The organism is Variovorax sp. OK212, assembly GCF_900112425.1.
GTDB lineage: Bacteria > Pseudomonadota > Gammaproteobacteria > Burkholderiales > Burkholderiaceae_C > Variovorax.
The window spans coordinates 511,858-569,528 of record NZ_FOLP01000004.1 but is presented as its reverse complement, the minus strand read 5'-3'; the positions used below and the strand labels follow the sequence as shown (position 1 = coordinate 569,528).

37 protein-coding genes (1 of these 37 running past the window's edge) are annotated in these 57,671 nt (G+C 68.6%); 13 read left to right on the top strand and 24 right to left on the bottom strand.

Annotation, left to right across the window (positions count from 1 at the left end; genetic code table 11):
* Positions 1-552 precede the first annotated feature (552 nt).
* The 14 genes from tagF to phnD (BM004_RS16195) all read right to left on the bottom strand — a co-directional run bounded on the left by tagF (position 553) and on the right by phnD (BM004_RS16195) (position 20,944).
* The gene (tagF, locus tag BM004_RS16255; protein WP_371271206.1) at positions 553-1,197 is read right to left on the bottom strand and encodes a type VI secretion system-associated protein TagF; all 645 of its coding nucleotides are present in this window, start codon (positions 1,195-1,197) and stop codon (positions 553-555) included.
* 2 nt (positions 1,198-1,199) lie between these two features.
* Positions 1,200-4,802, bottom strand: coding sequence for a type VI secretion system membrane subunit TssM (gene tssM / locus BM004_RS16250; protein WP_093214848.1), 3,603 nt, complete (start codon positions 4,800-4,802; stop codon positions 1,200-1,202).
* Complete coding sequence (locus BM004_RS16245; RefSeq protein WP_093214847.1) at positions 4,799-6,184, bottom strand: DotU family type VI secretion system protein; 1,386 nt, start codon at positions 6,182-6,184, stop codon at positions 4,799-4,801. The genes tssM and BM004_RS16245 overlap by 4 nt, the downstream gene beginning before the upstream one ends.
* A 130-nt stretch (positions 6,185-6,314) precedes the next feature.
* On the bottom strand, positions 6,315-7,646 hold the full coding sequence (gene tssK / locus BM004_RS16240; RefSeq protein ID WP_093214844.1) for a type VI secretion system baseplate subunit TssK: 1,332 nt from the start codon (positions 7,644-7,646) through the stop codon (positions 6,315-6,317).
* 192 nt (positions 7,647-7,838) lie between these two features.
* The gene (locus BM004_RS16235; RefSeq protein ID WP_177206746.1) at positions 7,839-8,237 is read right to left on the bottom strand and encodes a DUF2628 domain-containing protein; all 399 of its coding nucleotides are present in this window, start codon (positions 8,235-8,237) and stop codon (positions 7,839-7,841) included.
* Between the two features lie 112 nt (positions 8,238-8,349).
* Complete coding sequence (locus tag BM004_RS40660; protein ID WP_143072629.1) at positions 8,350-9,390, bottom strand: DUF6708 domain-containing protein; 1,041 nt, start codon at positions 9,388-9,390, stop codon at positions 8,350-8,352.
* Between the two features lie 39 nt (positions 9,391-9,429).
* Positions 9,430-10,482, bottom strand: coding sequence for a DUF6708 domain-containing protein (locus tag BM004_RS16230; RefSeq protein ID WP_143072630.1), 1,053 nt, complete (start codon positions 10,480-10,482; stop codon positions 9,430-9,432).
* Between the two features lie 204 nt (positions 10,483-10,686).
* Positions 10,687-10,929, bottom strand: a complete 243-nt coding sequence (locus BM004_RS16225) for a hypothetical protein (RefSeq protein ID WP_143072631.1) — start codon at positions 10,927-10,929, stop codon at positions 10,687-10,689.
* Between the two features lie 240 nt (positions 10,930-11,169).
* Positions 11,170-12,174, bottom strand: coding sequence for a DUF6708 domain-containing protein (locus BM004_RS16220; protein ID WP_143072632.1), 1,005 nt, complete (start codon positions 12,172-12,174; stop codon positions 11,170-11,172).
* A complete protein-coding gene (locus BM004_RS16215) occupies positions 12,171-15,227 on the bottom strand; it encodes a T6SS effector BTH_I2691 family protein (RefSeq protein WP_093214832.1) in 3,057 nt (1,018 codons plus the stop codon). Before BM004_RS16215 ends, BM004_RS16220 begins: the two co-directional genes overlap by 4 nt.
* A 41-nt stretch (positions 15,228-15,268) precedes the next feature.
* Complete coding sequence (locus BM004_RS16210; protein ID WP_143072633.1) at positions 15,269-16,189, bottom strand: hypothetical protein; 921 nt, start codon at positions 16,187-16,189, stop codon at positions 15,269-15,271.
* 13 nt (positions 16,190-16,202) lie between these two features.
* A complete protein-coding gene (locus BM004_RS16205) occupies positions 16,203-18,701 on the bottom strand; it encodes a type VI secretion system Vgr family protein (RefSeq protein ID WP_093214827.1) in 2,499 nt (832 codons plus the stop codon).
* Positions 18,702-18,836: 135 nt separating this feature from the next.
* Positions 18,837-19,913, bottom strand: coding sequence for a phosphate/phosphite/phosphonate ABC transporter substrate-binding protein (gene phnD / locus BM004_RS16200; RefSeq protein WP_371269704.1), 1,077 nt, complete (start codon positions 19,911-19,913; stop codon positions 18,837-18,839).
* Complete coding sequence (gene phnD, locus BM004_RS16195; RefSeq protein WP_093127029.1) at positions 19,910-20,944, bottom strand: phosphate/phosphite/phosphonate ABC transporter substrate-binding protein; 1,035 nt, start codon at positions 20,942-20,944, stop codon at positions 19,910-19,912. Before phnD (BM004_RS16195) ends, phnD (BM004_RS16200) begins: the two co-directional genes overlap by 4 nt.
* Positions 20,945-21,117: 173 nt before the next feature.
* Here phnD (BM004_RS16195) and BM004_RS16190 point away from each other — a divergent pair, with 173 nt between their 5' ends.
* From BM004_RS16190 to BM004_RS16180, 3 genes are all read left to right on the top strand, one after another.
* Positions 21,118-23,016: an ATP-binding response regulator gene (locus BM004_RS16190; protein WP_093127031.1), complete on the top strand. Its 1,899-nt coding sequence runs from the start codon at positions 21,118-21,120 to the stop codon at positions 23,014-23,016.
* A gap of 220 nt (positions 23,017-23,236) precedes the next feature.
* Positions 23,237-24,247, top strand: coding sequence for an ABC transporter substrate binding protein (locus BM004_RS16185; RefSeq protein ID WP_256219917.1), 1,011 nt, complete (start codon positions 23,237-23,239; stop codon positions 24,245-24,247).
* A gap of 74 nt (positions 24,248-24,321) precedes the next feature.
* Positions 24,322-26,259, top strand: a complete 1,938-nt coding sequence (locus tag BM004_RS16180; protein WP_256219916.1) for a hybrid sensor histidine kinase/response regulator — start codon at positions 24,322-24,324, stop codon at positions 26,257-26,259.
* Between the two features lie 54 nt (positions 26,260-26,313).
* On the opposite strand, the gene BM004_RS16175 is transcribed toward BM004_RS16180, so the two are convergent.
* The gene (locus BM004_RS16175; RefSeq protein ID WP_093127039.1) at positions 26,314-27,291 is read right to left on the bottom strand and encodes a GlxA family transcriptional regulator; all 978 of its coding nucleotides are present in this window, start codon (positions 27,289-27,291) and stop codon (positions 26,314-26,316) included.
* 100 nt (positions 27,292-27,391) lie between these two features.
* Between BM004_RS16175 and BM004_RS16170 the strand changes: the two genes are divergently transcribed.
* The gene (locus BM004_RS16170) at positions 27,392-28,027 is read left to right on the top strand and encodes a cysteine hydrolase family protein (protein ID WP_093214819.1); all 636 of its coding nucleotides are present in this window, start codon (positions 27,392-27,394) and stop codon (positions 28,025-28,027) included.
* 17 nt (positions 28,028-28,044) lie between these two features.
* Here the strand turns inward: BM004_RS16170 and BM004_RS16165 are convergent, their stop codons facing one another.
* The 3 genes from BM004_RS16165 to BM004_RS16155 are packed head-to-tail and all read right to left on the bottom strand — an operon-like array spanning position 28,045 to position 37,452.
* A complete protein-coding gene (locus BM004_RS16165) occupies positions 28,045-33,495 on the bottom strand; it encodes a two-partner secretion domain-containing protein (protein ID WP_093214816.1) in 5,451 nt (1,816 codons plus the stop codon).
* A gap of 2 nt (positions 33,496-33,497) precedes the next feature.
* Positions 33,498-35,234: a ShlB/FhaC/HecB family hemolysin secretion/activation protein gene (locus BM004_RS16160; RefSeq protein ID WP_093214812.1), complete on the bottom strand. Its 1,737-nt coding sequence runs from the start codon at positions 35,232-35,234 to the stop codon at positions 33,498-33,500.
* Positions 35,235-35,268: 34 nt separating this feature from the next.
* Positions 35,269-37,452, bottom strand: a complete 2,184-nt coding sequence (locus BM004_RS16155) for a CHAT domain-containing protein (RefSeq protein WP_093214809.1) — start codon at positions 37,450-37,452, stop codon at positions 35,269-35,271.
* Between the two features lie 291 nt (positions 37,453-37,743).
* Between BM004_RS16155 and BM004_RS16150 the strand changes: the two genes are divergently transcribed.
* Entirely contained in the window at positions 37,744-41,607 is a 3,864-nt protein-coding gene (locus BM004_RS16150) for a type VI secretion system Vgr family protein (protein WP_093214807.1), read from the top strand.
* Positions 41,591-42,211, top strand: a complete 621-nt coding sequence (locus BM004_RS16145; RefSeq protein ID WP_143072438.1) for a hypothetical protein — start codon at positions 41,591-41,593, stop codon at positions 42,209-42,211. Before BM004_RS16150 ends, BM004_RS16145 begins: the two co-directional genes overlap by 17 nt.
* Before the next feature lie 83 nt (positions 42,212-42,294).
* Here the strand turns inward: BM004_RS16145 and katE are convergent, their stop codons facing one another.
* Positions 42,295-44,490: a catalase HPII gene (katE, locus tag BM004_RS16140; RefSeq protein WP_256219915.1), complete on the bottom strand. Its 2,196-nt coding sequence runs from the start codon at positions 44,488-44,490 to the stop codon at positions 42,295-42,297.
* A gap of 32 nt (positions 44,491-44,522) precedes the next feature.
* The gene (locus BM004_RS41430; protein WP_177206514.1) at positions 44,523-44,672 is read right to left on the bottom strand and encodes a hypothetical protein; all 150 of its coding nucleotides are present in this window, start codon (positions 44,670-44,672) and stop codon (positions 44,523-44,525) included.
* A 354-nt stretch (positions 44,673-45,026) separates the two neighbouring features.
* Here BM004_RS41430 and BM004_RS16135 point away from each other — a divergent pair, with 354 nt between their 5' ends.
* Positions 45,027-45,845, top strand: coding sequence for a transglutaminase-like domain-containing protein (locus BM004_RS16135; RefSeq protein ID WP_093127059.1), 819 nt, complete (start codon positions 45,027-45,029; stop codon positions 45,843-45,845).
* A gap of 142 nt (positions 45,846-45,987) precedes the next feature.
* On the opposite strand, the gene ligD is transcribed toward BM004_RS16135, so the two are convergent.
* The 3 genes from ligD to BM004_RS16120 form a co-directional block, all read right to left on the bottom strand.
* Positions 45,988-48,612 (bottom strand): DNA ligase D, encoded by a 2,625-nt coding sequence (gene ligD / locus BM004_RS16130; RefSeq protein WP_371269695.1) that lies wholly within the window; start codon positions 48,610-48,612, stop codon positions 45,988-45,990.
* A complete protein-coding gene (locus tag BM004_RS16125; protein ID WP_093214798.1) occupies positions 48,612-49,598 on the bottom strand; it encodes a non-homologous end joining protein Ku in 987 nt (328 codons plus the stop codon). The genes ligD and BM004_RS16125 overlap by 1 nt, the downstream gene beginning before the upstream one ends.
* A 96-nt stretch (positions 49,599-49,694) precedes the next feature.
* On the bottom strand, positions 49,695-50,693 hold the full coding sequence (locus BM004_RS16120) for a succinylglutamate desuccinylase/aspartoacylase family protein (RefSeq protein ID WP_093214794.1): 999 nt from the start codon (positions 50,691-50,693) through the stop codon (positions 49,695-49,697).
* Between the two features lie 173 nt (positions 50,694-50,866).
* Between BM004_RS16120 and BM004_RS16115 the strand changes: the two genes are divergently transcribed.
* Positions 50,867-51,163 carry a hypothetical protein gene (locus BM004_RS16115; protein ID WP_093214788.1) on the top strand — a complete coding sequence of 99 codons (297 nt, stop codon included), beginning with the start codon at positions 50,867-50,869 and terminating at the stop codon, positions 51,161-51,163.
* 13 nt (positions 51,164-51,176) lie between these two features.
* On the opposite strand, the gene rpe is transcribed toward BM004_RS16115, so the two are convergent.
* Positions 51,177-51,872 (bottom strand): ribulose-phosphate 3-epimerase, encoded by a 696-nt coding sequence (gene rpe / locus BM004_RS16110; RefSeq protein WP_093214784.1) that lies wholly within the window; start codon positions 51,870-51,872, stop codon positions 51,177-51,179.
* 131 nt (positions 51,873-52,003) lie between these two features.
* On the opposite strand from rpe, the gene BM004_RS16105 reads away from it, so the two are divergent.
* The 5 genes from BM004_RS16105 to BM004_RS16085 all read left to right on the top strand — a co-directional run.
* Complete coding sequence (locus tag BM004_RS16105) at positions 52,004-53,380, top strand: RDD family protein (protein WP_093214782.1); 1,377 nt, start codon at positions 52,004-52,006, stop codon at positions 53,378-53,380.
* A 95-nt stretch (positions 53,381-53,475) separates the two neighbouring features.
* A complete protein-coding gene (gene apaG / locus BM004_RS16100) occupies positions 53,476-53,871 on the top strand; it encodes a Co2+/Mg2+ efflux protein ApaG (protein ID WP_093127075.1) in 396 nt (131 codons plus the stop codon).
* Positions 53,872-54,022: 151 nt separating this feature from the next.
* Positions 54,023-56,008 carry a site-specific recombinase gene (locus tag BM004_RS16095; RefSeq protein WP_093214779.1) on the top strand — a complete coding sequence of 662 codons (1,986 nt, stop codon included), beginning with the start codon at positions 54,023-54,025 and terminating at the stop codon, positions 56,006-56,008.
* The gene (locus BM004_RS16090) at positions 56,005-57,276 is read left to right on the top strand and encodes a cation:proton antiporter (RefSeq protein ID WP_093127080.1); all 1,272 of its coding nucleotides are present in this window, start codon (positions 56,005-56,007) and stop codon (positions 57,274-57,276) included. The genes BM004_RS16095 and BM004_RS16090 overlap by 4 nt, the downstream gene beginning before the upstream one ends.
* Positions 57,273-57,671, top strand: the beginning of a protein-coding gene (locus tag BM004_RS16085) for a YbdK family carboxylate-amine ligase (RefSeq protein WP_093127082.1). It continues 810 nt past the right edge of the window; the window shows 399 of its 1,209 coding nt (coding positions 1-399); the start codon lies at positions 57,273-57,275; its stop codon lies off the right edge, out of view. The genes BM004_RS16090 and BM004_RS16085 overlap by 4 nt, the downstream gene beginning before the upstream one ends.

The following is a 57,671-nucleotide window of genomic DNA, read 5'->3' as shown; positions in this document are numbered from 1 at the left end:
CTACTTTTCTTTGCTTCGCCAAAGAAACGTAGGCAAAAGAAAGGCGACCCCACTGTCTGCGACCCCTGCGCTTCGCTACGGGGCAACCTGCGGTGCTCACGTTTCGCGGGGTCCCACCCAAACTCGCTTCGCTCAAACAAGGGTGGGCCCTGATCCGCGAAACGCTCCGCTCCTCGGCGCAGCCAGAGGGGAGGAGAAACCACACAGGCCATCGCTACGCTCGGCCCCCATGCGGCTGCAGGCGCTACGCGCCTGCAGCCGTTCGTGCCGAGCGAAGTGATGGCGTGTTCGGTTTCCGCTCCCCAAGCCCTTCTGGCTGTGCCGAGGAGCGGAGCGTTTCGCGGACAAGGGCTCGCAGCTGTTTGAGCGAAGCGAGTTCTGCGAGACCCCGCGAAACGTGAGCACCGCAGATTGCCCGTAGCGAAGCGAAGGGACGCAGACAGCAGGGTCGCCTTTTCTTTGCTTACTTTCTTTTGGCGAAGCAAAAGAAAGTGAGTCGCCTGCCGGGGCGAGACCCGGCCTCGGAAAGCAAGACAGGAGAAGAAGCTCATTTCACCCCTCCTCCGCAAAGCCAAGAAACAAGGCATCAAACTGCGCATCCACAGGCAACCCGACGCTCGGCATCCGAATCCCTTCAGCAACCGCAGGATCACCCAGCCAAAGAGAAGCCCCCGCCGCCGGCAAATCAAGCGACTCGACAACGCTCCCATCGCCCGCCGTACAGGCCACAAACAACCGCTGCAGCACCGCATCGAACCGCAGCGCATCCAGATCTCCCTCGAGCCCTTCAAGCGCAGCCTGAATCCCCCGAGCCCACCACTGCAGCGCCGCAACCAGCGCCTCCCCGCGAAGCTCGGTCCCGACGGACGAATCCAGCTCGACCGCCAGCGTGAACGGAAAGTACCGCCCCACCCCGTCGACAGAAGGCATCAACACCCCAATCCACGCACCGTCGCCCACCACACGGGCCCCGAGCGCAAAGCACCAGATCGGCGCTTCCAGATACCGCTCCGTCCAGTCCGCATGCAGGTCCCGCAGCCGCACCATCCCCCTCTGCAGCCACTGATCCCACACCGAGCGAAACCCCTCGGGCAGGCGCCGATGCGCAAAGTCCCCCATGCCGGGCAACTTGCCGAACCACCCCGGCAACGCCGCCGAAGCAAAGAGCGCTGAAGAAGAGGAAACAGAAGAAGCCACGCTCACAGCCCCTCCGGACAGGAAAACTCCCGCAGCTCGCGCAACCGGATCGGATGCTGCACGCTGTTCGTCGTCACCTCGAAGCGCGTCTTGCGCGCACCCACCTGGAAGGTGATGAAGAACTTCTCCGGCGCGTCGCCCGCCTCGAGCTGCCCGTCGTCCAGCGCGCGGAACAGCGCCCAGGGCCCGTCCACCGCCGCGCCCGAACTGCCGGTGGTCGACGGCGGGCTCACCTGGATGCGCACCTGGTTGCTGCCCTTGGGCCCCGGCCACTGCACCGCCATCGGCACCACCGGCCCGTGCGCGTACTTCACGAGCTGGCCGTCGACGTCGAGGATGAACTGCGTGATGCCCGCGTCCATCTCCACCGGCTTGAAGTCCAGCCGCATCGACGGGCCGCGCCCGCCGCCGCGAAAGAAGATCTCCTTGATGCGCGCGGCGCGCTCGAACTGCGCCAGCGCCTGCGCGGTGATGGCGCCGCGCTCGGCCACGGGCTTGTAGCGCCACGGCCGGGTGCTGGTGTCGACCAGCGCGGCCAGCCGCTTCTGGAAGAAGTCGTCCATCAGGCCGCCGGGGCCGAACATCTGGCCGAAGTCCTCGGGGAGCACGTCGCGCTTGCTGCCCTGCACGAAGGGGTAGCGCCCGGCAATGGCGCGCGCGCAGAACTCGGCCACGGGGCGCAGGTCCTGGCTCAGGTTGCCGCGCTCGGCCACCTGCGCCTGCGCCGCGCCGGCCTGGCTCAGGTTCTCGACCATCGAGCGCACCGGCTCGGGCAGGCGGCCCGCGTCGGACTTGAGCTTGCCGGCCACGTCGCCGGGCGGCGGCGAGGTGCGGCCCTTCACGGCCGTGTCGACCGCGTTGAGGTACACATACACCTCGTTGAAGAGCTTGAGCGCATCGTCGATGGGCGCGGGCTGGTTCGGGCCGCCCGCGGTGACGAGCCGGCGCAGCGACTCGAAGCGGTCGTCCACGATGCTCTCGATGCGCTTGCCCGGCGCCACCTGGCGGCCGGGGTCGCCGCCGAACAGGTCTTCGAGGCCCTTGCGCGTGTTGCGCACGGTCTCGGTGGCCTTGCTGACCACGTCCTTGTTGGCATCGGCCGCCGGTATCAGCGTGGTCTGCTTGACCACCGCGCGCAGGAAGTTCGCCAGCGGCGAATCGACGCCCGAGAGAATGCGCGCGCTCTCGATGTTCTTGTCGAGCCCGCTCACGCGGATGAGGCGCACGTCGGCCAGCAGCGCTTCCCACTGCTTGACGTACTCCTCGAGGTACAGGCGGCGCACGCGGTCGGTCAGCGCGCCGAGCGCGGCCACGTCGCGCAGGCGGTCGGCGGCGCTGCGGTCCTGGCCCAGCACCCACGGGTCTTCGTTGGCGAGCAGGCCGGTGAGCACCGTCACCTCGTTCTGGAAGCGCTTGTGATAGCCGTCGTAGGTGAACATGCCCGGCACGCCGTCGCTCAGCGGCTTGCCGCTGATGCGCTCGAACACCAGCGGGCCCGAGGGGCCGGTGGCCGTGGCCACGCTGAAGGCCGGAATGTCCTTGGTGGCGCGCTGGCGCTTCAGGCGGCTGAACACGCGCTGCTCCAGCGGGTAGCTCGCGAGCACGGCGCGCACGCTGCGCACCAGGTTCTCGTCCATCTTCAGCGGCGATCGCGGCGGGCCCTGCGCAATGAGCACGTCGAGCTGGTCTTCGAGCGCCTTGCGCTGGTCTTCGGGAATGCCGCGGTCGAGGTTGCGCGACCAGTCGAGCGTGATCCAGGCCTTCAGCGCCTCGGGGTCGAAGTGCTCGGGCTGGTAGAGCATCAGGTAGCTCTTGAGCGCCTCGTAGGTGAACTCGAGATTGTCCTTCTGCGCGGTGCGCAGCTGGTCCTCGATGCGCTTGGCGATCTGCGGCAGGAAGGCGTCGTTGAGCGCGCGCTGGTGCGTGAGCATGGCGGCGGCGTCGAGCTTGTCGCCCTGGTACAGGCCCAGCGTCATCGACAGCGGCTCGTCGCCCTGCCGGTTGTCGGGCGTCTTCCAGATGTCGCGCAGGCTTTGCAGCACGGGCGCGACCTCGACCAGGTTCTGCACGCGCGCGGGCAGCGCCGCAAGGTTCTGCCGGGCCGGGTCGACGCGCGCCTCGACCGACTTCAGGTAGTTCATGTTCTGCAGCGTGCTGTAGCCCCAGGCCGCCAGCAGGCCGACGGTGACCAGCGTCATGGCGGTGACGCCGATCACGCGCAGCGTGTGGCGGCGGCGCTCCAGCTTCACGTCCGCGCCGGCCAGGCGCTGCTCGGGGAACACCACCTCGCGCAGCAGCGCGGTCAGGAAGTAGCTGCGGCCGCTGCTCTTTTGCGGCGCGAGCATCGCGCGCTCGATGCCGAAGCTGCGCGCGAGGCTGCCCATGACGCGGTCGATCGGGCTGCCCTCCTGCGTGCCGCTGGTGAAGTACACGCCGCGCACCCACGGCGGCTGCGCGAAGCGCGAGCCGGTGAACACCTGATCGAGCAGGTCGGACAGGAGCGAGCCGATGGAGCCGAACTGCGCGGGGAAGCCGAAGATCGCCGCGCGGCGCGTGCCGTCGGTCTCGCGCTGCATGCGCGCGATGAGGCCGTCGTTCACGCGGTTGTGCAGCAGCGCAAACTCGCGGTGGAAAGCGGCCGACAGGCCCTTCTCCTCGAGCTGCACGTTCTCGTCGGCCGGCAGCGTGAAGCCGAAGACCTGCGCGCGCTGTTCCTTGCCCAGGTCGTCGAAGTAGTCGGTGAAGCCGTAGAGCAAATCGCTCTTGGTGACCAGCACGTACACCGGCAGGCGCGTGGTGAGCTTGCTGTCGAGTTCGAGCAGGCGCGCGCGGATCGATGCCGCGAGCTGCGTGCGCGCCTCGGGGCCCTGGCTCAGCAGGTCGGCCACGCTCACCGTGAGGAACACGCCGTTGAGCGGCCGGCGCGGGCGCGCCTTCTTCAGCAGGCCCAGGAAGCCTTCCCACGCGCTCTTGTCTTCCGACTGGTGGCTGTCCTGCGTGGTGTAGCGACCGGCGGTGTCGATCAGCACGGCCTCGTCGGTGAACCACCAGTCGCAGTTGCGCGTGCCGCCCACGCCGCGGATGGCGCCGGGGCCGAACTTCTCGGCCAGCGGAAAGCTCAGGCCCGAGTTGACCAGCGCCGTGGTCTTGCCCGCGCCCGGTGCGCCGATGAACACGTACCACGGCAGGTCGTACAGGTAGCTGCCGCCCGAGATCGACATCCAGTCGCGCCAGCCCGGCTTCTTGCCGGCGGCGTGCAGGCGCATCTGCTTGAGCGTGGCGACGGCTTCGCTGAAGCGCGTGTCGAGAATCTGCTGCTCGCCGTTGACCGGCGCGCCGGTCTTCGCGGCGGGCGCCTTCATGAGCCCTTCGGTCAGGTGCTGGCTTGCACGGCGCGCGCGCCAGCGGCGGTACAGCGCGCGCAACAGCACCACCAGCACGATGACGCCGATGACGATGGCACGCACCGTTTCGCTTTCCAGCGGCGCGAGCGACCCGATCTTCACCAGCGGGCCGACCCACCAGATCAGCAGCGCGACGATGAGCAGCGCGAGCAGCGTCAGCAGCAGCGGGCTGAACAGGAAACCGAAGATTTTCTTGATCATTTCGTCGCTCCCGTGGCCGGCGCAGCTGGCGCGGCCTGGGCTGCCTGAGTCGCCTGGGCCGCCGGACTCACACCCGCGACGCGGTCGGGTTCCGTGAGCAGCACGATGTCGACCCGGCGGTTCTTCGCGCGGTTGGCGGGCGTGTCGTTGGCGGCCACCGGCTCGGCGTCGGCCTTGCCGTCGGAGCGCATGCGCGCGGGGTCGACCAGCGTGGTGAGTGCGCCCTTCACCGCGTCGGCGCGCGCGGCCGACAGGTGCCAGTTCGACGGATAGCGCAGCGAGCGGATCGGCTGGTTGTCGGAGTGGCCGGTGATCAGCACCTCGCCCTTCACCTCGGCCAGCGCCTGGCCGATGCGGCGAAGCACGGGCAGCGACTGCGCCATGGGCTCGGCGCTGCCGGAGCCGAAGAACGAGTCGCCGCGCAGGCGCACCACGCTGCGGTCGGCCTCGTCGGTCACCGTGACCAGGCCCTGCTTGATCTCGGGTTCGAGGAAGCGCGCGAGGCGCGGCGTCTTCGCCGGCAAGGCCGGTGGCGCGATCTGGATGTTGGGCGCGCGCAGGCTGGACACCGCTGCGTAGGTGGTGTCGGAACGGTAGTTGAGCGTGAGCCGCAGGCCGAACCATGCGAGCGCGAGCAGCAACGCGAAGCCGGCCGCGAACACCCACAGCGGCAGCGACTCGCGCAGGCGCACCGTGCCCGCGCCCTGGCCGCGCCAGTGCGGCGAGAGCTCGGGCTCGACGGCGGGCCGGTCCTTGGCGATGAGGTCGGCCAGGCGCTGGCGCACCGAGTCGAGCTGCGCGCGGCCGTTGTCGACCACGCGGTAGCGGCCCTCGAAGCCGAGCGCGAGCACGCTGTAGATCAGCTCGAGCAGCTGGCGGTGCGCGGGCACGTCCTGCGCGAGCTTGGCCAGCAGCTGGAACACTTTCTCGCCGCCCCAGGTCTCGTTGTGGAACTGCACCAGCAGGCTCTGCTTGTTCCAGCCGGCCTGCACGCCCCAGGGCGTGTTGGCCACCGCCTCGTCGAGCGCGGTGCACAGCACGTAGCGCGCGGCCAGCACCGATTCGTTGCTGACACCGGCACGGCGCGCGCCGGCGTCGAACTGGTTCACCGCGTCGGCGGTGGAGGCGCGCAGTGCCGGCACGTTGGGCGGCTGCGCGAGGTTGCGCAGCTTGCCGATCAGCACCAGCAGCTTGCCGGCGGCGGACACGAGCGGGTTGAGCAGGCCGAGCTCACCCACGTCTGCCGCGGGCGTCGGATCGGCGCCGCCGAAGAACGGCGCCGGGGCCGGCGCGGGCGGCATGCCGCCCGGCGTGCGTGGCTTGGGCTTGATGACCGTGCGTTCGGACTCGAAGGCGGCGAAGGGATCGGGAGGTGTGCTCATGATGGCTCCACACGGACGGCGCCCATTCGTGCGACGCCGCACAACCGGCTTTGCCGCGCCGCTGGCGTCGCCCCCTGGAAGGAGGTTGGCGTGGCGACACGAAGTGCGCGAACTGCGCAAGGAAGGGAGGTCATGCGCGTATCGCCCAGAAGGCGAGGTCCAGGCCGGGGAAGTCGCCGGCGATGTGCATCGCGATGCCGCCCGATTGCTCGAGCTGGCGCCACAGGTCGCTGTTGCGCGTCTCGAGTTCGAAGTAGTTGGCGCCCGAGTGGAACGGAATCTGGCGCGGCGCCACGGGCATCGGCATGAGCGTGACACCGGGCAGCGCGAGGTTGACGAGGTCGCGGATGCGCTCGACCGGGCCGATCTTCACCTGCGTGGGAAAGCGCGCGCGCAGCGCTTCGGAAGGCATGTGCGCGTTGACCGCCAGCACGAAGGTGGCGTTGCGCTGCAGCTCCACGTCGGTGACCATCGCCACGCGCACGCCGTGCTTGCGGTCGTGCAGCTCGATGCGGATCGCCGACTGCTCCAGCACCATCGACAGGCTGCGGCGCAGGTCGTCCATGACCGGGCGGAAACTGAGCGCGAGGTCGTCGTGGATGTAGGGGCCGAAGCGCGCCACGCGGCGCGAATCGCGGAAGCTGGCGAGCTCGCCGGCCAGGCCCAGCGCGTGCTCGAAGAAATGCTGCGGATGCAGCACCGCGCTCTTGGCCAGGTGCGCGAAGATGGCCTCGTTGCGATTGACGGCCTGCAGCAGCATGAAGTCGGCAATCTCGGCCACGCCGCCGGTGCCGCCTTGCGTCATGCGGCCGGCCAGCGCCTCGCCGCGCTGGCGCAGCAGGCCCAGCAGTTCGTCGAGCCAGGCGCGAATGACCGCATGGCCGGCCACGTCGAGCAGCGGCGGCAGCATCGCGCGATCGAGCTGCACCTGGTTGTCGACGCGGCGTTCGACCACGCGCGCCACGCCGACGGTCGTCCAGGCGTCGGTCGCTTCGCTGGCACGCATCAGGCGCGTGTGGAGCTGGCCGAGTTGCAGCATCGCGGTGCGCTCGCCGGCGGTGTTCGAATCGGGCACTTCGGACTCGAGCACGCGGTGGCGCACCAGCTCTTCATAGTCTTCGGCGTCGGCCTCGCGCGCGCCGGCGCGGCGCAGCGGCAGCGCGAGCACCACGGCTTCGTCGCGCATGGAAGAAGGAATGTCGATGGGGTCGGGCAGCGGATCGACCGCCGGCATGTCGAACACCGTGCCGTCGCCGAAGATGCCGACCGCGCGCACCAGCGCCAGCTTGCCCAGCGTGAGCGCGGCCGGGTCGATCTCGAGCTCGACAAAGCCCCAGGCGTAGGGGGTGGTCGAACGCAACAGCACATGCCGCGCGTGATCGGCCTGACGCTCGCTTTGCTGCAGGTGCTGAGGCTGCAACAGCATCCCCTCGCTCCAGACCACTTTTGTTCGCCAACTCATCCGCGCTCCGTCAACGGCAAGGGTGCCGGGAAGAAAGAAACACGAAGTTTCCGGCGCGGTGGGCGGGAGGCAAATCCGCCTTAAGGCCTAGCTAATGGCCTAGGCGAGGGGGATTGGAGGTACGGCGAAGGGAGTAGATGGAGGCCGCTCCGTGCGGTGGCGGGGTTGCCTACGGCGCGATGGGCCCCTGAATCATCCGTGGAACGAGCCGCCCCGGAGCGCCCCGCCGTCGGAGCGGGCGGCGTGGATTTGCAAGGCTGCCGCTGCGTTTTCGGCCTCGACAGTTCCGGCGCACACATACCCTTTGCGGATCTGCCAGCGCGCGCGCAGCGAGTTGCCGATGCTTCCGAGGACGAGGCTGTTCAGGAGGCCGAACAGAACCATCGCACCCAAGGTGGCCTCGCCGGCGCCTCCGATCGCCTTCGCGGCGTGGGCAACCAGCATGCCAAGCGCCAGAACGCCAAGCGCGAGTGGCCACACGCCGTGGCACAGCGCCCATATCCACCCGAAGAGGAAGGCCGTCCAGCTCCAGTCTTCCTTGATGGCTGTCACGTCACCCGAGGGGTGCTCGAATATCTTGTAGCTTTTCATTTTTTGTTTACTCCCATTTTTCTCTTTTGATCGCGGCGGTTTCTTCCGCCCAACACACCGGCACGTCTGGCCTGACGACCTCCTTTCCTTTCTGCCGCAACGGCGTTTCGAATCACATTTCAGGTGGGGGACCGGGCCGCAGCCTGCGATATGCGTCGGTGCGCAGGTCCTGCTCGGTGACCAATGGGCCGATGGCATCGACGATCTGCTGTGGCCACTCCACCTTCTGCGCGGTCCACACGGTCAGGCGGTTGAAGAACAGCCACAGCACATACAGCGGCACGGTGACAGGCATGCCGATGTATCTGAAGAGCGTCTTCCATGGTTGCTCCTTCCAGCGTCGTCCCGGTTGATCGAGAAACGGCACCACGGCGCCGAAATCGCTCCAGGGCACATACGCGCCCATGTTCGACACCGGAGGAAATTCGTTTTGCACGAGCGGTGCCGCGCCGTTCTCCATATAGCGCCGGATGTACTCCCACAGCTCAGGCACGAAGTCGACGCCAGCGAAGGTGAAGTGATCGGCGATGGTGGGATCGCCTTCGCTCTTTCGCACCAGGAAGACGAAGTGATGCACACGGCTGGCCGTGGCCGTGCTGGCCTGCAGGGTGGTGTGATGCTCGGCGTCGACCAGGTCCCAGTCGTAGGCAACAAGCCTGGATTTGCGCGGCCCGAAGAAACCCCAGCGGCGAGCGCCGGACTGAAGAACCTTGTACACCTTGCGATGCTTGCGGTCGAAGTAGATGGGACTGTCAGCGGGGGCGAAGAGTTCGAGGTAAGCGAAGAAGATGAAAAACATCCAAGGTCCTAGCAAACCGAAAACAAGAGTTCCATACCCTCTGTAGCGCAACAAGCCTTCGAGAGCGAACTCGACCACTGCCCAGTTGAACAGCACCGCCATCGCAAAGCACTCCGCGAGGTATCGGCCACCAGCGCCCGTCAGGCACACACGCTGAAACTCAATGGCATCGGGGTACACGCCCGTGAGGTTGCCACCATGGCCGGCCAAGTTGCTGGTTTTTCGCCCTTTGGCATACCGCTCGACAAGGCCGAGGACCTTGCCGTCACTTCGATCCAAGTCGGTGCTACGGCCGCTGATATTGAAGCCGCCGATCATCCGACGCATCCCTTTGACCTCGATGGAATCAGGCACAACCCGAAGCAACTCATTTTTCTTGCTCGACTTTTCGCGTCAACCCGCAGGAGGTGGCCCGGGGCGCAGCTTTCGATATGCATCGGTGCGCAGGTCCTGCTCGGTGATCAATGGGCCGATGGCATCGACGATCTGCTGTGGCCATTCCACCTGCTGCGCGGTCCACACGGTCAGGCGGTTGAAGAACAGCCACAGCAGATACAGCGGCACGGTGACAGGCATGCCGAGGTATTGAAAAAAGGCCTTCCAGGGTTGTTCGCGCCAGCGTCTTGCGGGCTGGTCCAGAAATGGCACCACGCCACCGAAATCGCTCCACGGCTTGTACACACCCATCGTCGACTGCGGCGGGAACTCGCCGACCGCCAGCGGGGCTTCGTCTTCTTCCATGTAGCGACGGATGTACTCCCACAGCGCCGAGACGATTTCGACGTTGGTGAACTCGAAGTGATCGACGATGGTGGGATCGCCGCTGCTCTTGCGCACCAGGAATACCAGGTGATGGTTGCGCTGCGCCGTTGCAGTCGATATCTGAACGGTGACGTGATGCTCGGCATCAATCAGGCTCCATTCATAGGCCTTCAGGACGGCCTTGCGCAGTCCAATGCAGCCCCAGCGCCGGGGACCGACGGAGATGACTTTGTAGACCTTGCGGTGCTTGCGGTCGAAATAGATGGGGCGGTCGGCTGGGGAGAAAAGCTCGAGATGCGCAAACAACATGAAGAGCAACCATGTCATGGTCTGCCAGAAAACGATCGACACATAGGCCCTGAGTTCGAGAAAACCAGGAACAACCAGTAGTTGCAAAAAAACTGTGCCCAGCACTCCTGCCACGAATCCATAGGTCACCCAATAACCCCCAGCTCCCAGGAACAGCATGCGTTGAAACTCAATGGCGTTCGCGTAGACACCAGTCAGGCGCCCCCAATGGTCGACGGGCCCTGCTATCGGTCCCTTCTTCTTGTAGCGTTGGAACAGCCCAGGCGAGGTGGCCTCCGACCTTTCCTTGTCGGTGCTGCGGCCCGTGACGTTAAGACCAGCCATCGCATCAGCCCCAAGTGCCAGGAGCGTCGAGAGAAAGTGATGGCGGCGCATTCCAGGACGCGCCAATCCTGTTTGCCTTGCGTTTCACCCCGCTCGCCTCGAAGTCCATACTCCCGCAGGAAAGCACACGGCCTTTTCCAAAATAGCTGCGACGCGCCCGACGCTGAAGCCCTCTGCGCTCCGATGCGACACCGATCACGGCCATTGCTATTGCGACTTCAATAGCCAGGAGGTCCCGGGGCACTGGATCCGACATCAGGCGTTCCTCCCCGTGTTCTCGATTTTCTTGAGAAACCGTGCTTGCCATGTCAGGCATTGGCCGACGGAGCTTCCAATGAACATCAGCGCTATCAAAGGGAATATCAGCCAAGTGATGCCGCCACCAATTTTTCCAACACCGCCCTTCTGTTGCAGTACCGGGTACCACTGAGTGACGCTGATCCAAGCCTCCCTGAGGCTGGGGCCATGACCCAAATCGTCGTCATCGAGAAGATGCAAGTGGCCACGCGCCATGGCACAGCGCCGATATCCATCCGAAGAGGAAGGCCCGTCCAATTCCAGTCTTTCTTGATGGTCGTCACGTCACCCGAGGGGTGCTTGAATAGCTTGTAGCTCTTCATTTTTCCACTCCCTTTTTTGTCTTTTGATCAACTCACTTTCGCGCTCAACACACCGGTGTACTCACGCTTGGCCACACTCTCCCTTTTTTGTTCGCTCCTTTTGCGACGATGCTGCGGGTCACAACACGGGCGGGGGTCCGGGTCGGAGGCTGCGATACGTACCGGTACGCAAGTCCAGCTCGTCGATCAGCCGTCCCAGGTCGTTCGTGATGTCGTTGGGCCATTCGACCTTCTGCGCGGTCCACACGGTCAGGCGGTTGAAGAACAGCCACAGCACATACAGCGGCACGGTGACAGGCATGCCGATGTATTTGAAGAGCGTCTTCCATGGCTGCTCCTTCCAGCGTCGTCCCGGTTGATCGAGAAACGGCACCACGGCGCCGAAATCGCTCCAAGGCACATACGCGCCCATGTTCGACACCGGAGGAAATTCGTTTTGCACGAGCGGTGCCGCGCCGTTCTCCATATAGCGCCGGATGTACTCCCACAGCTCAGGCACGAAGTCGACGCCAGCGAAGGTGAAGTGATCGACGATGGTGGCATCGTCTTCGCTTTTTCGCACCAGGAAGACGAGGTGATGCACACGGCTGGCCGTGGCCGTGCTGGCCTGCAGGGTGGTGTGATGCTCGGCGTCGACCAGGTCCCAGTCGTAGGCAACCAGCCTGGATCTGCGCGGCCCGAAGAAACCCCAGCGGCGAGCGCCGGACTGAAGAACCTTGTACACCTTGCGATGCTTGCGGTCGAAGTAGATGGGGCTGTCAGCGGGGGCGAAGAGTTCGAGGTAAGCGAAAAAGATGAAGAACATCCAGGAGCCGACGTAGGCGAAGGCCATCGCCCCATAGGCTCCATTTCTGATGGCACCTTCCAATGCGAACGTTGTAAACAGATAGGTACCGATCACACCGATCAAGAAGCAGTCCGCCAAGTAGTACCCTCCCGCGCCCGTAAGGTACATCCTCTGAAACTCGATGGCATCGGGATACACGCCTGTGAGATTTCCACCATGACCAACCGAACCTCCGGCGCTTCGCCTCTTGGTATACCGCTTCACGAGGCCGGCGACTTTGCCGCCACTGCGATCTTCATCCGTACTGCGTCCCCTGGTGTTGACGCCGCCGATCATCGAGAGCGGCCCCAGCCATCGTTCATGGGATCCCAGGGGTCAAGCGTTGGTTGCGGCAGCAACGGCACAGCAGGCGGCGGTGAATGCGCTTTGAGCAGGCGTGCGGTTTCCCGGCTGGCCATGGGTTTGTGCACGAGCTCCATCAGAAGCTCATATTCCAGCAGTTCCCTTTCCATATCCTTGAAGCGCCCCTCAGCGTTATTGCCGAAATAGCCCCGCGCGACCCATCGCTGCAATTCGGTACGCTCCGCAAGAGCAGCCCCCACGGTGGCGACCACACCGATGATCAACAACGCCAGTGCCGCACCGCTGATCACACTGGCGACTCCGAGCATCAGCGCTCCCGCCTCCATCGAGACGATTACCGTCAAAAAGACTCCCTGCAAACCCTTTCTTATCAGCGTTCTTGCCACGTCTTGAGCGATCGCTCCCAGTGCCAGGTTGGTTGCCCCGCGGGTCACGATGTTCCTGTAGACAAGGGCCATGGCGGCACCGTTCAATGCGAAGGCGGCGCCAGCAATCAGGTGCGCGCTGTAAGCGGCCTTATCCCCGTTCTGATCCGCCTCCTGCGCCTTTCGAAACGACATCACCATGTTCAGCATTCCCCCAGCCATCCCCGCCATCGCTGCACCGGCCTTGAGGTTGCTCAGCGAACTGCTGACACGGCTCATCGCCGTACCCGCCGCGGCGCCGTGTTCCGCCACCATCTGCATCTGAAGACCCGCCGCCCGGAATTCCAGCAACCCACCGAAGACGCCCGCACTTCCATCCGCCACGCTGAGAAACCTGTCGAGAAGCTTGCTGTTCTCACCCTTGTCCAGGTCTTTAAGGAGATCGCGCAGCGACCAGATAAGACCCAGGCCTTGCACGATCATTACCGCGCCTGCAAGCATCTGATCGGTTCTGAACGCCTTCGACTGCTCGTGAACCGCCTCATTGGTGATGTAGCTCTTGATATTCTTGAGTGCGCTCCTGTCATGGGTCTGCATGTCCTGGGATTTGACGAACTCTTCGAACTGCGCACCGGTCAATCCGCCAAAGGTTCGGGATGAGGCGGCTGGAAAAACCGGAGCCTCGCTGGGAATCAGGTTGAAATTGCCGGTCGCGGCTTCCAGCATGGCCATCTGCCTGACGACGATCTTGCTGCCCACGCGCTTGTCGCGTACTGCGCGACGGTCCGCCTCGGAGTAGTCGAACGGATTCTTCTCCATGTACGCCAGCGCTTCCTCCATCAGCCACTCGAATCGGATGACGACGGGGATACTGGGTTTGCCGCCTTCCAAGGCTGTGCGCATGGCGCCGAGCAAGGTCTGCTCGGCCACCGCCAGCGCCGGCAGCCGCTTCAGGAATCTCTGGGCTTTCTCCGGGATCGACAGGCCGTCCGACCATTTGAGACTGACGCCGAGCTGGAAGGCTGCGGCGGCGATGGCACTCAACTGGCCGGCGCACAGCCCCATCACGAGAGCAGTCATCCAGCTGTACTTCGGCCCCCATTCGGCGGTGACCAGTCCCTTGAAGATGTCCAACGCCTTGTCGCGCATGTTGTTCTCGTTGTCGCGATCGGCGTCGCCGATCAGCATTGCGTGCACCTTGTCGATTGCGCTTTTCTGGTTGGCAAACATGGCGCGCAAAGCCACCGACGCCGGATCGGTGATCGGCTTTCCGAGCAGATCTTCCAGGTAGCGCTCATGGCAATCGACCTTGCTCAATGGCTGGGGGTAGTGGATCCGGTGGCTTTCCGCCGCGTAGATGGCACCCGGACTCACAGGAGCTGTGCGCTTGTTGGGATCGCTCTCGTCGAAATGCCCCGCGAAGTAAGCCTTCGTTTCCGGCGCGTGCGCAGCGGCGAGCCAGTCGTTTTCGAAGAGCTCCAGCCGATCGGCCGTTGCGCGGCTTCGTGCGTCGAATTTCCGCTTCCACGCCTGACGCTTCTTTTCATCGATCTGGCTGGCAATTCCTCTCCAACGAACGGCGGCCTCCGCACGTCCGTTGAAGCCGGCACGCCCCTCGCGCGCGACGCGGTCGGGGCCGATCAGTTCGCCATTGGGACTGCCGTCCGAGGCCGTGCCCCCCGAAGGCATCCAGGTATAGCCATGCTCTCGGATGCTCGGCGTCGAGGTCACGATTTCGATCCAGCGCGCTTTCGACATTCGGCCTCCGATGGTCGCCTGCGCGTCGGCCATCGCGCCGGCCTCGATGGATGTCTTGAGACTGCTCAACAACTGGTGGGTCATCAGCGGCCATGCCGTCTCGGGCACCAGAAGTTGTTCCTTGTCTCTCCTGTCCCGCGCCAGCCGGATGCCATTGAGATCGGCCGCAAGACCGACCGGATCGGGAACGGCCACCACCATCGGCTGGCCTGGGTGGCCTTCGCTCTGCTTGCGCATGACCTCGGCCATCGCACGGGCCGCCTGCATGGCCGCGACGTTGCCAGCCGGGTAGAACGGCGTGGCCTCGTCGTCGAAACCACCGTGCTTCAAGTGCTGCACCGCATAGTCGGCCACGTGCGCGTTGAGCATCGATGCTTCGGCCGCGAAGCCGTGCGCCGGTGGCTTGCCGCTCAGGCTCAGCTCGACCATGCCTGACGCTTTCAGGCTCCGCGCCACACGGGCCTTGATCGCGTCGCTCCACCAGTTCATGCTGAAGCCGACCCACACCGTGGCAATACGCTCCGGGTCCGCGATGCAGATCGTGCGCACGTCGTGCGGGTGCGTGATCTTCTTGTCGCAGGCGAAGCTGCTGTCTTCGAAGGCAAATTCGCCCTTCTGGATCAGCGCTGCCTTGTCATGCACCCGGTAAGCCAGCCAGCGTCCGACCTGGCCCGCCGGCTTCTCGCCCGGGAAGAAGACGTAGGCATAGCCTTCGCGGCGCAACAGGCGCAGCGCGTACTTCGACTTCGCCTCGAGATCGGGCAGGCCGAATGCCGTGACGGTGCCGGCATGGGTGCGCAGCGCGGCGCTGCCTTGGGGCGCGATCTCGGAGTCGGTGGCGACGGCCGTGGGCCGCACCAGCAGGATCGACAAGCCGCTCTTCTCGCATTTCTTGCAGGTCATGGTGTTCGGTTAGAAAAGCGTGCAGAGATGGATCGTTTGAATCAGGACCAATAGCGGCGAAGGGCTCGCAACCTGTCGGCCAACGGCTGCTGCGTCAGAAGGGCCCGGTCGATGCGGCCCTGCAGTTCCGGGAACTGCTCGAAGGCCGGAAACCGAAGCGTCTCGACCACATAGGCGGCAAGGTCCTCCGGTTCGCGCAAGCCGCGCAGGCGGGCGCGTTCGAGCGCCACGAGCACCTGCGCCATCGCGTCGTCCGGCAAGGGATGGCGAAAGCCTTGCCATGCCATCAGGCTTCGATTGACGGCCTCTGCGTCGGCGACGAGCCGCCAATGCGCCACGTTCAGCCGCAAGGATTTGCTTGCAGCCAGCCCCGGCCGGCCATGCAACAACCGCAGCTTGAAGTTGGTGTCGAGATAGATCCAGTGCGCGATGCCTGTCAGTTGCTGCGCCCAGTCGATGGCGGATGCCTCGGCCCACAGTTGGGACGGATTCAGCAGCGCCAGCACACGGCGATCGGCCAACCGCAGGTAGCGACCGGTGCGAGCGCTGTCGCTCGCCACGAGCAATGCGCCCAGTTGTCGCGCCAGGGCCGGGCCACCGTTCTCGGCATGCGGCTGGAGCCACCCGCCGATGCGGTAGGCACCGCTGCCGTTGAGGCAGGCGCACAGGTGCTCATGGGCGGCCCACTCGATGCTCCGGGCCAGCAGCGGGTCTTGCGCACCCTTGAGTTCGATCAGGTAGGGCCACTGCGCGGCGGGCACTTGCGTTCCGTCGTTCGGCAGCGGATGGCGCGGGTGAGTGTCGATCTGCGGTTCCACGTCGCCCAGGAAGGGATCGATCAGCAGATACACGGCGCCGTCGTGCAGTTGCTCCCGCAGGGACGATTCGAGGGCCTCCAGAAGTGCCTGCGGTACATCGCTCCATGGCCATGCGGGAACGGTCTCGCTCGAAGGTGTTTGCATTGCCGACGACATCTCAGATCGTCCCCGTGCCGCCGGCCACCGCCTTGCTGTCCGAAGGCGAGCAGCCTTCGTAGGTTTGCGGACTCGATGGAGAACTGGCCGGCCCCAGCTTGGCATGGCTCGCCGCATGCTCCACCCACCCGCCCAAGGTGCCGTGCAGGATGCCCGCGCTGCTCCACTCCGTGAAGCTGCCTGCGCCGTTGACCACCACCTTCACCGGTGCCGAGATGCGAACCTCGTTGGTGGTGCTGGTGATGCGCACCGCTTTCTTCGCGGTCAGGTCGATCCTGTCCTTGTGTGCCTCGATCTGCACCTTGCCGTTGCCGGCGATCCACTTCATGCCGCTCTTGAGCGCGAACAGCCGGATGCCGTCCTTGGCGCTGACCAGCAGGCGCTTGGCGGCGCTGAAGCTCGTGTGGCCTTCGCTGGTGAGCGCGACGTGTTCTCCGGCTTGCAGATGCAGGCTGCCCGTCGTGGTGGCAGCGATGCCCGCGGCGCTGGCGAGCACCAGCTGCGGTTCGTCCAGTTCGGGGAAGCGGCCTCCGGATGCATGCCCACCGCTGCCTTCGATGGCGTTCGCCTGCGCCTCGAGTGCCTTGGCGACAAGGGCCTGATCCTGTCCACCGTCTTGCAGCTTCGCAGCCGCCGCCGCCTCGGCCAGCCCGTCGTGCTGCCCGCATGCAGCTTTCAATCGGCTGGCCGTCTCGCCCATGTCCTTGGCATGGCGTGCCGCCTCCGGCCGCGCCTCGGTGGTGATGAGCAAGCCGTCCTGCGCGCGCAGCACGCCGTGCCCGTCGGTGCGCAGCTCGAACCCCTCGCCCCTGGGGTCCTTGCGACCCGCGTTGTCCTCCACCCGCGTGATGAACCCCAGGCTCAGGCTCGAGCTCTGGTGGTCGCTCTTGAGCTGTGCCTGGATCCGGCCGTCGGTGTCGTCCATCAGCAGGTGGTTGGAGCGGCCCGCCGCGCCGTTGCCGCCGCCCTTGGTCAGCTCCCGGCTTCGAAAGCCACTCAACGCACCCTGGCCGGGCAACTCCCACGGCGGCATGTTCACCTGGTTGTGCACGTGGCCCGTGCAGATCGGCAGGTCCGGGTCGCCGGAGAGGAAGTCGACGATGACCTCCTGGCCGATGCGGGGGAGGTGGATGCCGCCCAGCTGGTTGCCCGCCCACGGTGAACTCACGCGCAGCCAGCAGCTGCTGTGCGGGTCTGCGTTGCCGATGCGATCCCAGGGGAACTGGACCTTGATGCGCCCGAGCGCGTCGGTCCAGATGTTCTCTCCGGCAGGCCCGACCACGAGCGCCACTTGCGAGCCGCCTGCGCGCGGCTTGGGCTGGGTGAGTGCGGGGCGAAGGGCTTCGGTGACGGGGTGGGCCGTGAAGTCCACGCGGACCTGCCACTGCTGCTTGCGCTCGATCGCTTCCTTGGCCTGGCTGTCCTGGGCCACGTCTTCGATCAGCAAGCGGGTGGAGAGGAGCAGGTACTCGGCGTTGGCGGATTCTCTTGGGTGCTTGTGCAGCTTGAAGGTGCGCCCGGGCACCATGCCTCTCAGGTTGCCGCTGGCTTCGGCCCTGGCGCCGTGCGTGCGAAGGGCCTGCATGCGCAGGACCGCCAGCAGGTCACCTTCACTCCGAGGATCGTTGCCGGCAGCGCTGCCCGCGTTGGGTTGAACGCAGTGGCTGCCGGAATTGGAAGCGTGCCATTCGTAGACCTCGCCATCGGCATGCCCTGTGGGCCGGGGATCCTTTCGACCCACACCCAGATCGGCTCTCGGCCGGGTGTAGTCGTAGTCCCGTGTCGCATACCTCCCGCTGGTCAGGCGGCTCGCGGGCACGAAGCTGTGGATGTACTCCGCATCGATCTTCCAGCCCGGGGCGTGGTACTCGACCTCTCGATAGGCCGCAGTGTCGGCCTGCCCATACGCCCCCATCGCATCGCAGAGCACCAGCCGGTGCTTCCCCCGCGAATGTTCGAAGTGGTAGCTGATGCCCCATTCCTGGCACAGCCGGCTGAAGAAGGCGAAGTCGCTCTCGTTGAACTGGGTCTGGTAGTCGCGCACCGGGTAGGTCTCGACCAGCCGCTTGTCGACGGGAAACGCGTAGTCCGCCAGCAGCGCATCGAGGGTCTGCACCACGGTCTGATTCTGGAAGATCCGGCAGTCGGTGCTCAGCGTGGCCAGGTGCAGCCAGGGGCGCAACGTGAGCTTGTACTGAACGTGTCGGCCTTCTTCACCCCAGAGCGCCGCATCGGTGATCAGCGCGTTGATCTGACGAAAGCCCGAGGCGCCGTCGTCGAGTGCGATCTCGCAGCCGATCTCGCGGCCGACGAATGCATCGAGATCGAAGTCTGCAGCCATCGATGCATCAAGGTTCAATGCATCCGGCGTCTTGAGCAGCAGCTCGTACTCGAAGAGGTGGTTCAGCCCCTCATGGCCCGAGAGGCGAACGGGTGCCAGCGCCGGGCGGCCAAGAACAACAGGGATTGCAGGAGAGTGAACCAGCAGCGTGCGCGACATCGACGACTTCCATCTCGGAAACACAGTCGCGGCAGTTTGCGGGGCCCTCGCCGCGCGCACTGCAAACAATGGTCACGCCGGCCGGCTTGCGGTCACAGAGGCTGAAAAAACGCGGGATATGTCATGGCCACGCCGTCACCGGCCGGCGCGCAACACCTCGACCTGCTCCGCATAGGTCTTCTCGATGCGCTGCAGCCGCTGCTCGCGGGCAGCCTCGTTGACCCACGACGCGGCCATCGCGCGCTGCCGGCCCAGCTCGTGCTCCAGCCGCGCTTCGGGCAGCAGGGCGCTGTCGTCGGCGGCAACGTAGCCGTACGCCGCGCGCAGGGTCTTCAGCACTTCGCGCTCGGCATTCACGCGCGTGCCCTTGCCTTTTCCGTAGCCGGTCAGGAAGGCCTGCAGCCGTGCCTGGAACTCGGGCGGGTAGTCGCGCCGCACCACCATCGGCGCGCCGGGCGGCGGCTCGGACTGCCAGATCACCTGGAGCCGCTCGGCCTCGACCGGGAACTGCTGGCGGAAGCGCTCGAAGTCGGTGGTGTTGTTGGTGGCAACGTCGGCGTCGCCGTTCGCCACGGCCAGCGCGGTGGCCTGGTGGGTGCCGACGAACTCGCTGCGAAAGCGCGTCTCCATCTCGATGTTGTGCGGCAGGAAGAGCTGGCTCTGCGGCACGACGAACCCGGTGACCGAGCGGCTGTCGCCGCGCGCGAGCCGCCATTTCTCGGGCTGCGCGAGCAGGCCTTCGAGCGTGTTGAGCGGGCCGGCCTTGCGCGCCAGCAGCACGGCGCGGTGCTCGGGCACGTCCGGGTGCCGCGCGATCTGCGCCACCACCTTCATGCGCCGCTGCATCACGGCGTCGAGCGCCATCTTGGCCGACAGGAAGGCCATGTCGATCTCGTCGCGGCCGATGGCGCGGTCCAGCTCCTCGTACGACGGCACCGAGTAGGCGCTCACCGGAATGCCCAGGGTACGGCTCATGTCGGCCATGAGCGGCGTCCACAGCGCGCGCGACTCGACGGTGCCGCCCAGCGGCAGCACGCCGAAGCGGATCAGCTTGACGGAGGCGGTCCCCGCCTTTTCGGCTTTGTCGGCTTTGTCGACTTTCTCGGGCAGCACGATCACGCCCTGCGCCGCCGCCGGCACGTGCCCCGCCAGCAAGGCGCCCGCCAGCGCAAGGGCCTGCAGCAAGGCCGGCAGGCAAGACCCGCGCTTCAAGGCGACACGTCCTTCAGCACGCCGACCTGCTCCGCATACCCGCTCTCGATGCGCTGCAGCCGGGCTTCGCGCGCGGCGTCGTTCACCCACTGCGCGGTCATGGCGTTCTGCCTGGCCAGCTGGTAGGCCAGCCTGGCGGCGGGCTGCAGCGAGCTGTTGTCGGCGGCAACGAAGCCCGCCAGGTCGTGCAGCGACTTGAGCACCACGCGCTCGGCATCGCCGCGCGCGCCCTTGGCGCGGCCGTAGCCGGTCAGGAAGGCCTGCACGCGCTTGCGCAGGTCGGCCGGGTACTCGCGCCGCACCACGATCTGCGCATGCGGGATCAGCTCAGACTGCCACAGCACCTGCAGCCGCTCGGCCTCGGCCGGAAAGCGCAGCCTGAAGCGCTCGAAGTCGGCGGTGTTGTTGGTGGCCACGTCGGCCTCGCTGTTGGCCACGGCCAGCGCGGTGGTCTGGTGGGTGCCCACGATCTCGCTGCTGAAGCGGGTCTCCATCGCGATGTGGTTCGGCAGGAAGAACTGCAGCTGCGGCACGATGAAGCCCGACACCGACTGCCGCTCGCCGCGCGCCAGCCGCCAGTGCTCGGGCTGCTCCAGCAGGTTCTTCAGCGAGTTCAGCGGCGGCGCCTTGCGCGCCAGCAGCAGCGCCCGGTAACCGGGCAGGCCGTCGTGGCGCACCACCTGGGCCACCACCTTCATGCGGCGCTGGGTCACGGCGTCGAGCGCCATCTTTCCGGACAGGAAGGCCATGTCGACCTCGTCGCGCTGGATGGCCTGCTCCAGCGCCTCATAGGAGTTGACCGACAGCACGCTCACCGGCCGGTTGATGGCGCGGCTGAGTTCGGTCAGCAGCGGGTCCCAGTCGCTGCGCGACTCGAAGGCGCCGCCCAGCGGCAGGATGCCGAAGCGCACCGGCCCGTCCAGCGGGCTGACCTGGGCCGTCGCCCACAGCGGCAGCCCCATGAACAATGCGGTCGCCAGCGCGCGCAAGGCGGCGGGCAGATCGGTAAACCGGCGCAAGAAAGCCTGCATTTGTGAACCGAAAGACATAGAGCCGTTGCGCATCGGCGGGTCTAACATGGCGGCGCGGACGTCATTAGATATCAATTGCTAACAATCTTCGTGATGTTTTTCCTGTCTTCCCCGTTCAGAAAGAGACTCCCAAGCTCGGCCTCCACCCGACGCCGCCGCCGTCCGCCGCCCTCATGAACTGGAACTTCCGCGTCCTTCGCAGCCTGGCCCGCCTGACCTTCGCCCAGCAGCTGATCCTGCTGGCGCTGGTGCCGGCCACGCTGGCAACGCTGGCGGCCATCGCGGTGCTGACGCGCCAACACCTGGGCAACCTCACCGAGCTGATGCGCGCCAATGCGCAGACGGTGGCGCTGCAGGTGGCCACGGTGGCGCAGGCGCCGCTGGCACGCATGGACCGCCGCGCCCTGCAGCGCACCGCCCAGTCGGGCACCTACCAGCCCAACGTGCAGCAGGTGCAGATCTGGACGGAAGACGGCGAGATCGTCGCCAACTCCGAGACCATGGACCGCGCCCGCGGCGAAGGCCTGCAGGTGGTGGTGCCCATCGTGAGCGACGACGGCCGCCACAACGGCAAGGTGATGGTCGAGATGAGCCTGGCGGCGGTGCAGAACGCGCGCCGCTCGGTGTGGTTCAACGTGGGGCTGGTGCTGGCGATCAGCATGATCGGCGTGGGCCTGGCGGGCTGGTGGGCGGCCCGGCGCATCAGCGAGCCGATCCGCGCGCTGGGCCAGGCGGTCGACCGCCTGGGCGCGGGCGAGGACGCCAGCGTGGCCATCGAGGGCACGTCGGAAGTGCGCCACCTGCAGCACGGCTTCAACCAGGCCGCGCGCGCGCTCGCGGAAAGCCACCGGCTGCTGCAAAGCCGCATCAACGACGCCACGGCCGAGCTGGCGCGCAAGAACGCGCAGCTCGAGGTGGCCAGCCAGGCCAAGACCCGCCTGCTGGCCGCCGCCAGCCACGACCTGCGCCAGCCGCTGCATGCGCTCACGCTGTTCTCCGACGGGCTGGCCAACGGCGAGACCGACCCGGTGAAGCTGCAGCGCATCGGCCACATCCGCGAGTGCGTCGATTCGCTCGACCGGCTGTTCTCCGAGCTGCTGAACCTGTCGCAGCTCGACGCGGGCGTGCTGCAGCCGCAGTGGATCGACTTTCCGCTGGACCGCCTGTTCGACGAGATCAGCCGCAACTTCCGCCCGGTGGCCGAGCAGCAGGGCCTGCGGCTGGTGGTGCGCAAGACCGAGCTGTGGGTGCGCTGCGACTACGTGATGCTCTCGCGCATCCTGAACAACCTGGTGTCGAACTCGCTGCGCCACACCATCGAGGGCGGCGTGCTGATCGGCGCGCGCCGGCGCGGCAAGGGCGTGCGCATCGACGTGGTCGACACCGGCGTGGGCATCGCCCGGCAGCACCAGGCGCGCGTGTTCGAGGAGTTCTACCAGGTGGAGCCCACCGGCCGGCAGGCGGCGCGCGACAGCCGCGGCACGCGCGGCATGGGCCTGGGCCTGGCCACGGTGCAGCGGCTGGCCGAGCTGCTGAACACGCGCGTGGAGCTCAGCTCGCGCGTCAACAAGGGCACCTGCGTGCGGGTGCTGGTGCGCTCGGCGCCGGCCGCGCTGCCGCCGTCGGCGGTGTCCCCCGCGGTCGCCGCCATCGAGGAAGAGGAAAGCCTGGCCGGCGTGCGCATCCTGGTGATCGACGACGAGCGCACCATCCTCGAAGGGCTCACGGTGGTGCTCGGTAACTGGGGCGCGCAGGTGATGCCCGCGCAGACGCGCGCCGAGGCGCTGTCGCTGGCCGACGGCTGGGCGCAGCCGCCCGACGTGGTCATCAGCGACCTGCTGCTGCAGGGCGGCGACAACGGCCTGGACGTGATCGGCGCGCTCGAGCGCCACCCGCGCGGCATCGGCGCCGGCACCGCGCGGCTGCTGGTGACGGGCGAGACCAAGCCCGACCGGTTGCGCGAAGTGGCGAGCGCGGGCATCACCGTGCTCTACAAACCGGTGTCGCCGCGCGTGCTGCGCCAGGCGATCCAGGCGCAGCGCGCGGCCGCGGCGCTGGCGGTAGGTGTGTAGGTAGTGCGTCGGAGATAGGCCGAGCGGCTGCCAGCATGTGAAATTCGTCACGCTGGCAGGCCTTGGCCGACGTTGACATAAGCCCTCCGCCTTATCGCGCGAAGCGGGGCCCGTCCTTACATTGGATCATCGCCCCTCGCTGCGGACGCAGTCCATGTTTTTTGCCGTGAAACCCACCTTACAGCCCCTCTTCGGAAGGCTGTGCCAAGCTGCCCGCGCCATGCCGGTGGTGCTGGTGCTGGGTGTCGCCGGCTTCGGCGGGAGCGCCTCTGCCGCCGGCCTCACGGTGCTGATGGGCGACGACGCCGCGGCGTCCTCGGAGTTCGTGCAGCAGCTGCGCGCGGACCAGGAGCCCGGCGGCAAGTTCGAGCTGGTGCGGCTGGCGCCCGGCGGCGCCGACGCACAGCCACAACAGCAGCAGACCGCCGAAGCGGCCAGCACCGACACCGAGCGCGCCGCCAACGCAGGCGTGCGCACGCGCAGCCTGCGCAGCGCCGCCGACGCACCGATCACCATGGCCGTGGGCCCCGCCGCCGCGCGCGCCGCCGTCGAGCGCCCGGGCCAGGAGCCGCTGGTGCTGGCGATGCTCAGCCGGCTCGAGTACGAGTCGCTCAAGGCCGCCAGCCCCGCCCTGCGCCGCAGCGACCGCCGCGTGGGCGTGCTGCTGCGCGATCCGGCCATGGCCGACCAACTGGCGCTGATCAACGCGGTGCTGCCGCAGAAGCGCCGCATCGGCGTGATCGCCACCTCCGAGTCGGAGCCGCTGGTGCGCGAGCTGCAACGCGCGGCCCAGGGCGCCAACCCGGCCTGGGACGTGCGCGTGGAATACGCGCCCGACGCCACCTCGCTGGCCACGGCCCTGCGCCAGGTGGTGCCGCTGAGCGACGCGCTGATGGTGCTGCCCGACCTGATCGGCGACAACCAGGCGGCCACGCTGTCGGTGCTGCGCGCCGGCGCGAGCGCGGGCCTGCCGGTGTTCGGCGCCAGCGAGGGGCTGGTGCGTTCGGGCGGTCTCGCCGCGGCCGTTTCGACACCGTCGCAGCTCGCGCAGCAGGCGCGGCTGCTCGGCCAGAAGGTGGCCAGCGCCGGCACCGCAAGCAGCAACAACGCGCCGCTGGTGGAAGCGGCCACACCCGCCACCGTGCGCGTCAACGCCACTGTGGCACGCGGGCTCGGCCTGCGGGTGCCGGAGGAACGGGAGCTCACCGAGCGGATTGCGGCGCCGCGATGAGCACCGTGCCGCCCTCCCACGGGCCGGCAGCCGCCGGGGCGAACGGCGCCGGCACGCCCGTGCCCACCCCTGTCATGTCTCCAGCGATCTCGCCGGGCCTGTCGCCCGCCCCGGCGCAGTCGCCCCACACCCTCGTCGTGCGGGGCAACCTGCAGCGCGACCTGTTCCGCCTGGGCGTGGTGCCGTGCGCCGCGGTGGCGCTGGCGCTCACCGGCTGGTTCACGCACAACCGGCTGCAGACGCTGGAAGCCGCCTTCGACGCCGAGGGCCAGGCGGTGGCGCGCCAGGTGGCGGCCATGTCCGACCTGAGCCTCTACGCGGGCGACCTGCCGGCGCTGCAGAACGTGGCCAATGCCGCGCTGCGCGGCGGGCAGGTGACGCGCGTGGAGATCAGCAACAGCGCCGGCGTGTACGTCACGGCCGGGCCCAAGACCACCTCGCTGGCGCAGCTGCGCATGTTCACCTCGCCGGTCACGCTGCGCGAAGCCTCGCGCGCCAGCGCCTTCGCGCCCGCGGGCTCCACCGCGGCGGGCGACACGCCCATCGGGCTGGTGCAGACCTTTCGCGACACCACCGCCTACGCGCGCGAGCGCAGCCGCTCGCTGTTCGCGGGCGTCGGCATCGCGCTGGTCGCGCTGATGGCGGCGTGGGCCTCGGTGCGCCACATGGCGCGCACGGTGGCGCGGCCGCTGCGGCGCGTGTCGCGCACCGTGGCCGCGCTGGAGGCCGGCCATTTCGAGGTGCGCTGCGACGTGGTCGAGGGCGGCACGCGCGGCACGCACGAGCTCGCGGTGCTCGCGCACGACATCGACCGCCTGGCCGAGCGCCTGCAGAGCAACCGCCAGATCAGCGAAGACCGCGTGCGCGAGGCCACCGCTGTGGCCCTGCAGCGCATGGCCGAGGCCGAGCAGGCCGCGCTCTCGCGCGCGCGTTTCCTGGCCGCGGCCAGCCACGACCTGCGCCAGCCGCTGCACGCCATGGGCCTGTTCATCGACGGCCTGCTGCCGGGCGCCTCGCCCGCGCAGCGCCCGGCCGTGCTGCGGCTGCAGGAAAGCACCGAGTTCATGGGCGTGCTGCTCGACGACCTGCTGGAAATTTCGCGGCTCGACGCGCAGGTGCTCACGCCGTCGATCGCCAAGGTGTCGCTGGCGTCGCTCTTCGACCAGCTCGACGCGCAGCACGCCGCCACCGCCGCCGAGGCCCGCGTGCGGCTGCGCTGGAGCGACCGCGGCCTGGCGGTGCGCACCGACGCGTCGATGCTGCAGCGCATCGTCGGCAACCTGGTGGCCAATGCGCTGCGCCATGCGCCCGAAGGCGGCAGCGTGCTGGTGGCCGCGCGGCGCAGCCCGGCCGGCGTGCGCATCGAGGTGCGCGACAACGGCGTGGGCATCGCGCCCATCCACCAGGGCCGCATCTTCGAGGAGTTCTACCAGGTGGCCAACACCGAGCGCGACCGCCGCCGCGGCTTCGGCCTGGGGCTGGCCATCTGCGCGCGCATTGCAGCGCTGCTGGGCACGCGCATCACCGTGCGCTCGGCGCTGCAGGCGGGCAGCACCTTCGCGTTCACGCTGCCGGCCGCGCGGCTGGCCGACGTGGTGCCGCCCGAGCCGCCGCCGCTCGCACCGGCGCCGCTGGCCGGGCTGCGCTGCCTGGTGGTGGACGACGACCCGGCCATCCTCGACGGCAGCCGCACCTTGCTGGCGCAATGGGGCTGCGAGGTCGAATGCGTGACCACCGGCGCCGAGGCCATCGCGCGGCTGGGCACCGGCGACCTGCATTACGACGCCGTGCTGTGCGACCTGCAGCTGGCGGGCGACGGCGACGGTGTCGACGTGATCGACGCGGCCAAGCGCCTGCAGCCCGACGCGCTCGCGGTGCTGGTGTCGGGCGCCACCGGGCCCGAGGTGCTGCAGCGCCTGCGCCATGGCGGCGTGATGCTGCTGACCAAGCCGGTCGCGCCGGCCAAGCTGCGTGCGCTGCTCACCACGCGGCGGCAGTTGCACGTCGGCTGAACGAGCCGGTCAAGTCGCTCGCGCCGATCACGCCGATCACGCCGCTCAGGCCGCTCAGGCCGGCGCGTCGGCCCGCGAGAACTGCCGGCGGTACGCCGTGGGCGACACCTTGAACGCCGACATGAAATGCTTGCGCAGCGACACCGCCGAGCCGAAGCCCGCGCCGGTCGCCACCTGCTCGACCGCGTGGTCGGTGGTCTCCAGCAGCCGCTGCGCCAGCGCCAGGCGCTGGTTCTGCACCCACTGGCCGACGGTGGTGCCGGTGGATTCGCGAAAGCGCCGCGTGAAGGTGCGCCGGCTCATGAGCGCGCGGCGCGCAAGCGCGTCGAGTTCGTGCGGCGTGTCCAGGTGCCGGCCCAGCCACTCGAGCAGCGGCGCGAGGCGGTCGCGCTCGGCCGCAACGGGCACGGGCTGCTCGATGTACTGCGCCTGCCCGCCCTGGCGGTGCGGCGCGACCACCATGCGGCGCGCGGCGCGGTTGGCGGTTTCGGCGCCGTAGCGCACGCGCAGCAGGTGCAGGCAGCAGTCGATGCCCGCGGCCGTGCCGGCCGACGTGAGCACGCTGCCGTCGTCCACGTACAGCACCTCGGGCTGCAGCTGCACCTGCGGGTACTGCCTGGCGAAGGCCGGCGCCAGCTTCCAGTGCGTGGTGGCCGGGCGGCCGTCGAGCAGGCCGGCCTCGGCCAGCACGAAGGCGCCCAGGCACAGGCCCACCACGGTGGCGCCGCGCCGGTGGGCCGCCTGCAGCGCGCGGATGAGCGCGGGCGGCGCCGCGCTGCCGTCGTCGCGCCACGAAGGCACCACCACGATCTGCGCGCGGCGGATGGCCTCCAGCCCGTGCGGCACCACCAGCGTGAAGCCCGCGTTGGTCTGCAGCGCGCCGGGCTCCGGCGCGCACACGCGCATGCGAAAGCGCGGCGCGCCGCTCTCGGTGCGGTCTTCGCCGAACACCATGCAGGGCACGGACAGGTGGAAGGGGCTGATGCCGTCGAAGGCGACGACGGCAATGGTTTCGATGGCCGGAGTGCGCATGGCCCGATCTTATCGATGAATGGCTTTCGGGCCACTGTCAAGAACCGGGGCGAAGGCGAAGAATCGAGGCATCCGAACCGCCACAGAGAAGGAGCCCTCCATGAGCAACGACAACACCGCCCCGCGCCGCGCCCTCGTCGTGATCGACGTGCAGAACGAGTACTTCGAAGGCGGCGGCCTGCCCATCGAGTACCCGCCCATCGACCGCACCCTGCCCAACGTGACCAAGGCCATGGACGCCGCCCGCGCCGCCGGCACGCCGGTCGTGGTGGTGCGCCACCATGCGCCCAAGGGCGCGCCGGTGTTCCAGGCCGACACGCACAACGGCCAGCTGCACCCCGAAGTCGCGAAGCGGCCGCACGACCACCTCGTGACCAAGGCCTTCCCGAGCGTGTTCACCGGCACCGACTTCGCCGACTGGCTTGCAAGCCGCGGCATCGACACGCTGAGCGTGGCCGGCTACATGACGCAGAACTGCAACGCCTCCACCGTGTTCGAGGCGATGCACCGCGGCCTGAGCGTGGAGTTCCTGGCCGACGCCAGCGGCGCGCTGCCTTACGAGAACGCCGCGGGCAAGGTGAGCGCCGAGGAAATCCATCGCGTCTTCAGCGTGGTGTTCCACAGCAACTTCGCCGCGGTGACCACCACCGACGCATGGATCTCCGCCATGCGCGAAGGCCAGGTGATTCCGAAGGACAACGTGGTCATGTCCAACCGCCGGGCGCGCGGCCTCTGAGCTGTCTCTGAGCCTCTTCAGAAGTCCGCGCAGCCGTTGCGCTTCTCGGTGTCCACGCAACTCGAGAGGTTGGGCCGCGAGCGCACGCGCGACCATTCGCGCGCGAGCACGTCGGCGCCCTGCACCGCGCGGTCGCCTTCCAGCGGCCCCGTGGCAAAGCAGATCGGCGGCGGGCCGATGTTGCGGTCGTACACCCAGGTGGCCGGCAGGTCGCGCAGCGTGTCGGGCCGCGGCAGGTTGGGCAGCCCGCCGACGAACAGGTTGCCGGGCACCACGTTCACCGCATAGCCCTCGGCCGAGGTGAACATGCCGTTGATCGGGTACGCGCCCTGCGGGCTCGACTGCAGCGCGGGCGAGAACAGGAAGCCGGCAAAGCCCGCGCCCGTGTCGCCCAGGATCAGCCCGCCGACGAGGTAGCTGAACAGCGGATTCGGATAGCCGAAGGGCCGGCTCGCGCTGCCGATGAGCACCGTGGCCACCGGCTGCTGCGCATAGATGAAGTGGTTGGCGCCCGCCGGAATGCCGACCGTGCACAGGCCCGAGTAGGCGCAGTGGTACAGGTTGGGGTAGATGCCTGAGCCCTGCAGCCCGCCGCGCGTCTCGCCCACCCAGGTGTCGGCCCACACGCGCCACGGCGCGCCGCCGATCGAATAGGCGCCCAGGTTCTGAAAGCGCGAGCCCGCCACCAGGTCCACGCCGTTGGTGCTGCTCACGTTGGTGCCCAGCAGCAGGTCGCCGCTGAGGGTGCGCACGAACACCGTGTCGGCCGCCATGGAAGTGGCCGACTCGGCCTGCGGCGCATTGCCCGCGGCGTCGTAGCCGGTGACCGACACCGAGCCCAGCTGCACCGTGTCGACATCGACGTAGCGGAACGCCCCTGCCGCGCCGCCGCCGACGGTGGCCGCGCTGACGTTGTTCGCCGCCTGGTCGAGCAGCACGCTGCCGCCGGTGGAGCGTGCCATCAGCGTGCCCGCGGTGATCGGCGCGCCGGCCGTCTGCGTGATGTTGCCGCCCGAGAGCAAGCCGATCTTCGCCGCCGTGAGCGCGCCGCCGAGCTGGATGTTGCCGCCACCGCCGTTCTGCAGCGTGAGCGCGCCGGGCACGGTGAGCGGACCCACCACGTCGATGTCGGCCGCGTGCGCGTTGCTGCCGGCCACGATGGTGGGCGCGTCGAGCCGCGCGAACTCGGCGCCCGACACCGCGAAGCCCGTGGCCGCCGTGCCGCCCAGCGCGATGGGGTTGGCGGTGCGGTCCACGGCGTTGCCCGCGGCGTCCACGCCGCCGGGGCGCAGGTTCAGCACGTTGCCCGCGCGCACGCTGCCGGCGATCGCCAATGCGTCGGTGGTGCCGTTGTTGCTGGCGCGCAGCACGACGTTGTTGTTGCCGTCGACCCGCCCGCCCGTGGCGATGGTCACGCCCGTGCCGTTGGCCTGCGACTCGCCTGCGATGTCGATGCTGCCCACGCCCAGCGTCGTGACGAGGGCCGTGCCGGCCACCAGCACGCCGCCCGATGGCGCCTCGAGCGGCCCGGGCGTCACCAGGCCGCGGATGCCGATGTTGCCGTCCACGCTGCGCACCACCGTCGCGCCGGTGATGTCCACGCTCTGCACGGACAGCTGCGACTGGCTGTAGGTGTAGCTGGCGCCGATGCCCACGATGTCAATGTCGCCGCTCGTCGTGAGGATCTGGCTGGCCGCCGTGCCGTTCTGGATGCGCACGCCGTCGCCGTGCTGGCCGATGCCCGTGATCGCGATGTCGCCGGTGCTGCTCTGTAGGGTGACGCCGGTGAGGTCCACCGTCGGCACCGTGTTGAAGATCGTCGGCGGCAGGCTGCGCTTGCCCGAGATCTGCACGAAGCCGCCGGGCCCGCCGTCACCGAGCGCGGTGGTGCGCGTATCGATCTTCGCGCCGTTCAACGAAATGGCCGACCCGCTGCTCGGACCGGCGTCGGCATTCATAGTGACGTTGCCGCCGTTGGTATTGATGATGCCGTTGTAGTTGATCGTGCCGCCCTGCCCGCCCACGCCGGCGTTGAACACCACGTTCAGCGCGCCCGAGTTCGACTGGATCTGCGTGGTGCCGTTGAAGGCGTTGATGCTGTGCGCCGCATCGAGCTCGAAGGTCAGCGGCGCGGCGCCCTTGCTGCGCACGATGGACGCGTCCGCCGCGAACGTGATGTTCCCGTCGACCGCATTGCCGCCCGTGCCGGTGGTGATGGTCACGCTGGTGCCGCCGTCGAGCGCGTTGTTGATGTCGCCGTCCTGCACGGTCGAGTTGGCCAGCGGGTCGAAGGGGTTGCCCGTGAGGCTGCCCGACGCGACGCCGTGCGCGATGTTCACGTTGAACGGGTCGATCACCCAGCGCCCCGCCGTGCCCACGGCCGCCGAGGCGTCCACCCGCAGTCCCAGCAGCGCGAAGTGGGGCGACGAGGTCTCGATGGTGCCGCCGTTGCCTCCGGCGCTGCCGCCGCGCGCCGACAGGCTGCCGTAGCCGCGCAGCGTGTCGCCCGCGATCACGTTGATGGTGCCGCCGTTGCCCGTGGCCGACTTCGCGTCGGCGCGCAGGCTGGCGCCGGCACCGATGGCGATGGTCTGCGTGGCCCGCACGTCGATGGTGCCGGACTGTCCCGCGCCGCCAGCGTCGATCGTGGGCAGCGTGTCGTAGGCATCGTCCAGCAGCACGTTGCGCCCGCGCAGGGCAACGGTGCCGCCCGCGCCGCCGGTGCTGGAGACGTCGAGCACGGCATCGGAAGCCCTCGCGCCCACCAGCCCCGGCCCCGAAGGGCGGCTCAGCACGCGCGCCACGCGCACGTCGCCGCCGCGCCCGTCGAGCGTCACGCTGCCGCCTTCGGCGCGCACCGACTCGCCCGCCTCCATCGTGAGCTGCACGGCGGTCACGTCGTTGCCCTGGGTCACGGTGCCGCCGTTGTCGACGACGAAGCTGCTACCCCCCGCCGTGCCCGAGATCGAGACGTCGCGCCCCTTGCCGGCCGAGATGTTGCCGCCCGCGATGGACACGCCGTCGCCCGCGCCGAAACCCAGGCCGGTGCCGCCGTTGGCCGCCGCCGCCGAGGTGACGAAGGCCGTGCTCGCAAGCAGCCCCTGCGTGTCGCTGCCGGTGCCGTCGATGCTCACGCGCCCGCCCGCCGCGATGGTGGCGCTGCGCAGCATGACGCCCGCGGTGTTCGCCGCCGTCACGTTGGGCGCGCCGCTGCTGCTGGGCACGATGGTGTCCGCGTACACCGCCACGGGGTCGTCGGTGGTCCAGCTGCGCGAGCTGCCGGTGATGTTGACGTCGCCGGTGCCCGTGCGAAGCGTGGTGTCGCCGGCCTCGGTGCTGCCGAACAGCACGCCGTTGGCGCGGATGCCGCCCCGGCCCTCGATGCCGATGTTGCCCGCGCCGGTGGTCAGCGCGCTGCCAAGCACCACCACGCCGTCGGAGCTGATGCGGTAGTTGGGGTCCGCGCCCGTGTCCTGGCTCACGCCCTGCCCGCGCAGGGTGATCGCGCCCGTGCCGCCGCATGCGCCGCTGGCCGTTGCACAGGTCGACAGCGAACTGCCGCTCAGCGTGATGCCGGCCTGCCCGGTGTAGAAGGTGTCGTCGAGGTTGATGACGCCGCCCGTGGCATAGCCCGTGTCGGCATTGCCCTGGCCGTAGAAGCGGATGTTGCCGCCGTTGGTGGCAATGGAGGCGGAGTCCAGCTGGATCGAGCCGCCGAGTTCGGTGTTGCCCGCATTGGCGTCGAAGTCCACATGCAGCGCGCCCGCGGTCGAACGGATCGACGAGTCGTTCAGCATGCGAATGTCGTGCAGCGAGTCCACCGTGAGGCGCGCGTCGCGCCCCTGCGACTTGACCACCGCCGCGCCGTACTGGAACACCACGTCGTGCGTCTCGCCCTCGATCGAGCCGGTGGCCAGCCTGACGTCGATGGCGCGCCCGAGCGCATCGCCCAGCGCCGCCGCGCTGACGCGCGTGCCGTCGACGGTGCTGCCGTAGCCCACCGCGTCGTACGCGGGCACGGTGCTGTCGACGTTGAGGTCGCTGCGCGCGCTCACGTTCCATTTGCCGTTGGCTCCCGTGGCGCCGCCCGCCGCGTCGATGCGCGCGCCGTCGCTCACTTCGAGCACGTTGCCCGAAGTGCCGACGGTGCCGCCCGCGCCGCTGCCCGCGCCACGCGCCGCGATCTCGCCCGAGATGTGCGTGTGGCGCGAATCGATGTCCACGGTGCCGCCGGCGCCATTCGCACCCGCCGTCCCTGTGGCGTTGGCACCGATCTTCGCGTCCGGCGCCATGTTGACGGCAGCCACGCCCTTCACCGACACCGTGCCGCCGCTGCTGCCGCTGGCGTCCGCGCTCAGGCCGGTCATGCGGATGTAGTCGCCGCGCGCGGTGATCGAGCCGCCCGCCGCACCCGCCTCGCCGGCACTCGCATCGAGCGTGCCGCCCAGCAGCATCTCGCTGGTTTCCAGCGCCGAGCGGCCGGTGTCCAGCACGATCTCGCCGTTGCGCGAGCTCAGCGAGCGCGCCCGGATCACGCCGGTCTGGCTCACCACGAGCTGGCGCGCATCCACGTCGGACGCGGCCATCAGCACCACGCGCCCGCCGTCGGCCGCGATCCTGCCGCTGCCGCTGTTCATGACCTGCGCGGTCGCGCTCTTGTCCACCGCCTGCAGCTCCGCGAGCTTGAAGGTGGTCTGCCCGTCGGCCGGGATCTTGAAGGTGGTGAGGCCGTCGCCGTCGAAGTCGAGGTTCAGCGTGACCTTGCTGGCCGACACCAGGCCGACCGAGCCGCGCGCCACGTTGATGTCGCCCTCGTTGCGCACCGCGCCGCCGAGCAGCGCCACGGTGCCGCCGGGCGAGGTGGTGGTGATCGACGCGCCGCCTTCCACCTTCACCTGCGCCACGCTGCCCGAGGACCCGACGAAGACCAGCTCGTCGTTCCTGCCGAAGGCCTTGTCCATCGAGCCGGCCGGCATGAACCTGTCGTCGGCGATGTCGAGCGTCGAGGCCACCAGCCCGCCCACGCTGACCGACGCGCCCTTGCCGAACACGATGCCGCTCGGGTTGATGAGGAACACGCTGCCGCCCGGCAGGTTCGGATTGCTTGCCAGCGAGGTCCTCAGCGTGCCGTCGATGCGCGAGGCGAGGATGGTGCCGCCGTCGCCCACCACCCGGTTGAGCAGCACGGCGCGCGTGCTCGGCTGCGCGATGTTGACCGTGCCGCCGGCGCCGATCGAGAAGGTCTGCCAGTTGACGATGCCGCGCTGGAACGGCTGGCTGATGTTCATCACGCCGGCGCCTTGCGTCATCGTGACGCCGCCCGCGACTGGCATGAAGCCCGACGGCAGCACCTGCGCCATGGCGGGCGCCACCCCCGCGCAGATCAGCGAGAACGCGATGGGGCGCAGTTGCAGGCGCCGCGGCAGCCGCCGCGCGGGTTGCTGGAGAGTTTGCTTGCGTTGCTTCATGGTCAGAACGCCTTGATGAGCTGCACGTAGAGCCGGGGGTTGCGGCCGCCGCCGTCGGTCAGCGCGGGGGCGGTGCCGTCGCGCCAGGCGAGCGTGGCGTTGATCGAGAAGTTGCCCGGCCGCGACCAGCTCAGGCCCACGCCGTAGCCGCGCAGGCTGTGGCTGTTGATGCCGTCGAAGGCCGTCGGGTTGCGCACGATCTTTCCGTGCGCCGCGTCGTAGAACAGGAAGGGCGTGAGCTCTTCGTTCACCGACCAGCGCCACTCGGCCGTGCCGATCAGGCCCTGGTCGACCAGCAGTTCGCCCGAGGGGTAGGCGCGCACCGCGCGCGCGCCGCCGAGGGCGAGCTTTTCAGAGGCGTCCAGGTTCTTGCTGGCCCACTGGCCGCCCACCGACAGGTACAGCGAGTGGCGCGGCACGATCGACTGCAGCCGCGAGAACTGGAAGCTCAGCTTGGTGAAGCCGCCTTCGGTGCGGTGGCCCGTGATGCTGCGGTCGAAGTCGCGGCTCTCGGCGTCCTTGATCGACAGGTTGCCGTGGTACAGCGTGCCCGAGCTGGCCCAGTAGCCGCCGCCCAGCAGCTCGTCGCGCCGCTCCCAGCTCCAGCCCGCGCTCAGGCCGTTGACGCGCTTCTTCGAGGTGAACTCGGCCGCGCGCAACTCGTCGGTGAGGTCCTTCACGTCGATGCCCAGGCGCAGGAACAGGTTCTGCTGGCGCTGGCGGATCAGCGGGTAGTTCAGCGAGAAGTCGAGCACGTTGGCGCGACCGCGCGCATCGAGGTCGACGAACTGCCCGCCCAGCTCGTAGCTCACGCGCGACAGGCCGATGCCCGCGCGCAGGCCGCTGGTGCCGATGGGCGCCTCGTAGGCGATGCGGCCGAACTGCAGCGCGTTGCTGTCGGAGACCATCACGCGCATGTCGAGGTTGTCGCCGATGCCGAAGGGGCTGAGCCAGCGCGCCGTGCCGCCCACGCGGTAGCGGCCCGACTCCTTGGTGCCGTGGTTGTCGGCTTCGGCCGTGAAGGCCCAGCGCGGCGCGGCCGCCACCTCGACCGACAGGTCCGTGGTGCCGGCCTGCGCGCCTTCCTGCAGGCCCGAGGACACCTTCACGCCCGGCTGGTCCGACAGCAGCAGCATCGCGCGTTCGTACGCGGGCGCGCTCACGGCCTCGCCGGGCTGCAGCGGCGCCAGGAAGCCGCGCACGCGCGACTCGGCCATCGGCGCGTCGGGCGCGACCACCACGTCGACCTTGCCGAGGCGGCCTTCGATCACGCTGATCTCGACGATGCCGTCGCGCACCGTCTGCACCGGCACCACGGCCTGCGCGAGAAAGTAGCCGCGCTCCTTGTAGCGCGCGGTGATCGCCTTCGCGAGTTCCTCGAGTTCGGTGAGCGTGACGTCGCGCCCGATGTAGGGCGCGGTGATGGCCTGCAGCTCTTCGTTGCTCAGCGCCTTCACGCCGTTGAGGCGCAGGTCGGTGAGCTTGAACGAGGCGCCCGTGGGGCGTGGCGGCGCGGGCAGGCTCTGCGGGGCGACGGCGCCAGCCTGGGCCAACGGCCTGTCGCACGTGCCGCACGGGTCCTTGATGGGGAGCAGCGCGGCGGCATCTGTCGTGTCGGTGGCTCCGGCCTCCGCTGCATGCGTGCGCGGGGCGGTGAGCAGCATCGTCGCACCCAACAGGGCCGTGACGGCCAGGGCGATCTGCGTGGACCGTTGGCGGGCGCGCGTGTCAGTGGCCATGGCAGTCGTTGTTTTCAGTGAGGGCCGCAACATCTCAGCCCCCCACCGTCAGGCGCCAGTTGCCGATCAGGTTGAACGGCGCCCAGAAGAAGGGATGGGACATCTTGGGATCCTTCAACACCGCGAGTTGCCCCGCCTGCATGGCCTTCTGGATGTCGCGGCCCTTGGCCAGCTCGCCGTACAGCGTGCCCATGAGCACGGCGGTGGCGTCGTCCGACACCGGCCACAGCGAAGCGATCAGGCTCGAGCTGCCGGCCGAGAGGAACGAGCGCGTGAAGCCCAGCACCTCGTCGCCCTGCGCGATGCGCCCCAGCCCCGATTCGCAGGCCGACAGCGTCACCAGCGCGGTGCCGTCCATCGGCAGCCCGAGGATCTCGTGCGCCTCCAGGAAGTTCTGCTTGCCGCCTTCGTTGGCCAGCAGGATGCGCGAGTACAGCGGATCGACCGCGTCGGCCTCGGCATGCGCCGCCACGTGCATCAGCGGCGAGCGCGCGGCCACTTCGCGGAACTGCGTCTTGGTGGCGGCCGCGCCCATGTACAGCGTGCTGCGCGGGAACAGCTGCGCGAGCTGCTTCACTTCGGTCTCGGCGCCGGGCAGGTCGTACTTGTCCTCGATGCGCGGGTTGCCGAACGCGACGAGCGACGCGTTCACGCGCGGCGTGCGCTGCGCCAGCTGCACCGCGATGCTGATCGACGGCGCCACCGCCACCGGGTGCGTCTCGATGACGTAGCGGCCGTCCAGCCGCAGCGCCTGGAACGGCAGGTAGTGCAGCGGCCCGTGCGGCACGATCACCAGGCGCTGCCCCGGCGCGAGCCCGAGCGGGCCGAGCAGCGCGGCACCGAGCTTGTCGGCATTGGCGATGGCCGTGCGGCGCCCGCGCACGATCGAGTTGCGGAAGGTCTCGACCAGCTCGTTGAGCTCGTCGCGCTTGACCGCCACCGTCTTCTCGGAAATGTTGTCGGGGCCCACGACCCACACCACGAGGCGGTCGGGCAGCGAATGGAACTGCACCACGCGCTCGTCGGCCGCCAGCGTGCGCTGCAGCGTGGCAAGGTCGACGGTGTTGGCGGCCTGGTCGTTGATCTTCGCGCGGCCGCGCACCGCGTCGAGCAGCGCGCGCGAGCGGCTGTGCTCGCTCACCTCGAAGGCCTGGCGCGCGTCGCCCGCGTCGCTGTAGATGGCCACGCCGCGCTCGAACACCGTCTGCAGGTCCGAGAACAGGCCCATCTTGAATTCCTCGCTGCGGAACTTGGCGCGCACCTTGTCGACGTCGCCCAGCGCGCGGCCCACGGCTTCGGCCGCAGCCTGCTTCTGGCCCAGCGCCAGTTCGCTGCGCGCCACGCCGTCCCAGGCCCAGAGGCGGTAGTACTCGGTGTCGACGCCGACCTGGCGCGCGGTGAGCGCGCGGTACATGTCGCGCGCCTCGCCCGGCTTGTTCTCGGCCAGCAGCAGGCGTGCGCGCGTGCGGTCGAGCTGCGCGGTGAGCGGCGCGTCCTTCGGCGGCGCCATGGTGCCGAGCACCTCGCGGGCACGCACGGGGTTGCCCGATTCGATCAGCGCGTTCACCAGCGAGGCCTGCACCAGCGGCGAATAGCGCGGCGAGCTGTTGGCCAGCGCCTCGTCGTAGCTGAGCACCGCGCCGGCAAAGTCGCCGCGGCGCGTGCGCACGTCGCCGATCACCTTCTGCACCGGGCCGACCACCAGCTTGGGGTCGCGCGCCTGGTGGCGCAATGCTTCGCGGGCGAACTCCTCGGCCTTCTCGAGCTGGCCCGAGTAGCTGTAGACGATGGCCAGGTCGCGGTTGGCCATGGCCATCAGGTTCGGGTCGTTGGTGGCGTTGGCCAGGTGCAGCGCCTTGCTCGCGGCGCGCACGCTCTGGCGAAACTCGCCGGCCTCGGCCAATGCGACGGCCTGGCTGCAGTACTGGTAGCCCGACAGCTTCACCGCGTCCTGCCCGTAGAGCACGGCGCCTTCGCTGGTCAGCGCCAGCAGCGTGTCGGTGTCGTCGAGCCGGGCCTGCTCCATCTTGCTGGCCGCGGCCTCGGCGTTCGACTCCGCCTGTGCCGGCGCCTGGCGGGGCCGTGACTGCTGTTGCTGCTGCGCCGATGCCGAAGGACCGAAGCCCAGCAGAAGAATGCCTGCCAGGCCGAGCGCGCCTGCCGCAGCCGCACGGCGACGTGCAGGGCGCTCCCATCCCCATCTTGAAAACCAAGCCATTGGACCCCCGCATGCGGCCCATGGCAGCCCGCCGGAAGCGGGCCGTCGGCGCTGCAGAAGTGCGCGCCGTTCAGGCCTCGTGGGGAAAGTCTAGGAGCGGGGCTGGAGCGCGCCTATTCGCAATACGGTCTAGCGCGAATGGACTACGGGGTGCACGTGACACATGAGACAGCGCGCCGAATACGTCGCGGATCTGCCCTCGGGGGCTGCACGAGTGACGATTGTTTGCAGTGCGTGCGGGACGCTCCTCGCAAACTGCCGCGACCTCCTCTCCTGTCAAGGAAGTCGTCGATGTCGCGCACGCTCTCGGTCCAGTCTCCTGCGATTCCCTTTGTCCTCGGTTGCCCGGCGTTGGAGCCTGTGCGGCTGTCGGGGCACGAGGGGCTCAACAGCCTCTTTGCGTATGAACTGCTGCTCAAGACGCCCGATGGCTTGAACCTCGGGGCCTCGGGCGCAGCGGACTTCGACCTCGATGCATTCATCGGCCGCGAGCTGAGCTGCGAGATCGAACTCGAAGGCTCTGCGCCTCGCCAGATCAACACCTTGATCACCGACGCGGCCATGTGGGGCGAGGAAGGCCGACACGTCCAGTACAAGCTCACGTTGCGGCCCTGGCTGCACCTGGCCACGCTGCGCACCGACTGCCGTATCTTCCAGGACCAGACCGTCGTCGAGATCCTCGACGAACTGCTCGCCGGCTATGCGTTCCCGGTCGACAAGCGCCTGTTCGAGACCTACCCGACGCGCGACTACCAGACCCAGTTCAACGAGAGCGACTTCGCCTTCTTCAGCCGACTGTGCCAGGAGTGGGGCATCAGCTACCACTTCGAACATTCGCAGGGGAAGCACCGGCTGGTGCTTTGCGACGCGATGGCGGCGTATGGTCAGGCAGACAGTGCGGCTTACCGGGAGGTCGAGTACCACGCGCCGGGCTGGAAGCTCGATGCCGAGTACATCCACAGCTTCGTGCCCGCGAGCCGCCTGACCAGTGGCCGCTACGCCACCAGCGACTACGACTACTCCCGGCCCCGGGCGGACCTGAGCGCGGGTCGCAAAGATCCCCGCCCCACGGGCCAGGCCGATGGCGAGGTCTACCAATGGCACTCGCAGGTTGGCGGCAGCCACTGCGCCCAGCCCCAGGCAGGCAGCGGTGGCGGTGGCGCTGGCGGCGGTGGCGGTGGCGCCAACAACCCGCAAGAGGAAAGCCGCCACCTCACCCTGCTCCGCATGCAGGCCCTGCGCACCCACGGCAACCGGGCGCAAGCCAGCGGCAACCTGCGCGCCATGGTGCCCGGCTGCACCTTCAGGCTGGCCAGGCACCCGCGCGAGAAAGCCAACACCGCGTACCTCGTCCTCGACACCCGCTTCCTCATCGAAGACATCGGCGAGAACAGCCAGACGAAGGAGGCCTCCGACAGAAAGCAGCAATGGCGGGTCGAGGTCGACTTCACCGCGCACCCGACCACCGAGCCGCTGCGCCCTGCACTGACCCAGCCCAAGCCTGTCTGCGAAGGTCCGCAGATCGCGCTGGTCGTCGGCCCCGAAGGCCAGAACCTCTGGACCGACGCATACGGGCGCATCAAGGTGCAGTTCCCCTGGGACCGGCGGGGCCGGAACAACCAGCACAGCACCTGCTGGCTGAGGGTGAGTTCGCCGTGGGCGGGCAACCAGTTGGGCGGCATGCACTTGCCGCGCATCGGGCAGGAGGTCATCGTCAGCTTCATCGGCGGCGATCCGGACCTGCCGCTGTGCTCGGGGCGGGTCCACAACCAGAACAACCGGCCGTCGTGGGCGTTGCCGGACGAATCCGCGCTCAGCGGCTTCCGGTCCCGGGAGTTGACGAGCGAAGGCGGCAACGCCGCGATGGGGCGCAGCAACCACCTGATCCTGGACGACACGGAGGGCAGGATCCAGGCACAGCTGCGGAGCGATCACCGCCACAGCCAGCTCAGCCTCGGGTCGATCACGCGGATCGAGGACAACGCGGGGCGCAAGGACCCCAGGGGTGAAGGCTTCGAACTGCGCACGGACGGCCACGGCGTCGTGAGGGCCCGCGACGGCCTGCTCATCAGTTCCCAAGCGCGGGACAACGCGGCGAATCACGCCAAGGACATGGGGGAGACCGTCGCCCGGCTGAAGGCGGCGCAGGACCAGCATGACGCGCTGGCCGAGGCGGCGCAGGTGCACAAGGCGCAGGACAAGGGGGCGGACCAGGACGAGGTGCAGCAGGCCCTTGCGGCGCAGAACGAATCGATCCAGGGCATTCAGGGCAAGGGCGCTCCATTCCCCGAGCTGGACGAGCCCCACGTGGTGCTCGCAAGCCCGGCGGGCATCGAGGCCTCCACGCCCGCCAGCATCCACTTCCACGCCGGCAAGCACGCGGCCTTCACGAGCCAGGGCCACACCTCTCTCAGCGCAGCCAGGCGCTGGCTCGCAAGCGCCGCCGACGGCATCCGGGCCTTCACGCACAAGAAGGGCATCCAGCTCACCGCGAGCGAGGACCCCATCGAGCTCCAGGCGCACAAGGACGAGCTGGTCCTGATCGCGCACAAGGACCTCGTGATGAAGAGCATCGAGGGGCAGCTGCACATCACCGCGAAGAAGAAGGTCGTGATCATCGGCGGGGGCAGCTACACGGAGTGGAGTGCGCAGGGCATCACGCACGGCACCGCGGGCACGTGGCAGGAGCATGCCGCGCTGCATGCGCAGGTCGGGCCGATGAGCCTCGACGCGCTGAACCCCGTGCTCTCCGAAACCGTCATGACCGACAGGCAGAGCTTGCTCGAAGAACATTTCGTGCTGGTCGAACATGCCAGCGGCCTGCGGCTTCCACAGCAGAAATACCGAATCTCGTTCCAGGGCGGGCGGACCATCGAAGGCAAGACCAACGATCAAGGCGAAACCCAGGTCGTGCAAAGCACGGTTCACCAGATCGCGTCCGTGGAGGTGCTGCGCAATGCGGAGGATGGTTTGCTGGCCAGCTATACGCCATTCGTGCGGACGCCGGCCGAACAGACATATCAGGGCCTGGACGTCACAGCGCAAAAGCGCGCGCAGCCTGTCGGCAACAGAAGATTCGCAGTCAACGCCGACAAAGCCACCAGCAGCGACAAGGCGCCGACCCATACCAGTTGCGATCCGAACAACTGGGGAATGCGAAAGAGCGAGCCAGGATCGGGTGACGCGACGCGGTGGGACTACCCGGTGGCCAGCGAGTATGTGAAGGGCATCAAAAAGGCCTTGACGGCACCCGAATGGGCGAAAGCGACTTGGCCACTGGACGACACCGATTCGAAACGCCTGCTTGCGGATCTGAAGACCAGCATCGAAGGCGCGCTCGCAAGAACGGCATTCGCACTTCCTTCGGAAGGTGTTCCGACAATCCTCGTCCCGACCGATGCAGGTGCCAGGCAGCTTGGCATCAACCCTGAGGACAAGGATCTGAAAGGGCTCATGCGCGCAAACGACTGGCTGCTGATTGCCACCAAGGCCGGAGTCATGTCGATCATCAACGCTGCGCGCAGAAGCGACATCGAACTTCAAGACCCGCTCTGCGCGTTCGCCAGCACGCTGTATCACGAGGCCAGGCATGCACAGCAGTTCTTCTGGGTGTTGGCAACGATGCAGCAATTTCCGGCTGACTACGACGATCTACCCAACATCCGGCGCTTCTGGAAAGCCGTCGTTCCGGCACGGATTTTTCAGCTGGCAGCAGTGACGCCAGTTCCGGACGAACCGAGTGCCCGCGCAGGATTGAAGCGCATGGTTGTGGGCATGTACTACTGGCAATTGAGCCGCGCCGATGCTGCGAACAAGCGCAACCTCGACAAACCGGCCTATCTCGCTGACGTTCTCCCGACTGAAATTCCTTTGGCACGAAAGGCCGCGTATGACCTCCTTCAGAACGTGGGCCTGGGTGGCTTGTCCATCGATGTGGATGCGATGGCCAAGGGGGACGCGGGCAGCGCGGGCTATCGCATGCCACCTTGGGAAGAAGACAGCTTCGTGTGCGACGAGGTGGTCAAGCGCCTTTGGCGTGGTGATTCTGGCAATTTCTTGCCCGCCCCCGGGTTCTGCACAGCCGCGCTCGAATACGGCGTCAAGTTCCGCAACAGCGCAGCTCGAGGAGAAACCGGCAATGCAAACCGGGACTGAAAGGAAGGCTTCGAACGAAGCGTATGAAGTGCGGGCCAGCGCCCTCCAGGCGGTCTACGACAACTTTCACTACACCGACGCGCAGCATGCACGAACCGTTCAATTCGTCGCGGCAGCGATGACGGTGATTCGAGGCGATGCGGCGTTCGACAGTCTCGAGCAACTCCTGCCGGTGCGCCGGCTGGATGTCGGGCAGCAACCAAGCAACAGTGTCAGCCATGCATTCGATGCAAGGTTTCTGAACGAATGGACCAGCATCTACGTGAACGCCGTTCCCAAGCGCGATGGCACGAAGAGTTTCGAACCCATGCTGTTCCAGATCGACTTACGCCCCGAAATGACCGTTTCGCGCGAGCGCCTGGAACAACAGCTCCAGCTCAAGGTCGTGCCTGGATGGACGGCAGACGGCGGCAACCTGCGATGGGAAATGGCGCCTCTGGAAGGGCTCGCCGCTTTCAACGGCGGCGTGTTTGTCTATTCGCCGCTCAAGCAGCCAAGGACCGGCTTCAATGTAGAGGTCGTCCTCACCTACCTGAACGGTCCCGACCAGGACCCCTGCACGGCCAATCGACTCAGCACGATCACGATCAGCCGTACGTACTGACGTTCGAGCCGATCAGGCAGCGTGACGGCCAAAAGCCTGTTGGCAGCGCTGAAGCGCCAAGCGCTCCAAACGCTGCCGTTCCATCAAGCCGGCACCGCATCCACATTCGCCCGGTCCCAATGCCGGTGCTTCGCAATGGCCGCGATGAAGTCGCTCGCCACCTGCGCCGCCGCACTCGCGTCGCCCATGTTGGTGACCGGCGTCGCCGCCACCACCACGCCGGCCGGCGCATCGGCCGGCTGCGTGTCCGCCGCGATGCCCAGCGTGGACAGCAGCTGCACGCCCTCGCCCACGGTGCAGATGGCCTTGCAGTGCTTGTAGGCCTCCAGCACGAAATGCACCGCATCGCCGATGGCCGCCATGGCCGCGGCGCTGTCGCTGCCGGCCGGTACGAGCACCGCGTCGAACATCACCGACGGCGTGTTGGCGAAGGTCATGTCGATGTCGATCTGGCGCTTCGATGCGCTGGCGACGGTGCCCAGGCGCGGGCCGACCACCTTGCACTGCGCGCCGGCCTGTTCGAGCGCGTCGCGGATCGGCTTGAGCGAGGCCGAATCGACGCCGTCGGCCACCAGGATCGCGACCTTGCGGGTGCGGATGGAGCCGTCGCCGGTGTCGGCCATGCTCAGTGCCGGCGACTCGTCGATGGGCAGCTGGATGCGGTGTTCGCGAAAGCCCGCGCGGCCCGCCGCGGCCTTGGCGTCGGGCTCGCCGATGCCCAGCGGCTCGGCCACGCGGCGTGCGAGCTTCTCGTCCACATGCGCGAGGTTGTCGACCATGCGCTGGCGGATGGCGGGCACCTCGAGCTTGGAGAGTTCGAAGCGGAAGGCCGCGATGATGTGCTCCTTCTCGGCCGCGCTCTGGCTGTTGAAGAACAGCCGCGCCTGCGTGAAGTGGTCGTCGAACGACGGGCTGCGGCGGCGCACCTTGGGCGGGTCGAGCTCTTCGGGGAACGACTGGAAGCCGGTGCTGCCGCCGTCCACGCGGAACTCCGCGCCGCTGCCCAGCGTGTTGGGCTCGTAGGCGACCTGGCCGCGCGCAATGGTCTGGCGGTGCATGCCGTCGCGCTGCATGTTGTGGAAGGGGCACACGGCCTTGTTGATGGGCAGCTCATGGAAGTTGGCGCCGCCCAGCCGCGAGATCTGCGTGTCGGTGTATGAGAACAGGCGCCCCTGCAGCAGCGGGTCGTTGCTGAAGTCGATGCCGGGCACCACGTGGCCTGGGTGGAAGGCCACCTGCTCGGTCTCGGCGAAGAAGTTGTCGGGGTTGCGGTTGAGCACCAGCCGGCCGATCTTCTGCACGGGCACCATCTCTTCGGGAATGAGCTTGGTGGGGTCGAGCAGGTCGAAGCCGAGCGAGTGTTCCTTGTCGGCCGGGATCATCTGCACGCCGAGCTCCCATTCGGGGAAGTCGCCGTTCTCGATGGCTTCCCAGAGGTCGCGGCGGTGGAAGTCGGCGTCTTTCCCGGCGATCTTCTGTGCCTCGTCCCACACCAGGCCGTGGATGCCGAGCTTGGGCTTCCAGTGGAACTTCACGAAGTGGCTCTCGCCGCGGCTGTTGATGAAGCGGAAGGTATGAACACCGAAGCCTTCCATCATGCGCAGGCTGCGCGGAATGGCGCGGTCGCTCATGGCCCACATCAGCATGTGGGTGCTCTCGGGCATCAGCGAGGCGAAGTCCCAGAAGGTGTCGTGCGCGCTCGCGGCCTGCGGCATCTCGTGGTGCGGCTCGGGCTTGACGGCGTGGATGAGGTCGGGGAACTTCATCGCGTCCTGGATGAAGAACACCGGAATGTTGTTGCCCACGAGGTCGTAGTTGCCTTCGCGGGTGTAGAACTTGACGGCGAAGCCGCGCACGTCGCGCACCGTGTCGGCCGAGCCGCGCGAGCCGGCCACGGTGGAGAAGCGCACGAACACGGGCGTCTTCGCGTCGGGGTCCTGCAGGAAGTCGGCGCAGGTGAACTGCGACATCGACTTGTAGACCTGGAAGTAGCCGTGCGCCGCGGAGCCGCGCGCATGCACGGCGCGCTCGGGAATGCGCTCGTGGTCGAAGTGCGTGATCTTCTCGCGCAGGATGAAGTCTTCGAGCAGCGTGGGGCCGCGCACGCCGGCCTTCAGCGAGTTGTGGTTGTCCGGTATCTGCAGACCCTGGTTGGTGGTGAGGGTCGTGGGGTGCTCGACGGTGAAGCCCTCGAGCTGCTGCTGCTTGGCATTGGCGCCGTCGCCTGCCTTGGCGGCGCCGGCGCGGCGGCCGGCGGCGGCCTTGTTCTGTGGCGTCATCGTGGACCTGGAGTCTTTCATGGGGAGGGCGCTCAGCCCATTTCGTTGTTGTCGAGGAACATGTCGAGCACGTTGACCACGGCAATGAGGCAGATGCTGCCCGCGACGGCCGCCACGGCCCACACCAGGATCTCGTCGCCCCAGCCGGTGGCGAGCGAGTCGAAAAGCGAAGAAAACTCCATGATTCCCTCCAAGGAAGCAGACTGAACACGAGACGGCGAGACGCGGGTCGGGCTTGCAGCGAGGCCTGTGCATGCGCACGCGGCTCGCCTGCAAGCGAAATGCAAGGTTATGTTTCGCGCGGCCCGCGACCCGTAGTGGCCGCCCTCCCCCGCCTGTGGGAGAAAGAGTGCGCCCGCGGTAGGAGCGCGCCGACAGCGCATCGCCCCCGCCTACGCGGGGTCGCGCGTCCTGGCCGTGGGGCCTGCGAACCTTCGTCGCATAGCATGGGCACAAAGGTGGCATCCATCGTGCTTGCCTCCAGTTGCCTCGCGCACCGGCCGCACCGCCCGGATCACCCAGGGAAGAAAGCACCCATGCAGATCAGGATCGGTTTCGACATCGAATTGGGCGTCACCGCCCCCACCGCGTTGATCTACATGCTGCAGGTGCACCCGTCGCGCTCGCAGGACGTGCAGGGCAGCGAGAACATCACCCTCAGCCCACCGCTGGCCACCGATTTCTACCAGGACGGTTTCGGCAACCACTGCGCGCGGGTGCACATTCCGCAGGGCGTGAGCAGCGTGCGCCTGCGCAACAACGCCGTGGTGTACGACACCGGCTGGCCCGACCCGGTGGACTACGGCGCGGTGGAGCATGCGGCGGCCGACCTGCCGGTTGCCGCGCTGCCCTTCGTGCTGCCGAGCCGCTACTGCGAGGTCGACAGCGAGCTGCTGCAGTTCGCCTGGGCCAACTTCCTGAACGTGACGCCGGGCTGGTCGCGCGTGCAGGCCATTTGCGACTTCGTGCACCGCCACCTGCGCTTCGACTACCAGAACGCGCGCGCCACGCGCACCGCTTTGGAGGGCTTTCGCGAGGGAACGGGCGTGTGCCGCGACTTTGCGCACCTGGCGATCACGCTGTGCCGGTGCATGAACATTCCGGCGCGCTACGTGACGGGCTACCTCGGCGACATCGGCATTCCGCCGGTGCGCTACCCGATGGACTTCAGCGCGTGGTTCGAGGTGTACCTGGGCAACCGCTGGCACACCTTCGACGCGCGCCACAACACGCCGCGCATCGGCCGCATCGTGATTGCGCGCGGGCGCGACGCGGCGGACGTGCCGATCACGATGGTGTTCGGGGAAAACACCTTGCAGCGCTTCGATGTGACGACGGAGGAAGTGCTGCAGTAGGCCCGGTCTTGCTCCTTCCCCTTCCGGGGGAAGGCTGGGATGGGGGCAAGCGGCGCTTATGTGGCGCGGTGCTTCATCCGAAGCCGCGAGCCCCCACCCCCGCCCTCCCCCGGGAGGGGAGGGAGCAATGCGGGGAAGGCAGCTACCTGGCCACTGGGTAGCCCAGCAGCTTCATCGCAGCGGCCAGCCCCTTGCGGCTGCGCTCCATCGCAGCCCACGGCTCGTTGCCGATCTCGAAGCGCTCCGCCGCATTCGCAACCGTCCACTGCGACGCGCTCGTGAGGTCCGGCAGCTCTTCCCACGCCAGCGGCACCGACACCCCGAGCCCCGGCCGCGAGCGCGCGGACCACGCGCTCACCGTGGTCGCGCCGAAGCCGTTGCGCAGGTAGTCCACGAAGACCTTGCCCACGCGGTTGCGCGGCCCGCTCCTGGCGACGAAGCGCTGCGGAATGGTCTGCGCCAGGTGCACCACCACGGCCTGCGAGAAGCCCTTGACGGCGTCCCAGTCGTACTGGCGGCGCACCGGCACCACCACGTGCAGGCCCTTGCCGCCGCTGGTCTTCAGGAACGAGGGCAGGCCGAGCTCGTCGAGCAGCGTGCGCACCAGCATCGCCGCCTCCTGGATCTGCGGCCAGCTCACGCCTTCGCCGGGGTCGAGGTCGAAGGTCATGCGGTCGGGCTTGCCGATGGCGCGCGAGGTGGCGTTCCAGGTGTGCAGCTCGATGACGTTCATCTGCGCGGCGCCCAGCAGCCCGGTCTTGCTGTCGATCTGCAGCAGCGGCTCGTGGCCCGGGTCGAGCGCCGGGTCGAGCTGGCGCACGCCGGGAATCTCGCGGTTCTGCACGTGCTTCTGGAAGAACAGCTCGCCGCCCACGCCTTCGGGCGCACGCACCAGCGACACCGGGCGGCCGCGCAGGTGCGCCAGCATCAGCGTGGCCACGCTGTCGTAATAGGCCGCGAGCTCGCCCTTGGTGATGCCGCTGTGCGTGTCGATCACGCGGTCGGCGTGGCTGATCTTGAGGGCCATGGGCTGTGTCGCTCCTCGCTTCTTCGGGGCGGTTGCAGTTGCAGTTGCGGATTCGCCAGCGGCCTGCGGCCGTTCGCGGCGGATGTCGCGCGCGGGCTTGTCGGCGCGCAGCCCCTGGAACACCGAATGGCGCACACGGTCTTCGCGCGTCCACTCGCCGAACGACACCTCGGCCACCAGCGAGGGCTTGACCCACGTGGCTTTCGCGTTCACGCCGCCCGGCCTGGGCTCGAAGGGGCAGTCGCCGGTGGCCAGCTTGTCGAGCCTGGCCTTGATGTCGGCGAGGCGGTCGGCGTCGAAGCCCGTGCCCACGTTGCCGCAGTAGCGCAGCCGGCCGGTGGCCTCGTCGTGCACGCCCAGCAGCAAGGCGCCGAAGCCGGTGCGCGCGCCCTTGGGCGCGGTGTAGCCGCCGATCACGAACTCCTGGCGCTGCTGGTTCTTGAGCTTGATCCAGTCGGGCGAGCGGCGCGACACGTAGGGCGAGCCCTTGCGCTTGCCGACGATGCCCTCGAAGCCGATGCGCGCCGACGACGCCAGCAGGTCGCGCGGCGCGGCGTCGAAGGCCTCGCTCAGGCGCAGCGGCGCGGGTGGCTTCTTGCCGAGCAGCCTGGCGAGGCGCGCGCGGCGCTCCTCCACGGGCAGCTCGCGCAGGTCTTCGCCATCGAGGAAGGGCGCGTCGAACAGCCAGTAGCCGATGCGCGAGGTGGCGCCGCTGTCGAAGGCGTTCTGCAGCGCCTGGAAGTCGGGCGCGCCGTTCTCGCCCTCGACCGTGATCTCGCCGTCGAGCCAGGCCGAGGCGGTGGGCAGTTTCGCCAGCGCCTGGGCGAGCGCGGGCAACTTCGCGGTCCAGTCGTGGCCGTTGCGCGTGAAGCAGCGGACCTTGCCCTTGTCGATGCGCGCAAGCAGGCGGTAGCCGTCGAACTTGAGCTCGTAGAGCCAGTCGCCGGCGGGCGACGGTGGTGAGGCCGCGAGGGTGGCGAGCTGGGGCTGGAAGGCGGCGGGCAGCGCGACCTTCCTGAGCGCCTTGCTGGCGGCCTTCCTTGCAGCGGCGTTCTTTGCAGCGGCGCTCTTTGCAGCGGCCTTCTTTGCGGCGGCCTTCTTTGCCGGCGCCTTGGCAGCCACCGTCTTCGGCGGCTGGTTTACTTCGTCGACGCCAAGGCCGGTGATCACGCTCGCGGGTTGCTCTTCGAGCACATCGTAGTCATCCAGCGGCCGCGCTTCACCGTCGCGCTCCTTGATGAGCAGCCAGGGCTCGTGCGATTCGTCGCCCTTGCCGTGCATGCGCACCAGCGTCCAGTGGCCGTGCAGCTTCTCGCCGCGCAACTCGAACTTGAGCTTGCCGGCCGCGAGCGACTTGCGCGCGTCGCCCACGGGCAGCCAATCGCCGCGGTCCCAGACGATGACGGAGCCCGCGCCGTACTGCTTGGGCGGAATGGTGCCCTCGAAGCCGGCGTAGGAAATGGGGTGGTCTTCCACGTGCACCGCCATGCGCTTGACGCTGGGGTCGAGGCACGGCCCCTTGGGCACCGCCCAGCTCTTCAGCGTGCCGTCGAGCTCCAGCCGGAAGTCGTAGTGCAGGTGGCTCGCGTGGTGCTTCTGGATCACGAAGGACAGCGTTCCCTTGCCGCGCGTGCCGCCCGTCCTGGGCTCGGGCGTGCGCGTGAAATCGCGCTTGCCGTGGTAACGCTCGAGCGCCTTGCGCGCGGTGGAGGCGGCCGTGCCCATCGCAGCGTCCGGCATCAGGCGGCGCGGCGGGCGCGGGCGGGCGCCTTGCGAGCGGCAGCCCTCGCGGGGGCTTTCGCGGCCGGCTTGCGTTTCTTCGCGGCGGCCTTGGGCGCGGAAGCTTCTTCGCCCTCGTCGCTGTCGTCTCGAGAGGCCGCGGGCTTCGACTTGCCGCCGCCCTTGCGCAGGCTGCGCTGCAGCAGCTCGGTGAGGTCGATGATCTTGGCGCCGCGGCCTTCGCCCGACGCGTCTTCCTCGGGCTCGGGCTGCGTCACGGTCTCGGTCTGGCCGGCCTTCACCTTGCGGTCCACCAGCCGCAGGATCTCGTCCTTGAATTCGTCCTTGAACTCGTCGGGGTCCCAGTCGCCGCTCATGTCGTCCACGAGCTGGCGGGCCATGGTGAGCTCGCGCTCGCTCAAGCCGGCCTTCTTCACGTCCTCGGACGGCAGCGGCAGGTCGGCCCATGGGCGGATGTCGGTGCCCCAGCGCAGCAGGTTCAGCACCAGGCCGGGCCCCACGGGCACCAGCGCCGCCAGGTGCTGCCTGGTCTGGATGACGACGCGGGCCACGCCCACGCGCCCGCTGCGCTGCAGGGTCTCGCGCAGCAGCGCGTACACCTTGGCGCCGCGGTTGATGGGCGCCACGTAGTAGGGCCGCTCCAGGAAGACGAAGGGAATGCCGTTGGCCGGCACGAAGGTCTCGATCTCGATGGTCTGCGTGGTCTTGGGGTAGGCCGCCGCAATTTCCTTGTCGCTGAGCACCACGTACTCGCCGGCCTCGTATGCGATGCCCTTCACGATCTGCTCGCGCGCGATCTCCTTGCCGGTCTTCTTGTTGATGCGCTTGTAGCCCACCGGGTCCATGGTGCGCTTGTCGAGCCAGTCGAAGTCGATGCCGTGGTTGGTGGTGCCCGAATAGAGCGCCACCGGAATGTGGACGAGGCCGAAGCTGATGGCGCCCTTCCACAGGACGCGCGGCGCGGAGGCTTTTGCAGAGACGGGCATGGGCACACTCCTTCAGGCTGGCAATGTGCGCCGCCCGCGGGTCGGGGCGGTGTAGGAGCGTGGCCCCAGGCGCGGTCAGGGCGCGCCGGTCGTTCTCTACGAGCGCTTCACCGGCCCCAGCTGCCGCTCGCTCGGCCGCGCGAAGTAGAACCACTCCGCGCCGGGCAGCGCCACCGCGTTGGGGAACACGATGAAGCCGTCGTCGGGCGCGCTCAGCAGCGTGCCGTCGTGGCGCATGCCGATGGGCTCGCCGCGCTGCACCTCGTCGAAGGTGGCCCAGTCGCGCACGAAGCTGTCTTCCTCGTGCAGCCGGTCGGTCACGCCCGCCAGGCGCAGCAGCCGGGGCGGCTGCGCGGGTCCGCCGGCCAGGCCGTCGGGCAGCGCCGCCATGCCCAGCAGCGCCAGCGTGCGGCGAATGGCGCGCCACGCCACTTCGGGCGCCTGCGGGTCCTGGTGCTGGCCGCATTCGAGCGTGACGCCGTAGCCGCCGCAGCTGCGGATGTATTCGTTGGTGCCGCGGCCGAAGTCGAGCGCGGCCTCGTCGGCCGGCGTGCCGCCCGCGCGCTGCGCGAGGCCGGCGGCGTAGATGTCGAGCCAGCCTTCCACCACGACAGGCGTGCCGATGTGCAGCGCGAGCTGGCCTTCCTCGTACGAGCGGGCGAAGGGCTCCAGCGCGCCGGTGTTGTCGCGCGGGCCGATCATCGAGAAGGCTTCGCCCTCGCTCTGGAAGGAATGCAGGTCGAGCAGCACCTCGTGGCGCGCGATGAGCGGGGCCAGCACGTTGGTGATGCGGGCTTCGTAGTCGGCGGGGTCGGCGCTGGGGCGAAACAGCCGGTTGAGGTTGCGCTCGCCTTCGCGCTGCAGGCGGCGGCGCGCCAGCGGGTTGGCGACCGGCACCAGCGTGAGCTCGCCGCGCAGCAACTGCAGCGCGCCGGCGTCGAGTTCGGCCAGCACGCGCTCGATGCCCAGCGTGCCGGAGATTTCATCGCCATGCACCCCGCCCACCACGAGCAGGCGCGGTCCGGGGGTCAGCGAGGCGAAGGCGTGGATGCGCAGGCTGTCGGTGGCCGCGCCGGAAAAGGGATCGGAGGACATGCGCCGGATTATTGCGGACCCGCATGGCTCCGCGCAAAGCCGCTACGCATTTCATAGCGCCTTCGTCGCCGCGCGCGGCCTCCGAGCGCACGCCTACAGGGGCCGCCTCGCCTGTCCTACCGCGCGCGCCACGCGGGCGCGGCAGGCTTCCTGCCATTGCAAGGAGCACCGCCATGAACACGAAGACCGCGAAGACAGCAGAGAAGGCCACGACGGCCACGACCGCCAAGACCCAGCCCGGCGACCCCGCCAGGGACGCGGGCGGCGGCAAGACCAAGGTCGTGCAAGGCGGCGAATCGGCCCCGCGCCTGCCGCACGAGCGCGACCAGTCGTCGGACAGCCAGCAGACCCAGGACGGCCAGCCGCCCGAGGTGGGCCGCAAGGCGCATGACGACGTGGAGCGCGGCGTGGTCGACACCGACCGCGGCCCTGAAGCCGACCGCGTCTACAACGACAAGGTCAAGCGCTGAGAAAAACCGAGGCTCAGGCGCCCGGAACGCCGGCGAGCTGCTTGCGCATGTCGCCGATCACCGCGCCGTAGTCCTTGGCGTTGAAGATCGCGCTGCCGGCCACGAAGGTGTCGGCGCCGGCCGAGGCCACGCGCGCGATGTTGTCGACCTTGATGCCGCCGTCGACCTCGAGGCGGATGTCGCGCCCGCTCTGCTCGATGCGCTTGCGCGCGAGTTCGATCTTGCGCAGCGCCGAGTCGATGAAGCTCTGGCCGCCGAAGCCGGGGTTCACGCTCATGATCAGGATCAGGTCGATGTCGTCGATCGCCCAGTCCAGCGTCTCCAGGCCCAGGCCCGGGTTGAACACCAGCCCAGCCTTGCAGCCCGCGCCCTTGATGGCCTGGATGCTGCGGTGCGTGTGCGGCGATGCGTCGGGGTGGAAGCTGATGTAGTCGGCGCCGGCTTCGGCAAACGACGCGGCCAGTGCGTCGACCGGCTGGATCATCAGGTGCACGTCGATTGGCACGGGCGTGCCGTCGGCGGTCTTGGCGTAGGGCTTGAGGGCGTGGCAGATCATCGGGCCGAAGGTCAGGTTCGGCACGTAATGGTTGTCCATCACGTCGAAATGGATCCAGTCGGCGCCGGCCGCGATCACGTCGGTCAGTTCTTTGCCGAGGTGCGCGAAGTCGGCGGACAGGATGGAAGGCGCGATGCGAAACGGGGTGCTCATGCCGCCGATTGTCGCTTCAGCCTCGCTCGCTTGTCCTTGGAGCGCGGCGTACTTCCCGATACATTTGCGTGGCGCCGCAGGCGCATCCGCACACAACAAGGCACACAACAAGACCGGAACGGGGAGATCCCATGGACGAGGGCTGGTGGTACGCACAGGGCGAAGACAAGGGCGGTCCGCTGTCGGTCGCGCAGGTTCACGCGCTGGTGCGCGCCGGCACCATCGGCGCGCAGACGCTGGTCTGGCGGCCGGGGCGGCTGACCTGGAATCCGTTGCACGAGGTGGCCGAGCTGATGCAGCCCGGCCTGCGCATGGAGCCGGTGCTGCTGGACTTCGGGCCCGCCACTGCGCGCTCGACGCGCCCGGCGCCGCCGTTGCCTGAGCTGGACGCCGAGCCGGTTTTTGCGCCGCGCGCCGCACGAACGGACGCCGACCCGTGGTTGTCCGACGCCCCGCTCGAAACACCCGCGCCCCGCCAGCGCGCCCCCGGCTTGCCGCCGGCCGGCCCGTGGCGCCGCTTCTTCGCCCGCCTCTTCGACGTCTGGACGATGGCGATTCCCGCCGGCTTCTTCCTGGGCGCGGTGGTCGCGCGCATCTGGCCGGCCTTCGGGCTGTGGATGGAAAGCCCGTCGTCCACGCCGGCGCTCGGGGTCATCATCCTGCCGCTGGCGCTGGTGTTCGAGGCCGTCTTCTTCGGCCTGTTCGGCACCACGCTGGGCAAGCTGATGTTCGGCATCCGCGTGACGCTGCGTGACGGCGGACGGCCCAACTTCCTGCAGTACCTCGGGCGCGCGGCGTGGGTGTACCTGTCGGGGCTGGGGCTGGGCATTCCGTTCGTCACGCTGATCACCATGGGCCGCCAGTTCTTCGAGGTGAAGGACGGCCGGCCCGCCACCTACGACCAGAACCGCTACCTGGTGCAGGCGTCTGGCACGGGCGTGCTGCGCACCGGCCTGGCCACGCTGGCGCTGGCCGGGCTCACGGCCGGCCTGGTCTTCGTCAACCAGCGCGAGACCGCGCGCAGCGTGCGCTACTACGCCGGCTTCGAGTGGACCAACCCCGCCACGCAGCTGCGCGCGGACATTCCGCGCGGCTGGCAATACCGGCAGGAGGCCAACGACACCGGCGACGTGGTCCACACCTTCTACTCGGACACCGTGATCGCGGTCTTCGCCTTCGAGGGCGGCATGGAGCGCGTGAGCCTGGACGACTACCAGCGCGTCTGGACGATGGCGGTGCGCCCGTCGATGGAACTGGACCAGCGCGCGCGGCCCATCAACGTCAAGGGCCGCCTGGGCCTGCAGATGAAGGGCGCGATGGCCAAGGACGCCTCGCAGCACGTGGATGCCACGCTGCTGAAAAGCGGCGCCCAGGTGTGGCGCATGGTGATGGTCGGCACCTCGGGACGCGACCCGGACACGGCCGCCACCACGGCCTTGCGCGAATTGCTGTTCCAGACCGTGCCCGCGGCCGCGCCCGACAGCGCGCCCAGGGGCAACACGATCTGACATCCGCCGCACGCGCGCGCGGAGGGCATCCGGTCGTAATACAGAGGTAATGCACGGGTGGTGCAGGGGAAAGCCCTGCAGTTACCATCGCGCCCATGTCAAACAGCCCCTTCAGCGTCCAGGTCGAACCGCGCTACCTGGCCGACCAGTCCTCCGCCAAGGACCACATCTACACCTTTTCGTACACGGTGACCGTCACGAACACGGGGTCTGTGGCAGCCCAGCTGATTGCCCGGCACTGGCTCATCAACGACGCCTCGGGCCATGCGCAGGAGGTCAAGGGCCTCGGCGTGATCGGGCAGCAGCCGCTGCTGGCGCCCGGTGAATCGTTCCGTTACACGAGCGGCTGCCGCTTGCAGGCGCCCAGCGGCACGATGCACGGCAGCTACTTCGTGGTGACCGAGGAAGGCGAGCGCTTCGACGTGCCGATCCCCATGTTCGTGCTCGAAGCCGACGTCGGCGGCGCGCCGGTCTCGCGCGTGCTGCACTAGGCACGGCTTCAGGCTTCGCGCCGCCTTCTTCGCTCCTTTCGCTTTTTCGCTTCCCCCCGCTTTCTTCGCCCTCTCGACCGGGGGCCCACCGCGGCACCGGCCAGGCCGGCTGCGCGGTGTTCACCGCACCGAACCCCCTCACCCTCACTCCATGGCTGCCGCTTCGCGCGACCTGCAGGGGCTGCTTGCCGGCCTCGACCCCAAGGCCGATGTGGCGCAGCGCCACATCTGGCTCATCGACCTATTCGACTGGCTGCGCGGCGACCGTGCCTCGCCCCAGGCGGCCCTGGGCCGCGTGCGGCTGCTGCTCGACGCCATCGAGGCGCGGCCCGAGCTGCGCGAGCGCCTGCGCGCCTGGTGGCGCGCCTTCACCGGCGCGGTCGACCTGACCGCGCTGCTGGCCGACCACGGCTTCGCGCCGCGCACCGCGTTCGCCAGCGAGCTGGCCGAGCGCCTGCGCCGCAAGATCCTGCCCGGCACGCCCGAGACCACCGACGCGTCGGACCTGTTCCGCATGGTGCTGCCGGGCGCGTTCGACGCCGGCTGGATCGCGCTGCTCGACGAGACGCAGCTTGCGCGCATCGGCGCGCTGCTGGCCGACGCCGCGCTCGACGACGACGGCACGCCACGCTGGCGCCACACGGTGATGGACGCCGTGACCTACTGCGCCAGCCAGGTGGTGGCGGCCGGCTTCTCGCCCGAGCTGCGCCTGCGCATGAGCGCCGAGCTGGGCGCGGCACGCCCTTTCCACGCGCTGATGGCCGACCTGGACCACCTGCGCGAGCAAATGTTCCTGCAGCCGCGCGATGAAGACGCGCTGCAGGAGGCCTTCGTCGCCTTCCGCGACCGGCTCGACGCCTGCCGCGCGGTGACCTCGTCGGTCTACACGCACCTGGAGGACAACGGCATCTCCGTGGGCCTGGTGTTCCGGCTGCGCCAGCTGCGCGAGCGCGTGCTGCGCATCCGCGAGCTGCTCGACTGCCTGATGGCGTCCAGCCCCACGCCCGGCGCGGGGCCCAGCGTGGCGCGGCTGGTCGGCAAGCTGGTGCTGGCGGGCGGCGAGCGCAACAGCATCCGCGCGCTGATCGCCTCGAACTCGTCGATGCTGGCCGCCAAGGTGACCGAGCGCAGCGCCGAGACCGGCGAGCACTACATCACCCGCGACCGCGCCAGCTATGCGCGGATGGTGAAGAAGGCCGCCGGCGGCGGTGCGCTCACGTCCGTCACCGTGCTGCTGAAATTCAGCATCTACGCGCTGGGCCTGTCGGCCTTCTGGAGCGGGCTGGCGGCCGGCCTCATGTACGCGGCCAGCTTCGTGGCGATCCAGCTGCTGCACCTGACGCTGGCCACCAAGCAGCCCGCCATGACGGCGCCGGCGCTGGCGGCGCGGCTGCGCGACATCAAGTCGGACGGCGCGGTGAGCGATTTCGTCGACGAGGTCGCCAACCTCGTGCGTTCGCAGGTGGCGGCCGTGCTGGGCAACGTGCTGGTGGTGGTGCCGGCCATGCTGGGCGTCGCGTTGCTGGTGCAGCTGGCGCTCGGGCGGCCGCTGCTCGACGCCGCGCATGCCGCGGCCACGCTGAAGTCGCTCTCGCTGGCCGGCCCGACCGCGCTTTATGCGGCAATCACCGGCATCCTGCTGTTTTCGGCCAGCATCATCGCCGGCTGGACAGAAAACGCCTTTGTCCTGCATCGGCTGGACTCCGCCATGCGTTACAACCCCCGCATCGGCGCTTTTCTCGGCGCCGCCCGGGCCCGCCGCTGGGCCGACTTCATGCGCACGCACATCTCAGGCTTCGCCTCCAACATTTCGCTCGGACTCATGCTCGGACTGCTGCCCGCGTTCGCGGGTTTCTTCGGGCTCGGGCTGGATGTGCGCCACGTGACACTGTCGGCCGGGCAGATTGCCGCGGCCGCGGCCTCCACGGGCCTGGCGGTGCTGCAGCAGCCCGCGCTGTGGTGGGCGGTGGCGGCCATCCCGGTCATCGGCGCGCTCAATGTGAGCGTGAGTTTCTATTTCGCTTTCCGGCTGGCGCTTCGCGCGCACAGCGTGAGCCTCGGTGACCGCGCCCGCATCCGCAGCGCGATCTGGGCACGCTGGCGCAGCCGGCCGGTGAGCTTCTTCCTACCTGCATGAATCTGACGAGCTTCTTCACCGATCTGCTGGGCTTCTGGTCCGAATGGGTGCGCCCCTCGGCCGGCCTGCCCACCGTGCTGTGGTCGCTGCTGCTGGCCGCGGCCGCGGCGTCCGGCCACCTGGTGCAGCGCTACCTGGGCCTGCCCAAGGTCATCGGCTACTCGCTGGTGGGCGCCGTGGTCGGCTTCGCCGGCTTCGAGGGCGCCATCTGGCCGCTGCGCGGCATCAGCCTCTTCCTGCTCGAGCTGGGCGTGGCCGTGGTGCTGTTCGAGGCCGGCGGCCGCCTGCCGCTGCGCTGGTTCCGCCACAACCCGATGGTGCTGGTGCAGAGCTTGCTCGAAGCCACGCTCACCTACTTCGGCGTGTACTGGGTGCTCACGCTGCTGGGCCTGCCCGAACCGGTGGCCAACCCGATCGCGCTGATGGCCATCGTCGCCTCGCCGGCCGTGCTGAGCCGCGTGATCATCGACACCCGCGCCGCCGGCCCCGTGACCGAGCGCGCCATGACGCTGGCCACGCTCAACACCTTCTACGCGCTGGCGCTCGGCTATGCGCAGGCCGGCCTGATCGAGCGCGCGCCGCAGACGCTGCTGCAGAAGCTCTACCCGGTGGGGGTGGTGCTGGGCCTGTCGTTCGTGGTGGGCGCCATCATGGCGCTGGCGCTGCGCTCGGCGCTGCGGGTGATGAGCCCGACCAGCGAGAACACCTCCATCCTGCTGCTGGCCATCATCGCGGCCGGCGCGGCGCTCACGGCGCACGTCGGCGGCTCGGCGCCGCTGGCCGCGCTGATCGGCGGCGTGCTGCTGAAGACGCTCAACCCCAAGCCCTGGGCCTGGCAACGGCAGCTGGGCACCGCGGCCTCGCTGCTCACCATGCTGATGTTCGTGCTGGTGTCGATCGTGGCGGCCCAGGCCGACTGGACGCTGCCCGTGGCCAGCGTGGTGCTGGCGGTGATCGGCGTGCGCCTGGTCACCAAGATCGCGGGCGTGGCCATTGCCAACCCGGGCAGCGGCGCCAGCTGGAAGCAGGCTTTCTGGGTCGGCTGCGCGATGTCGCCGCTGTCGTCCATCGCGCTGCTCATCGCCTCCAATTTCGCCACCGCCTCGCCGCTGCTGGGCACCATGATCACGCAGGTCGCGCTGCCTTCCATCCTGCTGATGGAGGTGGTGGGCGCGATGCTCGCCACCGTGGCCATCCACGCGGTCGGCGAGAGTTCGGTGCCCTGGGCGCCCCAGGCCTTCAGCACCACCGAGGACACGCAGCGATGAGCACCGCCGTCACCCCCCCCTTCGATCCGGACAGCGACGACTTCCGCTCGGCCCCGCTGCCGCCCGATCCCGAGAGCCGCACCGTCAAGCTCGAGCCCTTCAACAAGTCGGAGGCGCTGTCGCTGGGCGTGGAGCTGGAGCTGCAGCTCGTCAACACGCACGACTACGACCTCGCGCCCTACGCGGAGGACATGCTGCGCCTGATGGCGCAGACCCCGCTGCCCGGCAGCGTGGTGCCCGAGATGACCTCGAGCATGATCGAGATCTCCACCGACATCTGCCATTCGGCGCAGGACGTGATCACGCAGCTGTCGCCGATCCGCGAGGCGCTGATCCGCAATGCCGACAAGCTCAACATCGCGGTGGTCGGCGGCGGCACGCACGCGTTCCAGCAG

Bases quoted from the DNA above. Each gene is read 5' to 3' on its own strand.
- tssM (WP_093214848.1), bottom strand. From the start codon at position 4,802: ATGATCAAGAAAATCTTCGGTTTCCTGTTCAGCCCGCTGCTGCTGACG.
- BM004_RS16245 (WP_093214847.1), bottom strand. From the start codon at position 6,184: ATGAGCACACCTCCCGATCCCTTCGCCGCCTTCGAGTCCGAACGCACG.
- tssK (WP_093214844.1), bottom strand. From the start codon at position 7,646: ATGAGTTGGCGAACAAAAGTGGTCTGGAGCGAGGGGATGCTGTTGCAG.
- BM004_RS16235 (WP_177206746.1), bottom strand. From the start codon at position 8,237: ATGAAAAGCTACAAGATATTCGAGCACCCCTCGGGTGACGTGACAGCC.
- BM004_RS16230 (WP_143072630.1), bottom strand. From the start codon at position 10,482: ATGCGCCGCCATCACTTTCTCTCGACGCTCCTGGCACTTGGGGCTGAT.
- BM004_RS16220 (WP_143072632.1), bottom strand. From the start codon at position 12,174: ATGATCGGCGGCGTCAACACCAGGGGACGCAGTACGGATGAAGATCGC.
- BM004_RS16215 (WP_093214832.1), bottom strand. From the start codon at position 15,227: ATGACCTGCAAGAAATGCGAGAAGAGCGGCTTGTCGATCCTGCTGGTG.
- BM004_RS16210 (WP_143072633.1), bottom strand. From the start codon at position 16,189: ATGCAAACACCTTCGAGCGAGACCGTTCCCGCATGGCCATGGAGCGAT.
- BM004_RS16205 (WP_093214827.1), bottom strand. From the start codon at position 18,701: ATGTCGCGCACGCTGCTGGTTCACTCTCCTGCAATCCCTGTTGTTCTT.
- phnD (WP_093127029.1), bottom strand. From the start codon at position 20,944: ATGCAGGCTTTCTTGCGCCGGTTTACCGATCTGCCCGCCGCCTTGCGC.
- BM004_RS16190 (WP_093127031.1), top strand. From the start codon at position 21,118: ATGAACTGGAACTTCCGCGTCCTTCGCAGCCTGGCCCGCCTGACCTTC.
- BM004_RS16185 (WP_256219917.1), top strand. From the start codon at position 23,237: ATGCCGGTGGTGCTGGTGCTGGGTGTCGCCGGCTTCGGCGGGAGCGCC.
- BM004_RS16180 (WP_256219916.1), top strand. From the start codon at position 24,322: ATGTCTCCAGCGATCTCGCCGGGCCTGTCGCCCGCCCCGGCGCAGTCG.
- BM004_RS16175 (WP_093127039.1), bottom strand. From the start codon at position 27,291: ATGCGCACTCCGGCCATCGAAACCATTGCCGTCGTCGCCTTCGACGGC.
- BM004_RS16170 (WP_093214819.1), top strand. From the start codon at position 27,392: ATGAGCAACGACAACACCGCCCCGCGCCGCGCCCTCGTCGTGATCGAC.
- BM004_RS16165 (WP_093214816.1), bottom strand. From the start codon at position 33,495: ATGAAGCAACGCAAGCAAACTCTCCAGCAACCCGCGCGGCGGCTGCCG.
- BM004_RS16160 (WP_093214812.1), bottom strand. From the start codon at position 35,234: ATGGCCACTGACACGCGCGCCCGCCAACGGTCCACGCAGATCGCCCTG.
- BM004_RS16155 (WP_093214809.1), bottom strand. From the start codon at position 37,452: ATGGCTTGGTTTTCAAGATGGGGATGGGAGCGCCCTGCACGTCGCCGT.
- BM004_RS16150 (WP_093214807.1), top strand. From the start codon at position 37,744: ATGTCGCGCACGCTCTCGGTCCAGTCTCCTGCGATTCCCTTTGTCCTC.
- BM004_RS16145 (WP_143072438.1), top strand. From the start codon at position 41,591: ATGCAAACCGGGACTGAAAGGAAGGCTTCGAACGAAGCGTATGAAGTG.
- katE (WP_256219915.1), bottom strand. From the start codon at position 44,490: ATGACGCCACAGAACAAGGCCGCCGCCGGCCGCCGCGCCGGCGCCGCC.
- BM004_RS41430 (WP_177206514.1), bottom strand. From the start codon at position 44,672: ATGGAGTTTTCTTCGCTTTTCGACTCGCTCGCCACCGGCTGGGGCGAC.
- BM004_RS16135 (WP_093127059.1), top strand. From the start codon at position 45,027: ATGCAGATCAGGATCGGTTTCGACATCGAATTGGGCGTCACCGCCCCC.
- ligD (WP_371269695.1), bottom strand. From the start codon at position 48,612: ATGCCGGACGCTGCGATGGGCACGGCCGCCTCCACCGCGCGCAAGGCG.
- BM004_RS16125 (WP_093214798.1), bottom strand. From the start codon at position 49,598: ATGCCCGTCTCTGCAAAAGCCTCCGCGCCGCGCGTCCTGTGGAAGGGC.
- BM004_RS16120 (WP_093214794.1), bottom strand. From the start codon at position 50,693: ATGTCCTCCGATCCCTTTTCCGGCGCGGCCACCGACAGCCTGCGCATC.
- BM004_RS16115 (WP_093214788.1), top strand. From the start codon at position 50,867: ATGAACACGAAGACCGCGAAGACAGCAGAGAAGGCCACGACGGCCACG.
- rpe (WP_093214784.1), bottom strand. From the start codon at position 51,872: ATGAGCACCCCGTTTCGCATCGCGCCTTCCATCCTGTCCGCCGACTTC.
- BM004_RS16105 (WP_093214782.1), top strand. From the start codon at position 52,004: ATGGACGAGGGCTGGTGGTACGCACAGGGCGAAGACAAGGGCGGTCCG.
- apaG (WP_093127075.1), top strand. From the start codon at position 53,476: ATGTCAAACAGCCCCTTCAGCGTCCAGGTCGAACCGCGCTACCTGGCC.
- BM004_RS16095 (WP_093214779.1), top strand. From the start codon at position 54,023: ATGGCTGCCGCTTCGCGCGACCTGCAGGGGCTGCTTGCCGGCCTCGAC.
- BM004_RS16090 (WP_093127080.1), top strand. From the start codon at position 56,005: ATGAATCTGACGAGCTTCTTCACCGATCTGCTGGGCTTCTGGTCCGAA.